Source organism: Variovorax sp. P1_G12 (genome assembly GCF_056405555.1).
The window spans coordinates 167118-218658 of the sequence record NZ_JBFUBW010000012.1 but is presented as its reverse complement, the minus strand read 5'-3'; the positions used below and the strand labels follow the sequence as shown (position 1 = coordinate 218658).

51 protein-coding genes and 1 pseudogene (1 of these 52 running past the window's edge) are annotated in these 51541 nt (G+C 69.0%); 27 read left to right on the top strand and 25 right to left on the bottom strand.

The genetic code is table 11. The annotated features are described in order from the left end of the window. A pseudogene (locus tag AC1D2O_RS16380) lies at positions 1-325 on the top strand (hypothetical protein); the annotation flags it as partial. Positions 326-376: 51 nt separating this feature from the next. Here AC1D2O_RS16380 and AC1D2O_RS16375 read toward each other — a convergent pair. Together AC1D2O_RS16375 and AC1D2O_RS16370 are read right to left on the bottom strand one after the other, a co-directional pair. Next, positions 377-1108: a nucleotidyltransferase family protein gene (locus AC1D2O_RS16375; RefSeq protein ID WP_478093667.1), complete on the bottom strand. Its 732-nt coding sequence runs from the start codon at positions 1106-1108 to the stop codon at positions 377-379. Between the two features lie 14 nt (positions 1109-1122). Next, on the bottom strand, positions 1123-1575 hold the full coding sequence (locus tag AC1D2O_RS16370; protein ID WP_478157482.1) for an S-adenosylmethionine decarboxylase family protein: 453 nt from the start codon (positions 1573-1575) through the stop codon (positions 1123-1125). A 187-nt stretch (positions 1576-1762) separates the two neighbouring features. Here AC1D2O_RS16370 and tkt point away from each other — a divergent pair, with 187 nt between their 5' ends. Together tkt and gap are read left to right on the top strand one after the other, a co-directional pair. Continuing rightward, positions 1763-3814 (top strand): transketolase, encoded by a 2052-nt coding sequence (gene tkt / locus AC1D2O_RS16365; RefSeq protein ID WP_478094367.1) that lies wholly within the window; start codon positions 1763-1765, stop codon positions 3812-3814. A 45-nt stretch (positions 3815-3859) separates the two neighbouring features. Then, positions 3860-4861 carry a type I glyceraldehyde-3-phosphate dehydrogenase gene (gene gap / locus AC1D2O_RS16360; protein WP_478107545.1) on the top strand — a complete coding sequence of 334 codons (1002 nt, stop codon included), beginning with the start codon at positions 3860-3862 and terminating at the stop codon, positions 4859-4861. 170 nt (positions 4862-5031) lie between these two features. On the opposite strand, the gene AC1D2O_RS16355 is transcribed toward gap, so the two are convergent. The 3 genes from AC1D2O_RS16355 to AC1D2O_RS16345 form a co-directional block, all read right to left on the bottom strand. Next, positions 5032-5340: a putative quinol monooxygenase gene (locus AC1D2O_RS16355; RefSeq protein ID WP_478095120.1), complete on the bottom strand. Its 309-nt coding sequence runs from the start codon at positions 5338-5340 to the stop codon at positions 5032-5034. A 336-nt stretch (positions 5341-5676) separates the two neighbouring features. Continuing rightward, complete coding sequence (locus AC1D2O_RS16350; protein WP_478087754.1) at positions 5677-6096, bottom strand: VOC family protein; 420 nt, start codon at positions 6094-6096, stop codon at positions 5677-5679. A gap of 34 nt (positions 6097-6130) precedes the next feature. Then, positions 6131-6541 carry a VOC family protein gene (locus AC1D2O_RS16345; RefSeq protein WP_478087753.1) on the bottom strand — a complete coding sequence of 137 codons (411 nt, stop codon included), beginning with the start codon at positions 6539-6541 and terminating at the stop codon, positions 6131-6133. A gap of 80 nt (positions 6542-6621) precedes the next feature. On the opposite strand from AC1D2O_RS16345, the gene AC1D2O_RS16340 reads away from it, so the two are divergent. Both AC1D2O_RS16340 and AC1D2O_RS16335 read left to right on the top strand, forming a co-directional pair. Next, positions 6622-7269: a TetR/AcrR family transcriptional regulator gene (locus AC1D2O_RS16340; RefSeq protein WP_478087752.1), complete on the top strand. Its 648-nt coding sequence runs from the start codon at positions 6622-6624 to the stop codon at positions 7267-7269. A gap of 79 nt (positions 7270-7348) precedes the next feature. After that, positions 7349-7696, top strand: a complete 348-nt coding sequence (locus AC1D2O_RS16335; protein WP_478087750.1) for an FHA domain-containing protein — start codon at positions 7349-7351, stop codon at positions 7694-7696. An 18-nt stretch (positions 7697-7714) separates the two neighbouring features. Here AC1D2O_RS16335 and AC1D2O_RS16330 read toward each other — a convergent pair whose 3' ends face one another. Further along, on the bottom strand, positions 7715-9517 hold the full coding sequence (locus AC1D2O_RS16330; RefSeq protein ID WP_478087749.1) for an NAD(P)-binding domain-containing protein: 1803 nt from the start codon (positions 9515-9517) through the stop codon (positions 7715-7717). A gap of 146 nt (positions 9518-9663) precedes the next feature. On the opposite strand from AC1D2O_RS16330, the gene AC1D2O_RS16325 reads away from it, so the two are divergent. From AC1D2O_RS16325 to AC1D2O_RS16315, 3 genes are read left to right on the top strand one after another with little or no spacing between them, the layout of a single operon-like run. Beyond that, positions 9664-14022: a DEAD/DEAH box helicase gene (locus AC1D2O_RS16325; protein ID WP_478157480.1), complete on the top strand. Its 4359-nt coding sequence runs from the start codon at positions 9664-9666 to the stop codon at positions 14020-14022. A 43-nt stretch (positions 14023-14065) separates the two neighbouring features. Then, entirely contained in the window at positions 14066-14485 is a 420-nt protein-coding gene (locus AC1D2O_RS16320; protein WP_478087756.1) for an Lrp/AsnC family transcriptional regulator, read from the top strand. 49 nt (positions 14486-14534) lie between these two features. Continuing rightward, the gene (locus AC1D2O_RS16315) at positions 14535-15545 is read left to right on the top strand and encodes an aldo/keto reductase (RefSeq protein ID WP_478157478.1); all 1011 of its coding nucleotides are present in this window, start codon (positions 14535-14537) and stop codon (positions 15543-15545) included. A gap of 98 nt (positions 15546-15643) precedes the next feature. Here the strand turns inward: AC1D2O_RS16315 and AC1D2O_RS16310 are convergent, their stop codons facing one another. Further along, the gene (locus tag AC1D2O_RS16310) at positions 15644-16648 is read right to left on the bottom strand and encodes a bile acid:sodium symporter family protein (protein WP_478087743.1); all 1005 of its coding nucleotides are present in this window, start codon (positions 16646-16648) and stop codon (positions 15644-15646) included. A 70-nt stretch (positions 16649-16718) separates the two neighbouring features. Here AC1D2O_RS16310 and AC1D2O_RS16305 point away from each other — a divergent pair, with 70 nt between their 5' ends. Together AC1D2O_RS16305 and AC1D2O_RS16300 are read left to right on the top strand one after the other, a co-directional pair. Further along, the gene (locus AC1D2O_RS16305; RefSeq protein WP_478087741.1) at positions 16719-17624 is read left to right on the top strand and encodes a LysR family transcriptional regulator; all 906 of its coding nucleotides are present in this window, start codon (positions 16719-16721) and stop codon (positions 17622-17624) included. A 26-nt stretch (positions 17625-17650) separates the two neighbouring features. Continuing rightward, positions 17651-18898: a flavin monoamine oxidase family protein gene (locus AC1D2O_RS16300; protein ID WP_478087739.1), complete on the top strand. Its 1248-nt coding sequence runs from the start codon at positions 17651-17653 to the stop codon at positions 18896-18898. A 13-nt stretch (positions 18899-18911) separates the two neighbouring features. Here AC1D2O_RS16300 and AC1D2O_RS16295 read toward each other — a convergent pair whose 3' ends face one another. Continuing rightward, positions 18912-19976 carry a pirin family protein gene (locus tag AC1D2O_RS16295; protein ID WP_478087737.1) on the bottom strand — a complete coding sequence of 355 codons (1065 nt, stop codon included), beginning with the start codon at positions 19974-19976 and terminating at the stop codon, positions 18912-18914. A 219-nt stretch (positions 19977-20195) separates the two neighbouring features. On the opposite strand from AC1D2O_RS16295, the gene AC1D2O_RS16290 reads away from it, so the two are divergent. Next, positions 20196-20489: a hypothetical protein gene (locus tag AC1D2O_RS16290; protein WP_478087736.1), complete on the top strand. Its 294-nt coding sequence runs from the start codon at positions 20196-20198 to the stop codon at positions 20487-20489. Here the strand turns inward: AC1D2O_RS16290 and AC1D2O_RS16285 are convergent. Continuing rightward, positions 20431-20910: an FKBP-type peptidyl-prolyl cis-trans isomerase gene (locus AC1D2O_RS16285; RefSeq protein WP_478087734.1), complete on the bottom strand. Its 480-nt coding sequence runs from the start codon at positions 20908-20910 to the stop codon at positions 20431-20433. The genes AC1D2O_RS16290 and AC1D2O_RS16285 overlap by 59 nt on opposite strands. A 71-nt stretch (positions 20911-20981) precedes the next feature. Then, the gene (locus AC1D2O_RS16280) at positions 20982-21983 is read right to left on the bottom strand and encodes an SDR family oxidoreductase (protein ID WP_478087732.1); all 1002 of its coding nucleotides are present in this window, start codon (positions 21981-21983) and stop codon (positions 20982-20984) included. Between the two features lie 139 nt (positions 21984-22122). Here AC1D2O_RS16280 and AC1D2O_RS16275 point away from each other — a divergent pair, with 139 nt between their 5' ends. Continuing rightward, entirely contained in the window at positions 22123-24411 is a 2289-nt protein-coding gene (locus tag AC1D2O_RS16275; protein ID WP_478157476.1) for an ATP-dependent DNA helicase, read from the top strand. Positions 24412-24509: 98 nt separating this feature from the next. Here the strand turns inward: AC1D2O_RS16275 and AC1D2O_RS16270 are convergent, their stop codons facing one another. From AC1D2O_RS16270 to AC1D2O_RS16260, 3 genes are all read right to left on the bottom strand, one after another. Beyond that, on the bottom strand, positions 24510-25280 hold the full coding sequence (locus AC1D2O_RS16270; RefSeq protein ID WP_478157474.1) for a GDSL-type esterase/lipase family protein: 771 nt from the start codon (positions 25278-25280) through the stop codon (positions 24510-24512). Positions 25281-25589: 309 nt separating this feature from the next. Then, the gene (locus AC1D2O_RS16265; RefSeq protein WP_478087728.1) at positions 25590-25769 is read right to left on the bottom strand and encodes a hypothetical protein; all 180 of its coding nucleotides are present in this window, start codon (positions 25767-25769) and stop codon (positions 25590-25592) included. A 128-nt stretch (positions 25770-25897) separates the two neighbouring features. Beyond that, on the bottom strand, positions 25898-26806 hold the full coding sequence (locus AC1D2O_RS16260) for a c-type cytochrome (protein ID WP_478087726.1): 909 nt from the start codon (positions 26804-26806) through the stop codon (positions 25898-25900). A 157-nt stretch (positions 26807-26963) separates the two neighbouring features. Between AC1D2O_RS16260 and AC1D2O_RS16255 the strand changes: the two genes are divergently transcribed. Beyond that, positions 26964-27674 (top strand): TetR/AcrR family transcriptional regulator, encoded by a 711-nt coding sequence (locus AC1D2O_RS16255; protein WP_478157472.1) that lies wholly within the window; start codon positions 26964-26966, stop codon positions 27672-27674. 6 nt (positions 27675-27680) lie between these two features. Here AC1D2O_RS16255 and AC1D2O_RS16250 read toward each other — a convergent pair whose 3' ends face one another. The 5 genes from AC1D2O_RS16250 to AC1D2O_RS16230 form a co-directional block, all read right to left on the bottom strand. Then, positions 27681-28004, bottom strand: a complete 324-nt coding sequence (locus AC1D2O_RS16250; RefSeq protein ID WP_478157470.1) for a hypothetical protein — start codon at positions 28002-28004, stop codon at positions 27681-27683. 86 nt (positions 28005-28090) lie between these two features. Further along, on the bottom strand, positions 28091-28261 hold the full coding sequence (locus AC1D2O_RS16245) for a hypothetical protein (RefSeq protein WP_478090189.1): 171 nt from the start codon (positions 28259-28261) through the stop codon (positions 28091-28093). A gap of 35 nt (positions 28262-28296) precedes the next feature. Then, on the bottom strand, positions 28297-29706 hold the full coding sequence (dbpA, locus tag AC1D2O_RS16240; RefSeq protein ID WP_478090190.1) for an ATP-dependent RNA helicase DbpA: 1410 nt from the start codon (positions 29704-29706) through the stop codon (positions 28297-28299). After that, on the bottom strand, positions 29703-29969 hold the full coding sequence (infA, locus tag AC1D2O_RS16235) for a translation initiation factor IF-1 (RefSeq protein WP_286371838.1): 267 nt from the start codon (positions 29967-29969) through the stop codon (positions 29703-29705). The genes dbpA and infA overlap by 4 nt, the downstream gene beginning before the upstream one ends. 54 nt (positions 29970-30023) lie before the next feature. After that, a complete protein-coding gene (locus AC1D2O_RS16230; protein ID WP_478090200.1) occupies positions 30024-30272 on the bottom strand; it encodes a hypothetical protein in 249 nt (82 codons plus the stop codon). 409 nt (positions 30273-30681) lie between these two features. Here AC1D2O_RS16230 and AC1D2O_RS16225 point away from each other — a divergent pair, with 409 nt between their 5' ends. Further along, entirely contained in the window at positions 30682-31767 is a 1086-nt protein-coding gene (locus AC1D2O_RS16225; protein WP_478157468.1) for a S1C family serine protease, read from the top strand. Between the two features lie 8 nt (positions 31768-31775). On the opposite strand, the gene AC1D2O_RS16220 is transcribed toward AC1D2O_RS16225, so the two are convergent. Beyond that, positions 31776-32831, bottom strand: coding sequence for a sugar phosphate isomerase/epimerase family protein (locus AC1D2O_RS16220; protein ID WP_478090192.1), 1056 nt, complete (start codon positions 32829-32831; stop codon positions 31776-31778). 163 nt (positions 32832-32994) lie between these two features. Between AC1D2O_RS16220 and AC1D2O_RS16215 the strand changes: the two genes are divergently transcribed. Further along, positions 32995-33876, top strand: coding sequence for a gamma-glutamyl-gamma-aminobutyrate hydrolase family protein (locus AC1D2O_RS16215; RefSeq protein ID WP_478157466.1), 882 nt, complete (start codon positions 32995-32997; stop codon positions 33874-33876). Between the two features lie 12 nt (positions 33877-33888). Here AC1D2O_RS16215 and AC1D2O_RS16210 read toward each other — a convergent pair whose 3' ends face one another. Then, the gene (locus AC1D2O_RS16210) at positions 33889-34050 is read right to left on the bottom strand and encodes a hypothetical protein (RefSeq protein WP_478090194.1); all 162 of its coding nucleotides are present in this window, start codon (positions 34048-34050) and stop codon (positions 33889-33891) included. 11 nt (positions 34051-34061) lie between these two features. Next, positions 34062-36992 (bottom strand): DNA topoisomerase III, encoded by a 2931-nt coding sequence (locus tag AC1D2O_RS16205; protein ID WP_478157464.1) that lies wholly within the window; start codon positions 36990-36992, stop codon positions 34062-34064. A 227-nt stretch (positions 36993-37219) separates the two neighbouring features. Between AC1D2O_RS16205 and AC1D2O_RS16200 the strand changes: the two genes are divergently transcribed. Genes AC1D2O_RS16200 through AC1D2O_RS16190 form a run of 3 tightly spaced genes read left to right on the top strand, consistent with a single transcriptional unit; the run spans position 37220 to position 38801 of the window. Beyond that, on the top strand, positions 37220-37813 hold the full coding sequence (locus AC1D2O_RS16200) for an SET domain-containing protein (RefSeq protein WP_478090196.1): 594 nt from the start codon (positions 37220-37222) through the stop codon (positions 37811-37813). Positions 37814-37815: 2 nt separating this feature from the next. Continuing rightward, on the top strand, positions 37816-38613 hold the full coding sequence (locus AC1D2O_RS16195) for a biotin--[acetyl-CoA-carboxylase] ligase (protein ID WP_478090197.1): 798 nt from the start codon (positions 37816-37818) through the stop codon (positions 38611-38613). Beyond that, positions 38610-38801, top strand: coding sequence for a sporulation protein (locus AC1D2O_RS16190; protein WP_478090198.1), 192 nt, complete (start codon positions 38610-38612; stop codon positions 38799-38801). The genes AC1D2O_RS16195 and AC1D2O_RS16190 overlap by 4 nt, the downstream gene beginning before the upstream one ends. Positions 38802-38810: 9 nt before the next feature. Here the strand turns inward: AC1D2O_RS16190 and AC1D2O_RS16185 are convergent, their stop codons facing one another. The 3 genes from AC1D2O_RS16185 to AC1D2O_RS16175 form a co-directional block, all read right to left on the bottom strand. After that, the gene (locus AC1D2O_RS16185) at positions 38811-40220 is read right to left on the bottom strand and encodes a sensor histidine kinase N-terminal domain-containing protein (RefSeq protein WP_478157490.1); all 1410 of its coding nucleotides are present in this window, start codon (positions 40218-40220) and stop codon (positions 38811-38813) included. An 84-nt stretch (positions 40221-40304) separates the two neighbouring features. After that, positions 40305-40979 carry a response regulator gene (locus tag AC1D2O_RS16180; protein WP_442284240.1) on the bottom strand — a complete coding sequence of 225 codons (675 nt, stop codon included), beginning with the start codon at positions 40977-40979 and terminating at the stop codon, positions 40305-40307. 29 nt (positions 40980-41008) lie between these two features. Beyond that, positions 41009-41494: a MarR family winged helix-turn-helix transcriptional regulator gene (locus AC1D2O_RS16175; RefSeq protein ID WP_478157461.1), complete on the bottom strand. Its 486-nt coding sequence runs from the start codon at positions 41492-41494 to the stop codon at positions 41009-41011. A 144-nt stretch (positions 41495-41638) separates the two neighbouring features. Between AC1D2O_RS16175 and recA the strand changes: the two genes are divergently transcribed. Then, positions 41639-42751, top strand: a complete 1113-nt coding sequence (gene recA / locus AC1D2O_RS16170; protein WP_478091102.1) for a recombinase RecA — start codon at positions 41639-41641, stop codon at positions 42749-42751. A gap of 10 nt (positions 42752-42761) precedes the next feature. Next, positions 42762-43211 carry a recombination regulator RecX gene (recX, locus tag AC1D2O_RS16165; RefSeq protein WP_478091101.1) on the top strand — a complete coding sequence of 150 codons (450 nt, stop codon included), beginning with the start codon at positions 42762-42764 and terminating at the stop codon, positions 43209-43211. A 120-nt stretch (positions 43212-43331) separates the two neighbouring features. Here the strand turns inward: recX and argC are convergent, their stop codons facing one another. Beyond that, the gene (gene argC, locus AC1D2O_RS16160) at positions 43332-44255 is read right to left on the bottom strand and encodes an N-acetyl-gamma-glutamyl-phosphate reductase (RefSeq protein WP_478091099.1); all 924 of its coding nucleotides are present in this window, start codon (positions 44253-44255) and stop codon (positions 43332-43334) included. A 180-nt stretch (positions 44256-44435) separates the two neighbouring features. Here argC and sucC point away from each other — a divergent pair, with 180 nt between their 5' ends. The 7 genes from sucC to AC1D2O_RS16125 all read left to right on the top strand — a co-directional run. Further along, complete coding sequence (gene sucC, locus AC1D2O_RS16155; RefSeq protein ID WP_478091097.1) at positions 44436-45599, top strand: ADP-forming succinate--CoA ligase subunit beta; 1164 nt, start codon at positions 44436-44438, stop codon at positions 45597-45599. A 10-nt stretch (positions 45600-45609) separates the two neighbouring features. After that, positions 45610-46503 carry a succinate--CoA ligase subunit alpha gene (gene sucD, locus AC1D2O_RS16150; protein ID WP_442284248.1) on the top strand — a complete coding sequence of 298 codons (894 nt, stop codon included), beginning with the start codon at positions 45610-45612 and terminating at the stop codon, positions 46501-46503. 95 nt (positions 46504-46598) lie between these two features. Further along, entirely contained in the window at positions 46599-47279 is a 681-nt protein-coding gene (locus tag AC1D2O_RS16145; protein ID WP_478091096.1) for a TerC family protein, read from the top strand. 25 nt (positions 47280-47304) lie between these two features. Continuing rightward, positions 47305-48114 (top strand): Stp1/IreP family PP2C-type Ser/Thr phosphatase, encoded by an 810-nt coding sequence (locus tag AC1D2O_RS16140; protein ID WP_478157459.1) that lies wholly within the window; start codon positions 47305-47307, stop codon positions 48112-48114. Between the two features lie 70 nt (positions 48115-48184). After that, complete coding sequence (locus AC1D2O_RS16135; protein ID WP_478091094.1) at positions 48185-48841, top strand: FHA domain-containing protein; 657 nt, start codon at positions 48185-48187, stop codon at positions 48839-48841. 71 nt (positions 48842-48912) lie between these two features. Further along, positions 48913-51180: a CHASE2 domain-containing protein gene (locus AC1D2O_RS16130; protein ID WP_478157488.1), complete on the top strand. Its 2268-nt coding sequence runs from the start codon at positions 48913-48915 to the stop codon at positions 51178-51180. A gap of 35 nt (positions 51181-51215) precedes the next feature. Next, positions 51216-51541: the beginning of a 3',5'-cyclic-nucleotide phosphodiesterase gene (locus AC1D2O_RS16125; RefSeq protein WP_478157457.1), read on the top strand. 490 nt of this gene lie beyond the right edge of the window; 326 of the gene's 816 nt are visible here — the first part of the coding sequence; the start codon lies at positions 51216-51218; the stop codon falls past the right edge of the window.

Here is a 51541-nt window from a genome sequence, read left to right as displayed (position 1 = left end):
CAAGATCTCGTGGGTGCGCTTTGCGTCCAACGGCAACAGCGGCAGCATCGTGCGCACCTTGCAGGACACGCGCATGATCGATCCGATCTCGATCGAGGACGCGGACAACTTCGCCAACTCGAACAACATCGTGAGCGTGGCCGACTACGCCGGCAAGGCCATCAGGAACTACCGCTACGGACCGGTGATCTTCAGCGACGGCAAGGCCTGCCCGGCGCCCAACGGGTGCCCCGTGACGCCCACGGGCGCCATCGGCATCGAGTACGGCGGCGCCATGGCCCTGCCTGGCAAGCCGTTCCACCTCAAGACGGCCAACGTGCCCTGATCGCGATCCCGTAGAACGGCCGGCACACCGGCATGCATGGAACGGCCCGCTTCACGCGGGCCGTTTTATTTGTGCGCCCGGCATGGCCGGCCCCGATGCATTCAGCGCCGCGAGGCGTTCCGGCGTTCCGACGTCGGTCCACGGTCCTGCATAGAGCTCGGCGCTGACGGTGCCGGCGGCCATGGCGGCGCGCAACAGCGGCGCCAGCGCCGCCTTCGTTCCGCAGGCGTTGCCCGACGGCATCGCGCAGAACGGCGGCGCGAACAGGCCGGCCCGGTACAGCGCGATGGTCGAGAAAGTGTGCTTGCGCGGCGAATCCGCCAATGCGCTGCCATCGGCGGCGATGCCGAAATCCCCGGACGGGTTGTGCGGCGGATTCGGCACCAACCAAAGATGCGCCAGTCGCCCGCTCGCCGCGAAGCGGTCGACCGCCTGCTGGGTGAAGGCGAATTCCGGCGCAAACACGTCGCCCGCGACCACCCAGAACACCTCGCCCAGCGCCGGCAGTACGCGCACGATGCCGCCCGCGGTCTCGAGCGCGCCGCCGAAGTCGCGGCCTTCGTGCGAGTAGCGCAGTGCGGCCGCGCCGTGCCGGCTGCCGAAGCGCGCCTCGATCTGCTCGCCCAGCCAGGCCGTGTTCACGATGAGATCGGTGAAGCCGCCCGCGGCCAGCGCATCCATCGGCCACTGCATCAGCGGCTTGCCGTGCACTTCGAGCAGCGGCTTCGGTGTGTGGTCGGTCAGTGGCCGCATGCGCTCGCCGCGGCCGGCTGCCAGGATCATTGCTGGAATAGCGCTCATGGGAATACCTTCGTGCTGCGCACTGCGGTGCGAGCTTGCTTGGGGCGGCCCGGCGCGGCGCATGCCACCGCCGCCCCGATCTCGCCGCGCTGCAGGGCATGCCGCTGCGCATGGCCGGGAACGAAGAGCGCCTCCAGTGCGGTCATCAGCGCCTTCGCCTTGGCCGAGTGATCGGCGCCGAAGTTGCAGACATAGACGTCGATCGTCACGCCGCGCTGCTCCGGCCAGGTGTGGACGCACAGGTGCGACTCGGCCAGCAGCACCGTGGCCGTCACGCCGCCCGGGCCCTGCGGCGTGGCCGGGAAGGCATGGAACAGCCGGCCGACCACCTGCAAACCGGCGGCTTCGGCATGCGCGGCACAGGCGGCGCCAAGGGTTTCGGCGTCGACCAGCCAGCGTTCGTCGCAACGGCAGTCGAGGAGGTCGGCGGTGAGGTGAAGGCCCTGCATGGAGCGGCACTCTAGCTGAATGTGGCCCCCACGCTCCCCCACTGCGTGTGGGTCGCTGCCCCCCGAGGGGGCCGCAGGCCGCCTTGGGGCTGCCCGGCGCCGGCCTGATCCGAGCCCATTCCGGGGCCCCTCCACCCCGCCCGTTAAAATACCGGGTTCCCCCTAACCTGCTCCCAGAAAGCCACAGATGGCCAACCAAGCCTTGATGGCCAACGCGATTCGCGCGTTGGCAATGGATGCCGTTCAACTCGCCAACTCGGGGCATCCGGGCGCGCCGATGGGCATGGCCGACATGGCGGTCGCGCTGTGGGGCGACCACCTGCGGCACAACCCGGTCAATCCGCAGTGGTTCGATCGCGACCGCTTCGTGCTGTCGAACGGCCACGCCTCGATGCTGATCTATTCGGTCCTGCACCTCACGGGCTATGCGCTGCCGATCGAGGAGCTCAAGCACTTCCGCCAGCTGCACAGCAAGACGGCGGGCCACCCCGAGGTCGGCATCACGCCCGGCGTCGAGACCACCACCGGCCCGCTGGGCCAGGGCATCACCAATGCGGTCGGCTTCGCGCTGGCCGAGAAGCTGCTCGCGGCCGAGTTCAACCGCAAGGGCCACGAGATCGTCGACCATCACACCTACGCCTTCCTGGGCGACGGCTGCCTGATGGAGGGCATCAGCCACGAAGCCGCCGCGCTGGCCGGGGCCTGGAAGCTCGACAAGCTGATCGCGCTGTACGACGACAACGGCATCTCGATCGACGGGCCCGTCAAGCCCTGGTTCGTCGACGACACCGAGCAGCGCTTCAAGGCCTACGACTGGAACGTGATCGGCCCGATCGACGGCAACGATGCCAGGGAGGTGTCGAAGGCCATCGAGAAGGCGAAGAAGCACACCGGCCAGCCGACCCTGATCATCTGCAAGACGCATATCGGCAAGGGCAGCCCGAACCGCGCCAACACGGCCAAGGCGCACGGCGAGCCGCTGGGCGCCGACGAGATCGGCCTCACGCGCAGCGCGCTGAACTGGACGCACTCGCCCTTCGAGCTGCCGGCGGCGGTCTACGAGGAATGGGACGCCAAGGCGGCCGGCGCGAAGAATGAGGCAGCCTGGAACGACCGGTTCGCAGCCTACGCCGAAGTCTTCCCCGACCTGGCGGCGGAATTCACGCGCCGCATGAAGGGCGAGCTGCCGAAGAACTTCCACCAGACCGCCTTCGACACCGTGGTGGCCGCTCACACCAAGTCCGAGACCGTGGCTTCGCGCAAGGCCTCGCAGCTGGCGCTGGAAGCCTTCACCGCCGCCCTGCCCGAGTTGCTCGGCGGCAGCGCCGACCTGACCGGCTCCAACCTCACCAACACCAAGAGCACGCCCAGCCTGCGCTTCGACGACCACGGCGCCGTGATCCGCAGCGAAGGCAACGAGCAGTTCCCCGACGGCCTGCTGGGCCGCCACATCAACTACGGCGTGCGCGAATTCGGCATGGCGGCCATCATGAACGGCGTTGCGCTGCATGGCGGCTTCATTCCCTACGGCGGCACCTTCCTGACCTTCAGCGACTACAGCCGCAACGCGATCCGCATGGCGGCGCTGATGAAGCAGCGCGTGATCCACGTCTTCACGCACGACTCCATCGGCCTCGGCGAGGACGGCCCGACCCACCAGTCGATCGAGCATGCGGCTTCGTTGCGGCTGATCCCGAACCTCGATGTCTGGCGTCCCGGCGACACGGCCGAGACCGCCGTGGCCTGGGCCGTCGCGCTGCAGAATGCCGACCGCCCGACCGCGCTGCTGCTGTCGCGCCAGAACCTGCCCTACGCGCCCAAGAAGGACCTGAGCGACATCAGCAAGGGCGCCTACGTGCTGTCCGAGCCCGAGGCCGTCGGCCTGAAGAACAAGAAGGTCAAGGCGGTCATCATCGCCACCGGCTCCGAAGTGCAGCTGGCGCTGCGGGCCCAGGAGCTGCTGGCGGCGAAGAAGATCGGCGTGCGCGTCGTCTCCATGCCTTCCACCACCACTTTCGACCGCCAGGACGTGGCCTACAAGAAGAGCGTGCTGCCCAAGGGCACGCCGCGCATCGCGGTCGAGATGGGCTGCACCGACGGCTGGTGGAAGTACGGTGTTGCGGCCGTCGTCGGCATCGACAGCTACGGCGAGTCGGCACCCGCGGGCGTGCTGTTCAAGCATTTCGGATTCACGGCAGAGAACGTCGCTGCCACGGTCGAAGCGGCGCTCGCGCGCTGACATCGATCGCATCTTCAAGTTTTCAACTATCCAGGAGCATCAGACATGGCTATCAAACTCGGCATCAACGGTTTCGGTCGCATCGGGCGCAACGTGCTGCGCGCGGCGGTGCAGAACTTCAAGAACGACATCGAGATTGTCGCGATCAACGACCTGCTCGAGCCTGACTACCTGGCCTACATGCTGCAGTACGACTCGGTGCACGGCCGCTTCCAGGGCGAGATCACGGTCGATGGCAACACGCTCGTCGTCAACGGCAAGAAGATTCGCCTGACGCAGGAGCGCGACCCGTCCAAGCTCAACTGGAGCGACGTCGGCGCCGACATCGTGCTCGAATCGACCGGCCTCTTCCTGACCAAGGACACGGCGCAGAAGCACATCGATGCCGGCGCCAAGAAGGTGCTGCTGTCGGCCCCGAGCAAGGACGACACGCCGATGTTCGTCTACGGCGTCAATGACAAGAAGTACGCCGGCGAAGCCATCATCAGCAACGCCAGCTGCACCACCAACTGCCTGGCGCCGCTGGCCAAGGTGCTGAACGACAAGTGGGGCATCAAGCGCGGCCTGATGACCACGGTGCACGCCGCCACGGCGACCCAGAAGACCGTCGATGGCCCGAGCAACAAGGACTGGCGCGGCGGCCGCGGCATCCTGGAAAACATCATCCCCTCGAGCACCGGCGCTGCCAAGGCGGTGGGCGTGGTGATCCCCGAGCTCAACAAGAAGCTCACCGGCATGAGCTTCCGCGTGCCGACCTCCGACGTGTCGGTGGTCGACCTCACGGTCGAGCTGGTCAAGGAAGCCACCTACAAGGAAATCTGCGCCGAAATGAAGGCGCAGAGCGAAGGCGCGCTCAAGGGCGTGCTCGGCTACACCGAGGACAAGGTGGTCGCCACCGACTTCCGCGGCGACCCGCGCACCTCGATCTTCGACGCCGAGGCCGGCATCGCGCTGGACGGCACCTTCGTCAAGCTCGTGAGCTGGTACGACAACGAATGGGGCTACTCGAACAAGTGCCTCGAGATGGTCCGCGTGATGGCGAAGTAAGCTCGCGCCACGCCATGAAAAAACGCGCCCTCGGGCGCGTTATTCTTTGGCGGACCGGGCTTGCCCAGACCGGCGCCGGGCCGCCCCAAGCCGGTCTGCGCCCCCTTGGGGGGCAGCGAGTACACGAAGTGACGAGCGTGGGGGCCTATTCAGACCAGCGCCGGGCCGATTCAGACCGGTTCGAGCACGTGGATCAGCCGGCTCTCGGTCCAGTCCTTGACCTTGGCGCCATAGGCAGCCATGTGCGGCGCCGCGGCGTGCGCCTGCAGGTCGGCCAGCGTTTCCCACTTCTCGATCACGACGAAGGTGTCGGCGCCGAAGGAGCCGCGCGAGGCCGGCATGCCCGCCGCGTCGATGGTCGCGGTGTACTCGATGCAGCCTTTCTCGGCCAGCACGGCGGGCCGGTTGGCCCGGTAGGCCTCGAGAATCAGATCGCGTTGGCCGGGCTTGGCCGTGATGACGGCAACGGCGTGAATCATGTGCGGGTGCTCCTTTGGAATGAAGCGTCGAATTTAAGAGCAAAGCGCCGTGCCCGCCTGTCGCGTCGGCGCGTTGGGGCTCAGGCCGGCGCCGGGCCGCCCCCAAGACGGCCTGCGGCCCCCTCGGGGGGGCAGCGACCACACGCAGTGAGGGAGCGTGGGGGCTCAGGCCGGCGCCGGGCCGCCCCAAGGCGGCCTGCGGCCCCCTCGGGGGGCAGCGACCACACGCAGTGAGGGAGCGTGGGGGCTCAGGCCGGCGCCGGGCCGCCCCAAGGCGGCCTGCGGCCCCCTCGGGGGGCAGCGACCACACGCAGTGAGGGAGCGTGGGGGCCATATTCACATCGGCACTGGCACCTGCACCATCCACGTGATGCCGAAGCGGTCTTCCACCATGCCGAAGGCCGGAGACCAGAAGGTCTTGCCGAGCGGCATCTGCACCTGGCCGCCCTCGCCGAGCGCGGAGAACAGGCGCTGGGCCTCGGCTGCGTCGGCCGCCATCAGCGACAGGGAAAAGCCCTTGAACGCCGGCTGGCCGGAGGAGCGTCCGTCGGACGCCATCAGCGTGGACTGGCCCATGGTGAAGCTCGCATGCATCACCTTGTTCTCGGAGCCCGGCGGGGCCATCCCGGGGGGCGGCGGCTCGGGGCTGTCCTTCATGCGCATCAACATCGTGATTTCTGCGCCGACCGCCTTGCGGTAGAACTCGAGCGCTTCCTCGCAGCGGCCTTCGAAGAACAGGTAGGGCTGGACTTGCATGATGATCTCCTGGAGTGAATGTGGGTGGGGCGGCTCAATTCGCGGGCGGCATTGCGCTCGCATCCATGTGCACGAGCTCCCACAGGTGGCCATCGAGGTCCTGGAAGCCGTGCTGGTACATGAATCCATGGTCTTGTGGCCTGTTCGGCGTCGTGGCGCCGGCGGCCACCGCCTTGGCGACCATGCCGTCGACCTCGGCGCGGCTGTCGCGGGACAGGGTCAGCAGCACCTCGGTGGTCTGGGTCGCATCGGCGATCGGCTTGTGCGTGAAGGTCTTGAAGAAGCTCTCGACCAGCAGCATCACGTAGATGTCGTCGCCGACGATCATGCAGGTGGCTTTCTCGTCGGTGAACTGCGGATTGAATGCGAAGCCGAGCTGTGTGAAGAACGCGACCGAGCGGTCGAGGTTCTTGACGGGAAGGTTGACGTAGATCTGGGTCGCCATCGGATTCCTTTGCGAGACTGGTTGTGTACGACGTCCACAAAAATAGCAGAGATAATGTACGCTGTCCACATGAAAAACCGATGACCGCTCCGCCCGCCACCAGTCCGCCCGCGCGCAGCACCTACCGCCATGGCGATCTGCGGCGCGCGCTGCTCGAAGCCGGCGTCGAACTGGCGCGCAGCGGCGGCCCGGATGCGGTGGTCCTGCGGGAAGCGACACGGCGCGCGGGCGTGGTTCCGAATGCGGCCTACCGGCATTTCTCGAGCCGGCTGGCGCTGCTGCAGGCGGTGCGCGCCGCCGCCCTGTCGGCCGTCGCGCGGGCCATGGAGGCCGAACTCGCGACCCTGGACCCGACGCGCCAGCCGGCCGACTACGCCCGTGCCAGCGTGCGCGCGGTGGGCAGCGGCTACCTGCGCTTCGCGCAGGCCGAGACCGGCCTGTTCCGCACCGCCTTCGCGACCCCGGTGGACGTCGATGACGCGCCCGCCGAAGCCAAGGGCGGCGAAAGCGGCCTCAACCCCTTCGAATTGCTCGGCGCGGCCCTCGACCGGCTGGTCGATGCGGGCGCGATGCCGCCGGAGCGCCGCCCGGGCGCCGAGTTCCTGGCCTGGTCGGCGGTGCATGGCCTGGCCCTGCTGATCATCGATGGGCCCCTGCGCGGGCTGCCGCAGGCGCAGGTGGACGCGCTGGGGCAGCGGCTCCTGGGAATGGTCGAAAAGGGACTGTGAAAAACGGGATGTAACCGTATCGCGCTTGTACTTTGATGGGCGAGTGGCTACCTTCGATCGCCTCACGGAGCGTTCACGAATGGCGATGCTGATCCTGATGACACCGACCGGCCTGACGACCCAGGTGCCGGTGTCCGAGCCCGGCATGACCATCGGCCGTGCCGAGCGCAACCATGTGGTGCTGGCCTCGCCGCGGGTGAGCCGCTTCCATGCCAGGCTGAGTACCGAGGGGCCGCTGGTGATCCTGCGCGACCTCGGCAGCCGCAACGGCACTTTCGTCAACGGCAAGCGTGTCGAGACGCAGGTGCTCGCCAATGGCGACAACATCGACATCGCCGGCTACTGGATGCGCTTCCTGGCCCTGGAGCAGGAAGTGATCGGCGACGAAAGCATGCGCCTGCTGAGCGAACGCGGCAGGCTGGTCTGAACCCCCTGCCGGGCGCCGTCAACGCGTATGGTGCACCAGCGCGAGTTCGTGCACCGGCGTCTCGAGGCCCTCCATGCGCGCCTTCAACTGCAGCGCCAGGAACTGCGAATAGTGGCGCGACTGGTGCAGGTTGCCGCCATGAATCCACAGCTGCGGCACCTGCGTCGGCTTCCACATGTTGCGCAACTCCCCTTCCCAGGGCCCCGGGTCCTTGGGCGTGTCGGAACCCAGGCCCCAGACCTTGCCGACGCGGTCGGCCACTTCAGGCGAGATCAGGTCGGTCAGCCAGCCGTTCATCGAGCCGTAGCCGGTGGCATAGACGATCAGGTCGGCCGGCAGCTCGCTGCCGTCGCTCAGAGTCACCGACCTCGGATGGATGCGCTCGATGGTGACACCGCTGCGCAGCTTGATGCTGCCGTTGGCGACCAGCTCCGAGGCGCCGACGTCGATGTAGTAGCCCGAGCCGCGCCGCAGGTACTTCATGAACAGGCCCGAACCGTCGACCCCGAAGTCGAGCAGGAAACCCGCCTTCTCGAGGCGCGCGTACAGGTCGGCGTCGCGCCGCTTCATCTCGTCGTACACCGGCACCTGCATCGGCGCCATGATCTTGTAGGGCACCGAGGCAAAGATCAGGTCCGCCTTGTCGGTCGTCACGCCGGCCTTGAGCGCGGCCTCGGAATAGAGGCCGCCCAGCGCCAGCTCCATCAGCGAATCCGAGGGCGCGATGTGGGTCGAGCTGCGCTGGATCATCGTCACGTCGGCACCGTTCTCCCACAGTGCGGCGCAGATGTCGTGGGCCGAGTTGTTGGAGCCGAGCACCACGCACTTCTTGCCGCGCCAGGCCTCCGGCCCCGGGTGCGCGCTCGAGTGATGCTGCTCGCCCAGGAAGGTCTCGGCGCCCGGGATCTTCGGCAGGTTCGGGTAGCCCGAGACGCCGAGCGCGAACACCAGCTGCTTCGGCCGCAGCGTGATCTCGCGGCCGTCGCGTTCGACGACCACTTCCCATTCCTGCTTCGCCTCGTCGAAGCGCGCCTTTTTCGCGGTGGTGGAGCCCCAGTAGTTGAGCTCCATCACCCGGGTGTACATCTCGAGCCAGTCGCCGATCTTGTCCTTGGGCGAGAACACCGGCCAGTCCTCCGGGAACGGCAGGTACGGCAGATGGTCGTACCAGACCGGGTCGTGCAGGCAGAGGCTCTTGTAGCGCCTGCGCCAGGAATCGCCGGCCCGGGCGTTCTTCTCGACGATGATCGTCGGCACCCCCAGCCGCCGCAGCCGCGCACCGAGCGCGATGCCGCCCTGGCCGCCGCCGACGATCAGCACGTAGGGCTGCTCGGAATGGCCCAGCGTCTCGGCCTCCTGCTGGCGCCGTTCGAGCCAGGTCCTGCGCTGCGGGTTCGCGCCATGCTCGGCCCCCTTGATGCGCCGCTCGCCCTTGCGCTCCTCGAAGCCCTTGAGTTCGGTCATCGTCGTGAGCAGCGTCCAGGCCTTGCCGCTGCGCAGCCGGAGGTGGCCACGGCCGCGCGCCACCGCGGTCTCGAAAGTGAACCAGGCGTCGACGACGCCGTCGGCCTCGGTGGCATCCCCCTCGACCGCGAAGGCGGTCGGCCGGGTGTCGGCCAGCCGCGCCTCGAGCATCGCGCGGATCGCCTCGGGGCCTTCCTGCGTGCGGATGTTCCAGGTGAAGGCGACCAGGTCGCGCCAGTAGCAGTCGGGCTCGAACAGCGCCAGCACGGCGTCGATGTCCCGGCGCTCGAGCGCGGACTGGAAATCGGCCAGCCAGGCGCCGGCAATCTGCGTCGGATGGGTGGACAGGTCGGTCATCGTCGTTGTCTCCTTCGTTCGCGTCCCGCGGGCGGGCCGGCCGGCAACCGTACGCCCATCGCCGGCGGACGTCAAACGGCCGGCCGCCGGGCCATGGGTGGCGTGCCTTGACATCCGGGCGCCCGGCCTGATCTCATTCTTTCCCCGTGCTGCAAGACTTCCATCCCGCCGTCGCGAACTGGTTCCGCGCGACCTTCCCGGGCCCCACCGAGGCCCAGGCTGCCGCGTGGCCGGCGATCGGCGCCGGCCGCCACACGCTGATCGCGGCGCCCACCGGTTCCGGCAAGACGCTCACCGCCTTCCTTGCGGCCCTCGATGGCCTGGTGCGCGAGGGGCTGGCGCCGGCCGGGCTGGCCGACCAGACCACCGTGGTCTACGTCTCGCCATTGAAGGCGCTGTCGAACGACATCGGCCTCAACCTGCAGGCCCCGCTGGCCGGCATCCGGGCCGAACTCGCGACGCTGGGCTTGCCCGATGTCGCCATCCGGACCGCCGTGCGCACCGGCGACACGCCGGCCCGCGAACGCCTGCAGGCGCTGCGCCGGCCGCCGCACGTGCTGGTCAGCACGCCGGAGTCGCTGTATGTGCTGCTGGGCTCGGTGTCGGGCCGCAAGATGCTGTCGACGGTGCGCACGGTGATCGTCGACGAGATCCACGCCATCGTCGCGAGCAAGCGCGGCAGCCACCTGGCGCTGTCGCTCGAGCGGCTGCAGTCGATCTGCGCGCAGCCGTTGATCCGCATCGGCGTCTCGGCGACACAGAAGCCGATCGACGAGATCGCGCGCTTCCTGGTCGGTGCCGGCGCGGTGGTCGATGGCGTGGCCGATTGCGAGATCGTCGACATCGGCTATGCCAAGCAGCGCGACCTGGCGCTCGCGCTGCCGCCGACGCCGCTGGCCGCCGTGATGTCGAACGAGCAGTGGGAACAGGTGTATGCGCGCGTGGCCGGGCTGGTGCACGCACACCGCACCACGCTCGTGTTCGTCAACACGCGCCGGATGGCCGAACGCGCGGCGCGGCACTTGGGCGAGATCCTCGGCAAGGAAGTGGTGGCCGCGCACCACGGCAGCCTGGCGAAGGAGACGCGCGTCGAGGCCGAGCAGCGCCTGAAGCGCGGCGACCTGAAGGTGCTGGTGGCCACCGCCTCGCTCGAGCTGGGCCTGGACATCGGCGACGTCGACCTGGTCTGCCAGCTCGGCTCGCCGCGTTCGATCGCGACCTTCCTGCAGCGCGCCGGACGCTCCGGGCACGCGGTCGGCGGCGTGCCGAAGGCGCGGCTGTTCCCACAATCGCGCGACGAACTGGTCGAGTGCGCGGCCCTGCTGGACTGCGTGCGGCGCGGCGAACTCGACGCGCTCGGCGTGCTGCCGGCGCCGCTCGACGTGCTGGCGCAGCAGATCGTGGCCGAGACGGCCTGCCGCGAATGCGGGGAAGACGAACTCTTCGCGCTGGTGCGGCGCGCCTGGCCCTACGCCGAGCTGAAGCGCGAGGATTTCACGGCCGTCGTCCGGATGCTGTCCGAGGGCTTCACCACGCGGCAGGGGCCGCGCGCGGGCTATGTGCACCGCGATGCCGTCCATCACCTGCTGCGCGAGCGCAAGGGCGCGCGGATGACCGCCCTGACCTCGGGCGGCACCATCCCCGAGGCCGGCGACTACACCGTGATGCTCGAGCCGCAGGCGCACAAGATCGGCACGGTCAACGAAGACTTCGCGGTCGAGAGCCTGGCGGGCGATGTGTTCCAGCTCGGCAATGCGAGCTACCGGATCCTGAAGATCGAGCCGGGCCGGGTGCGGGTGGAGGACGCGCACGGCGCCGCGCCCAACATTCCGTTCTGGCTCGGCGAAGCGCCGGGGCGCAGCGACGAGCTGTCGTTCGGCGTGTCGCGCCTGCGCGCCGAGATCGAGGAAGCGCTGAAGACGGGCGGCGTCGAGGACACCGTCGGCTGGCTGGTCCGCACGGTCGGCCTCGACGCCGAAGCCGCGCGCCAGATCGTCGAGCACCTGGCCCGCTGCGTGCGCGTGCTCGGTGCCCTTCCGACCCGGCAGCGGATCGTCATGGAGCGCTTCTTCGACGCCTCCGGCGGCATGCAGCTGGTGATCCACTCGGCGTACGGCAGCCGGCTGAATCGCGCCTGGGGGCTGGCGCTGCGCAAGCGCTTCTGCCGCCAGTTCAATTTCGAGCTGCAGGCGGCGGCCACCGAGGACGCGATCGTGCTGTCGCTGTCGACCAGCCACAGCTTCCCGCTCGAGGAAGTGATGCGCTACCTGCACCCGGCTTCGGCGCTCGACGTGCTGGTGCAGGCCCTGCTCGACGCCCCGCTGTTCGGCGTGCGCTGGCGCTGGAACGCGACCACGGCGCTGGCGCTGCCGCGCTTCGTGGGCGGGCGCAAGGTGGCGCCGCAGCTGCAGCGCATGAAGTCCGAGGACCTGCTTGCGACGGTGTTCCCGGACCAGGTCGCCTGCGCCGAGAACCTGAGCGGCGCCCGCGAGATCCCGGACCATCCGCTGGTGGCCCAGACCCTGCGCGACTGCCTCTACGAGGCGATGGATGCCGAGGGCTGGCTGCAATTGCTGCGCCGGCTCGACGCCGGCGAGGTCGAGGTGCTGGCGCGCGACCTGCCGGCCCCCTCGCCGCTCGCGGCCGAGGCGCTCAACGCGCGGCCCTATGCCTTCCTCGACGACGCGCCGCTGGAGGAGCGCCGGACCCAGGCCGTGCAGAACCGGCGCTACGTCGATCCCGAGAGCGCGGACGATCTCGGCCAGCTCGACGCCGACGCGATCGCCAGCGTTCGGGAGGAGGCCTGGCCGCGCGCCCGCAATGCCGACGAGATGCACGAGGCGCTGAACGGGCTCGGCGCCGTCAGCGTCGAAGAGCTGTCGGCCAACGCCGGGTGGACCGTCTGGCTGGCCGCGCTGGCGCAGGCGGGCCGGGCCACCCGGCTGATACCGGCGGGCGCCGCGCCCGACGGCGGGCTGTGGGTCGCGGCCGAGCGGCTGGCGCAGGTCCGGGTGTTGTATCCCGCGGCCGCGATGCAGCCGGCGATCGAGCCGCCGCCGGACTGCGCGCAGGCGCCGGACAGCCCCGCGGAGGCCTTGCGCGAACTGCTTCGCTCACGGCTGGGCGGCCTGGGCCCGGTGCCGGCGTTTGATCTGGCGGCGCAGCTCGGCTTGCCGCGCGCCGACATCGAGGCCGCGCTGTCCGCGCTGCAGGCCGAGGGCTCGGTGCTCCAGGGCCGGTTCACGCCGGGCGCCGAGACCGTCGAATGGTGCGAGAGGCACCTGCTGGCCCGCATCCATCGCTACACGCTGAAGCGCCTGCGGCGCGAGATCGAACCGGTCGAGCCGCGCGACTTCGCCCGCTTCCTGTTCGAATGGCAGCACGTCGGCGGCGCCAGCCGGGTCAGCGGCCCCGAGGCGCTGGCCGGCATCCTGGCGCAGCTCGAGGGCTACGAGGCGCCGGCTGCGCTCTGGGAGGCCGAGCTGCTGCCGGCCCGCGTCAAGGATTACGCGCCGGCCTGGCTCGACGACCTGTGCACCGCCGGGCGGACGCTGTGGACCCGGCTGCGTCCGGTGGCCGCCGAAGGACGGCCAGGGGTCGGCGGCACCTCGCTGCGGTCGACACCGATCCTGCTGCTGCCGCGCCGCAGCGCCTCGCTGTGGACCGGCTTGGCCCCTGCGCCCGCCGACGATGCGGCGCTCGGCACGCGCGCCCAGCGCCTGGCGGCCTTCCTGGCCGCGCATGGCGCGTCCTTCTTCGACGAGATGCTGCAGGGCACGCGGCTGCTCGGCACCGAGCTCGAGGACGCGCTGTCCGAACTGGTGATGCGCGGCCGCGCGCACTGCGACAGCTACGCAGGGCTGCGCGCGCTGCTGATTCCGCCCTCGAAACGCTCGTCGACGACCGCCGGCCGGCGCCGGCGCAGCCCGCTGGTCGGCATCGAGGATGCCGGCCGCTGGTCGCTGGTGCGCCCGCGCGTCGAGGCCCACGGGCCGCAGGGGCTCGCCGGCGAGGCGATCGAGCAGGTCGCGCGGATCCTGCTGCGCCGTTATGGCGTGGTGTGCTGGCGCCTGCTCGAGCGCGAGGCGGGGTGGCTGCCGCCCTGGAGCGATCTGCTGCGCGCCTGGCGCCGGCTCGAAGCCCGCGGCGAGATTCGCGGCGGCCGCTTCATCGAGGGCGTGGCGGGCGAGCAGTTCGCCCTGCCCGAAGCCATCGGCCTGATGCGACAGCTGCGGCGCCAGCCGGCCGACGGCAGCCTGGTGGCCCTGTCGGCCGCGGATCCCGCGAACCTGCTCGGCTCGGTCGTGCCGGGTCCGCGCGTGGCGCGCGTGGCCGGCTCGCGCGTGCTGTTTCGCGATGGCGTTCCGATCGCCACGCTCGTGGCCGGGCAGGTCGAGCTGCTGGCGTCGCTGACCCCGGCGGAGGCGCAAGCCGCTCGCCGCGCGCTGGCACCCGAGACCGCCATGCGCTACCTGGAGCTTGCGGCTCAGCAAGGCGGAGGCTGAGCCCTGCCCCGCAGAGTCATGTGGGACCATTGACGCCATGGACATCGACACCCTCGACCATCGCCTGATCGCGCTGCTGCGCCACGATGCGCGCCTGCCCGCGGCCACGCTGGCGCAGAAGCTCGGGGTCTCGCGCGGCACGGTGACCAATCGCCTGCGCAAGCTCGAGGACGGCGGCGTGATCGTCGGCTACGCGGTGCAGCTTCGGCCCGAGAGCCGCAGCGACGAGATCCGCGCCTGGATGGGCATCCTGGTCGAGGGCAACCAGACCCGCCTGGTGATTGCCAGCCTGCTCGGCGAGCCCGGGGTGGCTGCGCTCCACGACACCAATGGCCGCTGGGACCTGCTGGCCGAACTGCGCGCCGCCTCGATGGCGGAGCTGTCGAAGGTGCTGGAGCGGATCCGGCTGCTGAAGGGCATCCGGAGCACCGAGACCAGCATCCACCTGGCGAGCTACCGCTGAAGCCGGTGACTATGATGATCGACTGCCCAGCAGCGTACGGAGCCTTTCCATGAGCATCCCCACCACCCGTCTCGGCCGCACCGGCCTCACCGTGTCGCGGCTCGCGCTCGGCACCATGACCTTCGGCCTGCAGACCGACGAGGCGGTGTCGCACCGGATCCTCGACCGCGCGACCGAGGGCGGCATCAACTTCCTCGACACCGCCGACGTCTATCCGCTCGGCGGCACGGTGGAGACCACCGGCCGCACCGAGGAGATCGTCGGCCGCTGGCTGCGCGCCAAGGGCGCGAGCCGGCGCGGCGACTTCATCGTCGCCACCAAGGCGGTCGGCAAGGTCGGCCCGAACCCCTGGGACCAGGGCGCCTCGCGCAAGCATCTGCTCGACGCCATCGACGCCTCGCTCAAGCGGCTGCAGACCGACCATGTCGACCTCTACCAGCTGCATTCCGACGACCGCGAGACGCCGCTCGACGAGAGCCTCGAGGCGCTCGACGTGATCGTCCGCTCGGGACGCGCGCGCTACATCGGCGTGTCGAACTTCCTGGCCTACCGGCTGGCGCGCGCGATCGGCCGCGCCGAACTGCACAAGCTCACGCGGCTGGTCTCGGTGCAGCCGCGCTACAGCCTGCTGTTCCGCGAGATCGAGCGCGAGCTGCTGCCATTGGCCGGCGAGGAAGGGCTGGGCGTGATTCCGTACAACCCGCTCGCGGGCGGCCTGCTGACCGGCAAGTACAAGCCCGAGGCCAAGCCCGGAGAGAACACGCGATTCACGCTGGGTACCGCCGGCGGCATGTACCAGGACCGCTACTGGAACGAGCGCAGCTTTGCCACGGTCGCGCAGCTGCACCAGCTGGCCGAGGAGGCCGGCGTGCCGCTCGCCACGCTGGCGGTGGCCTGGGTGATGGCGAATCCGCTGATCACCGCGCCGCTGCTCGGCGCCAGCCGGCCCGAGCAGCTCGACGCGACGCTGGCCGCGGCCGAGTACAAGCTCGATGCGGACCTCAAGCAGCGGCTGGATGCGCTGACCGCCGACTACCGCAAGGGCGACGCCCCGCGGTAGAAATCACCCCCGAAGCGCCTGCGGCGCCGCCCCCTTCAGGGGGCGATACCGGCGGCCCGGCGAAGCCGGTTCCGCGGTATCCCTGGCCTCGAGCCGTGTCAGGCCGGGCGTTTTGCCTCGGTCAGCCGCCCTTCCGTCTCGGCCTTGCGGCGCGCATAGCGCTGCGCCAGCACCGCGCAGACCATCAGCTGCATCTGGTGGAACAGCATCAGCGGCAGCACGATGGCGCCGACCGCATGCGAGGCGAACAGCACCTTGGCCATCGGGATGCCGCTGGCCAGGCTCTTCTTGGAGCCGCAGAACACGATCGTGATCTCGTCGGCCTTGTCGAAGCCCAGCGCGCGGCTGGCCCAGGTGGTGATGCACAGCGCGAGCGCCAGCAGCACCGCGCAGACCACCAGCAGGCCCGCCAATGCGGACATCGGCACCTGTTTCCACAGGCCCTCGATCACGGCCGCGCTGAAGGCGGTGTAGACCACCAGCAGGATCGCGCCGCGGTCGACCAGGGTCAGCACCGAGCCGCGCCGCTTGATCCAGCCGCCGATCCAGGGCCGCAGCAGATGACCTGCAACGAAAGGCACCATCAGCTGCAGCAGGATGCGCCCGATGGCATCGAGCGAGGCGCCGGCGGCGCCATGCTGCACCACGATCAGGTTGACCAGCAGCGGCGTGACGAAGACGCCGAGCAGCGTCGACGCGGAGGCGCTGCAGACGGCCGCCGGGATGTTGCCGCGCGCCATCGAGGTGAAGGCGATGGCCGATTGCACGGTGGCCGGCAGCACGCAGAGGAACAGCACCCCGGTGTAGAGCTCGGGCGTGACCAGCGGCGTCAGCACCGGCTTGAGCGCGAGCCCCAGCAGCGGAAACATGACGAAGGTGGCGCCGAACACCAGCAGGTGCAGCCGCCAGTGCGTGATGCCGCCCATGATGGCCTCGCGCGACAGCTTGGCGCCGTGCAGGAAGAACAGCAGGCCGATCGCGACCGTGGTCAGGCGCTCGAAGAAATGGGCGGTGGCGCCGCCCGCCGGCCACAGGCTGGCCAGCGTGACGGTGGCGACCAGGGCCAGCGTGAAGTTGTCGGGGAGGTAGCGTGAACGTGCCATGGGGCCGATTGGACCCGGCCATCATTCAAAAGAGAAATGGATTTATCTGATAGATATATCATTCCATTGCATGAATGTGAGCCTGCGCCAGTTGCGCGTCTTCCGTGCCATCGCCGATGGCCGCAACTTCAGCCGCGCCGGCGACCAGATCGGCCTGTCGCAGCCGGCGGTCAGCCGCTCGATCCACGAGCTCGAAGCCCAGCTGGGCCTGAAGCTGCTCGACCGCACGACGCGCGAGGTGGTGCTGACCGAGGCCGGCCAGTCGCTCGCGGTGCGGCTGGCACGGCTGCTCGATGAACTCGACCAGGCGCTGGCCGAGGTCCATGGCATGGCCGGCGCGCGACGCGGCAAGGTGCGGGTGGCCAGCAGCCCGACGCTGTCGGCCAACCTGATGCCGGCCTGCATCGCCGAATGCGCGCGGCGCGAGCCCGAGATCGAGTTCGTGCTGCTCGACCGCATCCAGCAGGACGTGCTCGACAGCGTGCGCGCCGGCGAAGTCGACTTCGGCGTGGTGGTCGAGCCGCCCGACACCGACGACCTGCACTGCGAGCCCATCCTCGACGATCCCTTCTGCCTCGTGATGCCGCCGGGCCATCGGCTGGCGGCCAGGCGCTCGCTGCGCTGGTCGGCACTCGAGGGCGAGGCGCTGGTGCTGCTCGACCACGCCTCGGGCAGCCGGCGCCTGATCGACGGGGCGCTGGCGCGGCACGGCGTGCACTGCGAGGTGCGCCAGCAGGTGGGCCATCCGACCACCGCCTTCCGCATGGTCGAGCAGGGCATCGGCATCAGCGTGATGCCGGCGCTGGCGGCGCCGCCGAGCGGGCTCGCGGTGCTGGTCATGCGCCCGCTGCTGCCCCGGGTGCAGCGTTCGATCATGCTGGTGCATCGCCGCAACCGCGCGCCGGCGCCGCTGGCGCAGCGGGTGTGGGGCCTGATCAGGGAGATGGCCGCGCAGCGCGTCGTCGCCAGGCTGTAGGCTCTGCATCTTTGCCCTCTGCCGCGATGCCCCTCTCCCGATCTTCTGTCGACTGCGTGGTCGTGGGTGCCGGCGCTGCGGGTCTTTCCGCGGCGCGGCGGCTGCAGGCGCTGGGCCGGTCCGTGTGCGTGCTGGAAGCCGGCGCGCGCGTGGGCGGCCGCGCGTGGACCGACGCCCACACCTTTGCGATCCCGGTCGACCGCGGCTGCTCCTGGCTGCACCAGGCGGATCGCAATCCCTTCACCGCCATGGCGCGGGCGCAGGGACTCACGCTGGTGGACCACGAAGACGCGCCTTGGTCGGTGTTCGCGCACGGGCGGCCCGTGTCGCCGTCCGAGCTGCAATCCGTGACCGCCGCGGTCGACGAACTGAGTCGACGCATCGCGCAGCATGCGGGCGCCGATCGGTCGCTGGCGGCGCTGGCCGGTGGCGACTGGGCCATGGAGTGGGCGTGCGACGCGATCGGCCCGCTCGACGCCGGCGCCGACAGCGCACAGTTGTCGGTGCGTGGGCTCCAGCAGCAGGGCACGACCCAGCCCAACGGGTTGCTGCGCGAAGGCTTCGGCACCCTGGTGGCCCGGCTCGCCGACGGCGTCCCGGTGGCGCTCGGCGAGCAGGTGCGCGAGATCGACTGCCGGGGGCCGCGCGTTCGGGTGCACACCACGGGCGGCGTTGTCGAGGCGCGTGACTGCATCGTCACCGTCTCCACCGGCGTGCTGCGGGCCGAAGCGATCCGATTCCGGCCCGCCCTGCCGCCCGGCACGCTGCGGGCGCTCGAGGCATTGCCGATGGGGCATTTCAACAAGGTGATCCTCGAATTCGATGCCTGCATTCCCGGGCTGTCGCCGATGGGCTGGGCGACGCAGGCCAGGCCGCCCGCCGGCCAGGCCCTGACCTTCCTCTGCCACCCGTTTGGCTCGACGCTGGTCGTGGCGCTGGCCGGCGGCGCTTATGGCGAGGCGCTGTCACGCATGCCGGAATCCGAGGCGGTGCACGAGGTCCTGGGGCGGCTGGATGGCTGCATCGGCGGACTGCACGGCCGGCGCGTGGTGCGCGGCGCCGTGACCGGCTGGGCCGCCGATCCGCTGTTCCTGGGCAGCTATGCCTACCTGACGCCGGACGGCGGCGAGGCGCGCGCCGCGCTCGCCGCGGCCGTCGACGAGCGATTGCATTTCGCCGGCGAGGCCACCTCGCTGGCGCTGGCGCAGACCTGCGGCGGCGCCTTCCTGTCCGGGCAGCGTGCGGCCGACGAGGTGGCCGGACGAGGGGCTTGAGCCCAGCCGTCGGTCAAGCGCGGCCGGTTCCGTGGTCCTCCGGCTTCTCTTCCCGGCCGCCCGGGTGCCGCGCGAAGCGCGCCGGATCGCGCCCGTGCACCGGCGCGTGGTCCGGCCAGGGCCAGCCGCCGAACTGGGTGCGGCGGTAGTCGGCCATGGTCTGCGCGATCTCGGCCTGGGTGTTCATCACGAAGGGGCCGTACTGCACCACCGGCTCGCCGATCGGGCGACCCTGCAGCACCAGGAACTCGCCCGGCTCGTCGCCATTGACCAGCTCGACCGCAGCGTCGGCGCGCAGCTCGATCGCCGCGTGGCTGTCGATCGGCTCTCCCGCGACCGCGACCGAGCGACCCTTGAAGAAGTAGAGGCTGCGGCGCGTGCCCTCGCCGCTGGCCGCCGGCAGCGTCCAGCGTGCGTGAGCCTCCATGCGGATCGTCCAGATGGCGACGTCCGCATCGGGTTGCGACGCCCAGGAGTCGGGCGGCGGCGCCAGCGGGCCGCCGGCACCGGGCTCGCCGTCGATCGGCGCGATCCGCCCCGCGATGCTCGCGACTTCGGTCTTGCGACCCTCGGCGTCGGTGGCGGTGAAGCCCGGGATGTCCTCGGCCCAGAACATCGTGAAATGCGGCTCGGCCATCTTGCTGCGCGCCGGCAGGTTGAGCCAGATCTGGAACAGCTCCAGCGGATTGGGCGCCGTCGCATCGAGCAGCGGGAACATCTCGGCATGCACGATGCCCTTGCCGGCCGTGAGCCACTGGACGTCGCCGCCGCCGAAGCGCGCGGCCGCGCCGAGCGAATCGGAATGGTCGATCAGGCCCTTGCGCACGATGGTCACGGTCTCGAAGCCGCGGTGCGGATGTCCCGGGAAGCCGGGCACGGGATGGCCGTGGTACATGCTCCAGCCGTCCTTGCGGCTGAAGTCCTGGCCCAGGTCGCGGCCCGCGAGCGGGGCGTCCGGGCCCATCTGCGCGTTGGCCCGCGGATAGGCATCGTCGTGGTAGACGCAGAACAGGAAGGGGTCGATCGTCTCCCACGGGAAGCCGAGGGCCTTGATCTGGACGATGGGGCTGGAGTTCATGGTGGCGCTTTCGTGTGGGCCTGCAAGCGGGCGGATCCCTGGCATATGGGGTTGCCGCGCCGCCGCGAAAGGCCCGGCCATGGGACGCTGTGGCGCGGGCGATGGGACGACCGGAGAGGGGCGCAGGCGGCGGCCAATGCGCGTTGCCGGCCTACATGCCGTCCGCCAAGGCGTCCGGAGAATCGCCGGCTTGTTCCACTCGGACCGAGAGACTTTTGAATGGACACCTCGTTCGATGCTGAAGTGAACACCCTGAGGCGCGCCGCGGCCAGCGCGACCGACACGCGCCATCTGGCGCAGGAGCGGATCGTCGCGGCCTTTCGCCAGCAGCTGCAGGGCGAAGGCCCGGGACCCACGGATGCGGACCTGCAGAGCTTCGCGCGCCTGGTGCTGGTCGAAAACGCGTTGCTGAAGGAGCTCGGAGCGGCCGTGGTGCTGGCGGCCACCCGCCCGCTCAGTGCTGGTGCCCGTGATCGCCATGCACATGGCGATGAGCGATCTCTTCCCCGGTAGCGGCGCGCACGCCGGTCACGGTCACGCTGAACTTCAGCGCCTTGCCCGCGAGCGGGTGGTTGCCGTCGAGGATCACCTGGGGGCCCTTGATCTTCATGACGGTGAAGACCTGGGGCTCGCCCTGGTCGTTGCGGCCTTCGAGCTGCCCGCCCACCTTGACGCCGGGCGGGAACTCGCTTTTGGGAATGGTGCGCACCAGCGATTCGTCGCGGACACCGAAGGCGTCCTCGGGCTGCAGGTTCAGCGTGGTCTGGAAGCCCGCCTCCTTGCCGTCGAGTGCGGCCTCGATCTTGGGGAAGGTGTTTTCGTAGCCGCCGTGCAGATACACCATCGGGTCGCTGCTCTCTTCGATCAGTTTCTGGGTGGTGGCGTCCGCGACCTTGAAGCGGAGGGTGACGACGGAGTCTTTCTGGATTTTCATGGGATGGGTGCTGTAGGACGAGTGATCGAAGCGCAGCATAAGGGAAGGACGCGGCGCACCTCTGTCGCTTGCTACATCGCGCCCACGCTCCCCGTGACCGGCAGCACGATGCCCGTGATGTAGCTGGCGCAGCAGGGCGCGGCCAGGAACACGTAGGCCGGCGACAGCTCCTCGGGCTGGGCCGGGCGTCTCATGTCGGTGTTCCGGCCGAAGTCCCTCACCTCCTCGGCCGCGCGGTCGGCCGGATTCAGCGGCGTCCACACCGGGCCCGGCGCGACCGCGTTGACGCGGATCCCCTTGTCCAGCAGATTGCTGGCGAGCGACTTCGTGAAGGCGTGGATCGCGCCCTTGGAGGTCGAGTAGTCCAGCAGCTGCGCGCTGCCTTCCAGCCCGGTCACCGAGCCGGTGTTGATGATCGAGCCGCCGCGCGGCAGGTGCGGCACCGCGGCGCGCGCCATCTGGAAGTAGCCGAAGACGTTGGTCCGCAGCGTGAGCTCGAAGCGCTCGTCGGTGATGTCCTCGATGACGGCGGCATGCAGCTGGAAGGCGGCGTTGTTGACCAGGATGTCGAGCTTGCCGAAGGCCTGCAGGGTTTCGTCGACCGCGCGCCGACAGAAGGCCGGGTCGCGCACGTCGCCCGGAATCAGCACGCAGTGGCGGCCCTCGGCCTCGATGCAGCGCCGGGTCTCCGCGGCGTCGACCTGCTCTTCATGCAAGTAGACGATGGCCACCTCGGCGCCTTCGCGCGCATAGAGCAGCGCCACGGCGCGGCCGATGCCCGAATCGCCGCCGGTCACCAGCGCCACCATGCCGTTGAGCTTGCCGCTGCCCAGATAGCCCGAGGCCATGAAGCGCGGCTGCAGGTCCATGTCGGCTTCGAGGCCCGGCTTCTTCAGGTGCTGGCCGGGCATCGGGTTTTCGGGCTCGGGACGGTGGCCGGCCTGCATGGGTTTCCTGCTTCTGGCCTTGGCGCCGGCCGCCCGGTCCTTGGCGTCCTGCTCGCGCTGCACCTTGCGATGTTCCACGGCGACGCCGGCCCGGCCGGTGTCCGATGGATCCTGTGAAGAGATCATGGTGGCTGCTCCTGGAGGTCGGTTGAAAGCGCTTCACCGTAGGCAAGGCCGCGCGCCGCCGGTGTCGTCCGGCACCGCGTTCGGGGTGCAGACGCGATCACGTCATGCCTGCCATGGCGCTGTATATTCATCCAGCCCCATGGCCGCCCTCCCTCCCACCTCGCCCGCCGCGCTGCTCACGGTCTCCGTCCGCACGCTGTGCGCCTTCGCCGCCAAGGCCGGCGATCTCGATCTGCGCTTCGTGCCCGCTCCCAGCGCCCAGGAGGGCCAGGCCGGCCACCGGCTGGTGCAATCCCGACGCGGGCTGGACTACGAAAGCGAAGTCGGGCTGTCGTCGCGTTTCGGCCCCCTGCTGGTGCGCGGCCGCGTCGACGGCTACGACCCGCGGCGGCGGCGGGTGGAGGAGATCAAGACCTACCGCGGCGATTTCGATCGCATCAAGGCCAACCATCGCGCGCTCCATTGGGCTCAGGCCCGCAGCTACGCGTGGATGCTGTGCGAGCGCGATGCGCTGCCCGCCCTCGACGTGGCCCTGATCTACCTCGACCTCGGCACCGAGAAGGAAGCGGTGCTCGAGGAATCAGCCACGCGCGACGACCTGCGCCAACACTTCGAGAGGCTCTGCGGCCGCTACCTCGCCTGGGCCGAACAGGAGGCGAGCCACCGCGCGGGCATCGACGCCGCACTCGGCGCGCTGAGCTTCCCGCACGGCGAGTTCCGGGCGGGCCAGCGCGAGTTGGCGGAGTCCGTCTACCGCTCGGCGACGTCGGGCCGCCACCTGCTCGCCCAGGCGCCCACCGGCATCGGCAAGACCGTCGCCACGTTGTTCCCGCTGCTCAAGGCGCGGCCGGGGCAGAAGCTCGACAAGATCTTCTTCCTGACCGCGAAGACCTCGGGCCGCGCGGTCGCGCTGGGCGCGCTGCACACCCTGGACCGCGGGCGCGCCCCGTTGCGCGTGCTGGAACTGACGGCGCGCGAGAAGGTCTGCGAGTACCCCGGACGGGCCTGCAACGGCGACGACTGCCCGCTGGCACGGGGCTTCTACGACCGCCTGCCCTCCGCCCGCAGCGAAGCCGTGCAGGCCGCCTGGCTCGACCGCGAGGCGCTGCGCGGCATCGCGCTCACGCACCAGGTCTGCCCCTACTTCCTGGCGCAGGAGCTGGTGCGCTGGAGCGACGTGGTGGTGGGCGACTACAACTACTATTTCGATGGCAGCGCATTTCTCTATGCGCTCACGAAGGACGAGGAATGGCGCGTCGCCCTGCTGGTCGACGAGGCGCACAACCTGCTGGACCGCGCCCGCGGCATGTACTCGGCCCAGCTCGAGGCGCCGGCGCTCGAGGCGGTGCGGGCCAAGGCGCCGCCGACGATCCGGAAATCGCTGGGCAACCTGGAGCGCGAATGGCGCTTGCTGCAACGCGAGCAGGTCGCCGCCTATCAGCCCCACGACCAGATCCCCGAGCGCTTCGCGCGGGCGCTGCAGGAGGCGGTCTCGCTCATGGCCGAGCACTTCACGGCGCGGCCCGACGAGCCGCCGGGCGCGCTGCACCAGTGCTTCTTCGACCTGCTCCAGTTCGCCCGGCTGGCCGACAGCTTCGGCAAGCACTCGGTCTTCGAGGCGACGCTGGGCGTGGACGGTGTGCGGGGCCTGGCGATCCGCAACCTGGTGCCCGCGCCCTTCCTCCAGAGCCGTTTCGCCGATGCCGTCTCGGCCGCCTGCTTCTCGGGCACGCTGGCGCCCTTTTCCTTCTACCGCGACACGCTGGGCCTGCCCGAGGACACGGCGACGCTGGACGTCGGCTCGCCCTTTCGCAGCGAGCAGCTCACGGTGCGGGTGGCGATGGACCTGTCGACGCGCTTTCGCGACCGCGACCGGTCGCTGGACGCGCTCGTCGACCTCATCGCGGCGCAGTTCGCTCAGCGCCCGGGCAACTACCTGGCCTTCTTCAGCAGCTTCGACTACCTGGCCAGCGCCTCGGCGGCCTTTGCGGCGCGGCACCCGGCCGTGCCGGCCTGGAGCCAGTCGCGCGGCATGCGCGAAGCCGAGCGCGATGCCTTCCTGGCGCGCTTCGCGCCGGGCGGCCAGGGGGTCGGCTTCGCGGTGCTCGGCGGCGCCTTCGGCGAAGGCGTCGACCTGCCTGGCGACCGCCTGGTCGGCGCCTTCGTCGCCAGCCTGGGTCTGCCGCAGCACAACGAGCCGAACGAGGTGATGCGCGAGCGCATGGACGCGATGTTCGGCGACGGCTACGAGTACACCTACGTTTATCCGGGCCTGCAGAAGGTCGTGCAGGCGGCCGGTCGCGTGATCCGCAGCGAGACCGATGCGGGCGTGCTCTACCTGCTGGACGACCGATTCGCGCGGCAGGAGATCCGCGCGCTGCTGCCCGCGTGGTGGCAGGTGCAGCCGGTGTTCGCGGTGGGGCGCTGAAAGCCCCCACGCTCCCTCACTTCGTGTGGTCGCTGCCCCCCAGGGGGGCCGCAGGCCGCCTTGGGGCGGCCCGGCGCCGGCCTGAAAGCGCCCCAGGATCAGATCACCGGCCCGCGCACCGCGGCGCTGCGGCCGATTTTCCTGAGCCTGGCCGACAGTTGCGCCTGAGTCTCGAGCTCGCGTTGCCAGAGCTCGTAGCCGGCGTCGTTCGGGTGCAGGCCGTCGCGGGCGCTGAGGCGTCCCGGATGGCGCGCGAAAGGATCGTCCTCGCGTTCCATGAAGAGCGACACATGGCGCGCGCCGTTGGCTTCGGCCACCTCGGCGACGATGGCCTGGAGCCGGCGCGCCCGGTAGGTCATCCACCAGTTCCAGGGCGGCAGGAAGAAGCGCAGGTTGCCGAGGTTGCCGGGCGGCATGAAGACCACCATCTCCGAGCGCACCCGCGCGCGTTGCGCCACGCGCCGGACGCTGTCGCGCAAGGCGGCGTCGCGCGTGGCGCGGAGCACGTCGTCGGCGCCGCCGAGGATCAGCACCGCGTCGAAGCGCTCGTCGCCGTCGAGCTGCGTCAGGATGTCCTCGTAGCGCGCCGCCGGCACGGCCCTGTTGACCACGGTCAGCGACGGATTGGCACGCGACAGCAGGCCCGGCAGGCTGCGATCCGGGTCGCTGGCGCCGGCGCCTCCCGCCGTGCTGTCGCCGACCACCAGCAGGCGCGCACCCTCCGGCTCGGCGCAGCGCTCGAACGGATGGGCCCGTCGTGCCAGCCGGTTCGCCGCCCGCAGGTGCAGGGCTGCGTAGCCCGCCGTGGCGGCCGCGAAACCGACCAGGAGGGAAAGGCCGGTACAGGCGGCCAGATTCTTTCGGTTCACGATCGCTCCTCGATACGTCGGTTAGCGTAAAGGTAGCCGATCGCGGCCGTTGTAGGAAGCGGCCGAATGGCTGAACTTGGCTCGCCCCCAGGTCGGGCTCACTGCGTGTAGCCCTCCCACCCCCTACCGGGGGCAACACCAGCGGCCCGGCGGAGCCGGTTCCGCGGTGGCACTGTTGCTCGCCCCCAGGTCGGGCTCACTGCGTGTAGCCCTCCCACCCCCTACCGGGGGCAACACCAGCGGCCCGGCGAAGCCGGTTCCGCGGTGTTCCTGGCCTGGCCACTGCCCGGCTTTCGTCGCCGGGCGATTTCAGGCCGGGTCGGTGCGCTTGGCCAGCTCGTTGAGTTGCAGTTCGATGCAGAACAGCCGTTCGTTGAGGATCGCGGTCTGCAGCCGCAGCGCCTCGATGATGGCGCCTGTCGAGGCATCGGGGGCATTGGTCGACAGCTCCTGCAGTTCGTGCAGCTTGTTGCGCAGTTCGTTGCTCATGGCCAGGCTCCATCGGGTCGATGCAACGCATCGTAGTCGGCCTGCGCCGGGATGCGCTGCTATCGTTTTCTCTTAGCTGCTGCGCCCCCCGCCCGGACGGGCCGACGTGGCAAGCGCCTCGGCGCCCTCTAACCGTGGGGGCTCGGCGGCAGGCTCTTCAAGTACAGAAACAGCGCCCGCACGTCCACGTCGCTCATCTCGCGCAGCGATCCGAAGGGCATCACCTGCACGGCCGTGCCGTCGGGGCGGCTGCCGCTCTTGAACAGCTTCTGGAAGGCCTGCGCGTCGGCATAGCGCGCCATGGCCGTGCCCTCGCCGGGCGTGAGATTGGCTGCGGCCGGCCAATCGGGCGGGCCGCCGGGGATCTTGCCGCCGTTGAGCTTCTCGCCGTGGCAGCCCAGGCACATGTTCGCGACATAGGCGCCGTGCTTGAGCGTCACGCCTTCGGGCACCGGCGGCTCGGACGGCCGCGCGTGGTCGATCTTGGCCGCGGCGTCCTGCATCAGGCCGAAGCCGTAGAAGGCCCGCACCGGCAGCGGCAGGGCGACCACGGGGCCGCCGCCGGTCGCGGGCGCCATGTGGCGCAAATGCGCGACCAGCGCGGCCAGGTCGTCGTCGGTCAGGCGGTTGTAGTCCTCGCTCGGCATCACCATCAGCGCCCGGCCCACGGGATTCACGCCATGGCGGATCGAGCGCTCCCAGTCGGCCGCCGTGTAGCCGGCCACGACGCTGCCAGGGCCGGGGCTGATGTTGGGCCCCTTGATGAGCATGCCCTTGCCGTCGTCGAGGAACACCTTGCCGCCGCCATGCGCGCCGTGGCAGTCGACGCAGCCGCGCGAGGCGAAGAGGTAGCGCCCGCGCTCGACGGCGGCAGCGTCGTCGCGGAAGGCCACGCCCTTCACCGCGACCTCGACCTTGCGCTGCATTTTCTGGCGGGCGAGCTGGTCGCCGGCGAACAGCGCCGCCGCGGCGAGCGCGACCAGCGCTACGAGCGCCAGCACGATGCGCTTGAGCCAGCGCCTGCGGGTCGCGGTCACCGGGCCACCTGCGCACTGCGCACTTCAAAGACCAGATGAACAAGGCGGAGATCAAGAGGCATGGCAAACTCTCTTAAATGAATGGATAGACCAAAAATGGTCCAAACGTATAAAAATGGATGATGGCGTAAATTTCGGCCTACCGTCAATATCACCTTTGCCCGAGGACCTGGCCAAAAGTGTGTGGCGCCCTCCGCAGCCCGGCCTGCTCAAGCGCGAGCGCACGCGGGTCCAGCTGGTCCAGGCGGCGATCAAGGTCTTCAGCGCCCGCGGCTACGCCGATGCGACGATGCAGGAGATCGCGGGCGTCGCGGCCATGACCACCGCCACGGTCTACAACCATTTCAAGACCAAGGAAGAAGTCGCCAGCGCGGTTGCGCTGCTGCTGGCCGACACGCTGTGCCGCCGCATCACGGACAGCCAGCAGGGGGTCGAAGAAGGCGCCCAGCGCATGGCCATCGGCGTCCAGCGCTACATCTGGCTGGCCGAGGAGAGCCCGCGGTGGGCGCTGATGATGCTGGACGTATCGATCGCCGCGCCGGAAATGCTGCTCGAGATCCGCGACTACGCGCTGGCCGACCTGCGCCTGGGCGTGAAGCAGAAGGCCTTTCGGATCCCCGGCGAAACGGCGGCGATGGACCTGATCAACGGCACCGTGTCGCAGGCCATGCGCACGGTGGCGCACGGTGGCGCAGCCGCGCACCACGGTCGCGACGTCGCGGCCTGCGTGCTGCGCGGGCTGGGCATGGCGTGGGCCGACGCGAAGGCGGTCGCCCAGCGCCCGCTGCCGCCATTTCCCGGGATGAGCGCGGCTGCCGCGCCGGCGCCCCGGAAGACCGCGGCCCGGGCCCGGCGCAGCGGGCCCTGAGCCGGCCTACGCTGCGCCCGGCTCGCCGAGCGGCGGGCATGGCCAGCCCAGCAGCTCGGCCAGCCGCAGCACGATCCAGCACGCCTCGCCGGCCGAGACCCCGGCATCGGGCGAACTCAGGCCGTCGTGGATGCGCCGCAGGATCTCGTCTTCCGACGGCACCTCGACGTGGTGCAGCAGCTGAGCGTGCTGCACCAGGTGGTTGGCGAGGTCCTCGCAGACCTCGTAGCGCGCGCGCACCACCGCGATCGGTTCGGCCAGGCGCTGCCTGGCATCCGTGTAGACCGCGAAGAACGAAGGCGGGATGTCGATCTGGTAGTCGTCGGACATGATTCAGCAAGGCGCCCATGAAAAACGCGCCCGGAGGCGCGTTTCGGCGAGGGGACGGCGCAAGGCGCGCGGCCCGCTCGAGGCGATCAGCCGCCCTTCTTGGCCCGCTTGCCCGGGTTCTTCTTGCTGCGGGTCGCGGTGCCGCGCTCCAGGCTCACCTTCTGGCCGCCGCCCGACTTGGGGACGTTGTAGCCAGGCATCGGAACGGGCTTGGGGGTGGCAATGCGGTCTGCCTCGGTGCGGATTTTCTTGGGCATGGAAAGCTCGGATAAAAAGAAATCGAAGGACGTGATTAGGCCACATCGTCGAGCAGCCGCACTTTGACGGACTTGCCCTTGACGCGGCCGGTGGAAAGCTTGTGCACGGCCTCGCGCGCAATGCGCCGGTCGACCGCCACGTAGGTGGAGAACTCGTTGACGTTGATCTTGCCGACCTGCTCCTTCGTGAAGCCGGCCTCGCCGGTCAGCGCGCCCAGCACGTCGCCGGCGCGGATCTTCTCCTTGCGGCCGCCGATGATCTGCAGCGTGGCCATCGGCGGCTGCAGCGGCGCGGCGCTGCCGGCCGTGAGTTCGGCCAGCGGATGCCATTCGGACTCGCGGCCCTGAAGCTGCTCGATCTTGCCGACGCTGCCCATCTCGTCCATGCTGGCCAGGTTCAGCGCCAGGCCCTCTGCATCGCCGCGGCCGGTGCGGCCGATGCGGTGGATGTGAATCTCGGAATCGGGCGTGACGTCGACGTTGATCACCGCCTCGAGGTCGGCGATGTCGAGGCCGCGCGCAGCGACGTCGGTCGCCACCAGCACCGAGCAGCTGCGGTTGGCGAACTGCACCAGCACCTGGTCGCGCTCGCGCTGCTCGAGCTCGCCGAACAGGGCCAGCGCGCTGAAGCCCTGGGCCTGCAGCACCTGGACCAGGTCGCGGCACTGCTGCTTGGTGTTGCAGAAGGCCAGCGTGCTCTGCGGCCGGAAGTGGTTCAGCAGCAGGCTCACGGCGTGCAGGCGCTCGGTGTTCTTCACCTGGTACCAGCGCTGGCGGATCTTGCCTTCCTCGTGCTGCGCCTGCACCGTGATCTGCTGCGGGCTCTTCATGAACTGCGCGCTGAGCTTGGCGATGCCTTCGGGGTAGGTGGCCGAGAACAGCAGCGTCTGGCGCTCCTTGGGGCACAGCCGCGCGACCTTGGCGATGTCGTCGAAGAAGCCCATGTCGAGCATGCGGTCGGCTTCGTCGAGCACCAGCGTGTTGAGGGCCGAGAGGTCCAGGCTGGCGCGTTCGAGGTGATCCATGATCCGGCCCGGCGTGCCGACCACGATGTGGGCGCCGTGCTCCAGGCTCGCGAGCTGCCCGCGCAGCGCGACGCCGCCGCAGAGGGTGACCACCTTGACGTTTTCCTCGGCCCGCGCCAGGCGGCGGATCTCGGTCGTCACCTGGTCGGCGAGTTCGCGCGTCGGGCACAGCACCATGGCCTGCACCGCGAAGCGTCGCGGATTGAGGTTGGCCAGCAGTGCCAGCGCGAAGGCGGCGGTCTTGCCGCTGCCGGTCTTGGCTTGCGCGATCAGGTCCTTGCCGAGCAGCGCCACCGGCAGGCTGGCCGCCTGGATCGGCGTCATCTGCAGGTAGCCGAGCTGCGTCAGGTTCGCCAGCGCCTGCGGCGAAAGCGGCAGCGTGGCGAAATCGGTGGCGTGACCGGTCACGGGGACGGTCAACGGCGCTGCGAGTTGTTGCCGCCGACCGGCGGGGGACCGCGACGTTCCAGATGCCGGAACGTGATGCGGCCCTTGGTCAGGTCGTAGGGCGACAGCTCGAGCGACACCTTGTCGCCGGCCAGGATGCGGATGTGGTGCTTGCGCATCTTGCCGCCGCTGTAGGCGATCAGCTGGTGGCCGTTGTCGAGCGTGACGCGGTAGCGCGAGTCAGGCAGCACTTCGGTCACGGCGCCGTTCATTTCGATCAGTTCTTCCTTGGGCATGAATTACCTTTTGAATGGGTTTGTCGTAATTGGATAGGAAATCGGTATGCGGAATCAAGCGGCGCAAGGTGTGTGCGCGACGCTGCGTTCGCGAATCCAGCCCAAACCCTGGTCGATCGCGTAGCGGACGGCCGCGGCGTGGCTGGCAAAACGGGGCGTGAAACGCATCACGCGGTCGTGCGTGCCGCTGCCGCGGCCGGATCGGATCGAGACCGATGCCGCAAAGCGGCCGTCGTCCAGATCCTTGATGAGCGGCGAGACAAGGTACTTGCCCACTGCGATGCTGTGTTGAATGATGTCCATCGAAAGCCTTGGCACCCCGCGACGCCGCGGAATGCTGAAATTGAATTTGAATAAAACGAGCGCAGGCCGGCCGGATATGGCGCCCACCGGAGCGGACAGCGCGCTGTTCGCTTCAACAAAGTACGAAGGCAGTGGTGGCAAATCTTGGGCGCCCGGTCTGGCGCTCCAACACACTGTGGGTGCCGGCTTTCAATGTTGGGCCTGGAGATTCCAGGCCAGCCGGCAAGTGACGAAAGTGCTTCGTCGTTAAATCGAAACGAACCCCGGATTCTAACCGATCTGGCACGACAGTTGCTATTTCATCTCTGTGACAGGGCTGCGGGTGGCTTTCGCGCCACCTGCCGCCGGGCTTGCGACGGGGGCGCTTGGGGCGCACCATGGCGGGACCACCGTTCCAAGGAGCGCGGCCATGCAAGTCACAGCGCCATCTGTCCGGTTGCCGCGTTTCCCATGGCTGACGCCCACGCGGCTGGCATCCCTGCTGGGTGCCGCCGCTTTGCTTCTGGCCTTGCCGGCCACGCCGCCGGCGACTGCGGCGACCCCTTCCCCTGCCGCCGCGTCCAGCGCCCAGGTGCAGGCCCTCCGGCGCGCCGGTGATGCGGTCGTCGCGCTGAAGGTCGCCGCCACCGAAGGCGCGACTTCGGCCGACAGCCTGGGCCAGCAGCGCTGGGGTTCGGGCGTGGTGATCGGAGCCGACGGGCTCATCCTCACCATCGGCTACCTGCTGCTGGAGGCCGAGACCATCGAGATCGTGACGCAGGACGACCGCACGCTGCCGGCGCGCCAGGTGGCCTATGACCTCGCCACCGGCTTCGCGCTGGTGCGGCCGCTGGTGCCGCTTCGCGGCATCGAGCCGGTGCCGCTGGCAGGTGTCGCGAACCTGCAGCCCGGGGAGCCGCTGCTGGTCGCCACCGGCAGCAACAGCGGCACCGAGGTGGGCTTCACGCGGCTGGTCGGGACACGCCCGTTCTCGGGCTACTGGGAGTACCACATCGAGGCCGCGGTCTTCACCAGCCCGCCGGTCGCCAACCACAGCGGCGCCTCGCTCTTCAACCGCAACGGCGAGTTGCTGGGCGTCGGCAGCCTGTTCGTGCTCGAGGCGGCCGGCCCCGATCGCACCCTGCCGGGGAACATGTTCGTGCCGGTCGATCTGCTGCGCCCGGTGCTGGCCGAGATGCAGTCCACCGGCCGCACGCGCGCCAGCGTGCGGCCCTGGCTCGGCGTCTCGTCGTCGGAGCGCGGCGGCCATGTGGAGATCGTGCGCGTCGATCGCTCGGGGCCTGCGCTCGCCGCCGGCCTGCAGCCCGGCGACGTGGTGCTGGAGATCGACGGCGTGCAGGTCTCGACGCTCGAGGCCTTCTACAAGCAGCTCTGGACCCGGCCTGGCGCCGAGGCGGACGTGGAGCTCACGGTGCAGCAGGGCTCGGAGATCCGCAAGGTCAAGGTGCATGCGGTCGACCGCATGCAGACGCTGCGCAAGCCAGAGGGTATCTAGCGGCGCCCTCAGCCGAGGCCGAGCATCTTCCGGTTGCCCGCCGTGTCGGTGCCGCCAGCGGCGAAATCGTCGAAGGCGCGCTCGGCCACGCGGATGATGTGGTGGGCGATGAACTCGGCGCCCTCGCGTGCACCATCCTCGGGGTGCTTGAGGCAGCACTCCCACTCCAGCACCGCCCAGCCCGGAAAGTCGCAGGCCGCCAGCTTCGAGAAGATGGCGCCGAAATCGACCTGTCCATCGCCCAGCGAGCGGAAGCGTCCGGCCCGGTTGATCCAGGGCTGGAAGCCGCCGTAGACGCCCTGCTTGCCGGTGGGATTGAACTCGGCGTCCTTCACGTGGAAGATCTTGATGCGCTCGTGATAATGGTCGATGTAGTCCAGATAGTTCAGCTGCTGCAGCACGAAATGGCTCGGGTCGTACAGGAGGCAGGCGCGCGGATGGTTGCCCACGCGTTCGAGGAACATCTCGTAGGTGACACCGTCGTGCAGGTCCTCGCCCGGATGGATCTCGTAGCAGACGTCCACGCCGGCCTCGTCGAACGCGTCGAGGATCGGCCTCCAGCGCCGCGCCAGCTCGTCGAAGGCCTCTTCGATCAGGCCGGCCGGGCGCGGCGGCCACGCGTAGAGGTAAGGCCAGGCCAGCGCGCCCGAGAAGGTCGCGTGCGCGGTCAACCCCAGATGGGCCGAGGCCTGCGCCGCGTAGCGCAGCTGTTCGACCGCCCATTGCTGCCGCTTGACCGGATCGTTGCGGACCTCGGCCGCCGCGAAGCCGTCGAAGCTCGCGTCGTAGGCCGGATGCACCGCCACCAGCTGGCCTTGCAGGTGGGTCGACAGCTCGGTGATCTCGAGGCCGTGGCCGGCCAGGGTGCCTTTCACTTCGTCGCAGTAGGTCTTGCTCTGCGCGGCCTTCCGGAGATCGAAGATGCGGCTGTCCCAGCTTGGTATCTGTACCCCCTTGTAGCCGAGGCCCGAAGCCCAGCCGGCGATGGCGTCCAGCGAGTTGAAGGGGGCGTCGTCGCCGGTGAACTGGGCCAGGAAGATGGCCGGGCCCTTGATGGTCTTCATGCGGGGTCTCCTGGGTCATGAGGGGATGCCGACGATGCTAGCGCGGCATGCGGCCGGACGCTGCGGCCGCTTGGCCATCGCCATGCACGAGCCGTCGGAACGTTTCACAATGGCCGCTTCAGTTCAACCGAGGGGTGACGCGGCGTGCGCAGCCCCGAACGCGATGTCACAAACCGTTTCCGGACGACTCAAGATCGGCTTGTCGGCCTGCTTCTCCCACGCCGACCCGACGCGCTCGCTGTTCACCAACAAGACGCTGCAGTATGTCGAGCAGTCGATCGCGCACTGGCTGATGTCGGCCGGCGCGATGGTCGTCATGGTGCCCTGCCCGACCGGCGAGACCGCGCGCGGCGACACCAAGCTCTCGCACTACGCCGAATGGCTCGACGGCGTCGTGATGCACGGCGGCGCCGATGTCTGGCCCGGCAGCTACGGCGAGGTGCCGCTCAAGGACGCCTGGGTCGGCGACCGTCTCCGCGACCTCTACGACCTGGCGCTGGTCGAGGCCTTCGAGCAGGCCGGCAAGCCGATCTTCGGCGTCTGCCGCGGCTTGCAGCTGATCAACGTGGCCTTCGGCGGCACGCTGTACCAGGACATCGAGGCCCAGCATCCCAACGGCCAGCAGCATCGCGACGCCGTGGCCTACGACCAGAACTACCACGAGATCAGCATCACGCCCGGCTCGAGGCTGTCGAAACTCTATCCGGGCATGGAGAGCGCGCGCGTCAACAGCATCCATCACCAGGGCGTGAAGGATCTCGCGCCCGGCTTCGAGGTCGACGCCTGGAGCATCCCCGACCGGATTCCCGAAGCCATCCGGCGCAAGGCCGACCGTGGACGCAGCTACATCGCCGCGACCCAGTGGCACCCGGAGTTCCACACCTACGGCGCGACCGACACGGTGGACGACACCGCCATCCTGCAGGACTTCCTGTGGGCCTGCGCGACGGCGAAGGTCAGCCCCAAGGGGCCGCTGCGCAGCGCGCCAGGACGCATCCGCAATCGCGCGGCACGGCTGCTGCGGCAGGCGCTGCTGAGGCGCTAGAGCGAACAGGCCCTAGCGGTTCTTGTAGCCGCTGACCGCGGCGTCCACCGTGCCGAACACGGTGATGCCGCTGCCGCCGGCGGCCGTGGCGCCCTCACCCGCGGGCCCGCGCGAAGCGCAGCCTGCGAGCAGGCACAGCGCGGCGGCGAACCCCACGGCGACAAGTCTCTTCATGCGGATCCCCTTCATGCGCTCAGGTGCTTGCCGACGATGCCGGCCAGTTCGAACATTGTGACCTGGTCCTTGCCGAACACCGGCTTCAGCTTGGCATCGGCATTGATGGCGCGCTTGTTGGCCGCGTCCTGCAGGCCGTTGGCCTTGATGTAGTCCCACAGCTTCTTGATGACCTCGGTGCGTGCCACCGGTTCGGCGCCGATCACCGCGGCCAGCGCGTCGCTGGGCTTGAGGCCGGCACCGGGCTTGCGCGGCGCCTTCGGTGCCGCAGCTTTCTTGGCCGCCACCTTCTTCGCCGCCGGTGCCTTCGCGGCCGCCTTCTTCGCTGCGGCGGGCGCCGCCTTGGCGAAGGTCTTGCGCGGCGGGAACTTGCTGGTGCGCGGCTCGAACTCGAAAGCCACCTTGCCCTCGTCCTTGTTCCAGGCCAGGAAGGCCTTGAAGGGGCGGCGCGTGCGCATCGAGACGAACTTGTCGAGCAGGTCGGTCTTGCCGGTGGCCAGCAGCTTCTCGACCTGGGCCCGATCCACCGGCTGCTGCAGGATGATCTTGCCGGTCTTGAAGGTGCAGCTCGGCGTCGGCTGCTCGTTGGTCGGCACCGACTTCTCGCAGACGTAGTTGCTGCCGTGGTCGAACACCGGCGCGCCGCAGACCGGGCATGGCCCCACGGTGTCCTGCTGGCTGAAGTCGACGATCTCGCCGCTTTCGGCATTCTTGTCGTCGCCGAAATCGAACTCCAGCTTCCAGTTCTTCGCTTCCTCGTCGAACTTGAGCACGATCTCGGAGGTGAACGGCCAGCCGGCCTTGGAGCGGAAGCCTTCAAGCGGGCCGATGTGCTTGTCGCGCAGCAGCGCCTCGGCCTCGGCCACTTCGAAGGTGCGGCCGGCCGGCGATTTGCCGAACGAGAAGCCGCAGGGTTCCTGGCCCGGCTTGCCGGTGCAGCTGTAGCGGCGGTAGTTCTCCTTCACCACGCCGCCGCAATTCGGGCAGGGCGTGGCCAGCGTGGCGTAGTCGCCCGGCACGGTGTCGCGGTCGTATTCCTTGGCCTTCTTGACGATGTGTTCCGTCATCTCGGCGATCTCGCGCATGAAGGCTTCGCGGCTGAGCTTGCCGTGCTCCATCTGCGCGAGCTTGTACTCCCACTCGCCGGTCAGTTCGGCCTTGGAGAGCTCCTCCACGCCGAGCCCGCGCAAGAGCGTCATGAGCTGGAAGGCCTTGGCGGTCGGGATCAGCTCGCGGCCTTCGCGGATCATGTACTTCTCGGCCAGCAGGCCTTCGATCGTGGCCGCCCGCGTGGCCGGCGTGCCGAGGCCCTTCTCCTGCATCGCCTCGCGCAGTTCGTCGTCGTCGATGGTCTTTCCCGCGCCTTCCATGGCGCCGAGCAGCGTGGCTTCGGAATAGCGCGCCGGCGGCCGGGTCTTCAGGCCCTTGGGATCGACCGATTCGGCCTTCACCACTTCGCCGGGCTTGACCGGCACCAGGCGCTTGCCGTCCTTGTCCTCTTCCTTCTCGTCGTCCTCGGCTTCCTTGCCCCAGATCGCGAGCCAGCCGGCCTTCACGAGCACCTTGCCGTCGGTGCGGAACGGGTACTTCTTGCCGCCCTGCTCCACCGTGCTGATGCGCGTCGTGACCTGGTATTCGGCGCTCGGGAAGAACACCGACATGAAGCGGCGCACCACGAAGTCATAGAGCTTCTGCTCGGCGTCGGACAGGCCGCTCGGCGCCTGCAGGGTCGGGATGATCGCGAAGTGATCGCTGACTTTGGCGTTGTCGAAGATGCGCTTCGACGGTTTCACGTAGTTGTTGTCGACCGCCTGCTGGGCGAAGGGCGCGAGGTGCTTCATGCCGCTCGTGGCCAGCATCTTCATCGTGTCCTTGACCACCGGCAGGTAGTCCTCAGGCAGCGCGCGCGAGTCGGTCCGCGGGTAGGTCAGCGCCTTGTGGCGTTCGTACAGGCTCTGCGCCAGCGCCAGCGTGGTCTTGGCGCTGAAGCCGAAGCGGCCGTTGGCCTCGCGCTGCAGCGAGGTCAGGTCGAACAGCAGCGGCGAGGCGCTGGTGGTGGGCTTGCTTTCCTCGGTGACCGTGGCCGGCTTGCCGCGCGCGGCGTCGGCGATCTCGCGCGCCTCGCGCTCGTTCCAGACCCGGTCGGCACGCTGCTCGGGGTCGGGCACGCCATCGGGGCCGGGCGGCGGCTTCTTCCAATTCGGATCGAACCACTTGCCCGGGTACTCGCCCGCCTCGGCCGCGAAGCGGCCGTGCACCTCCCAGTAGTCGCGGCTCACGAACTTGCGGATCTTCTCCTCGCGCTCGACCACCACGGACAGCGTCGGCGTCTGCACCCGGCCCACGGTGGTCAGGAAGAAGCCGCCGTCGCGCGAATTGAACGCGGTCATGGCCCGGGTGCCATTGATGCCGACCAGCCAGTCGGCCTCGGAGCGCGAGCGCGCCGCATCGGCCAGGCCCTGCATCTGCTGCTCGGTGCGCAGCTGATCGAAGCCGTCGCGGATCGCCTGCGGCGTCATCGATTGCAGCCACAGGCGCTTGACCGGCTTGCCCAGCGGCGCCTTGCCGCCGGCGTACTGCTCGATCAGGCGGAAGATCAGCTCGCCCTCGCGGCCCGCGTCGCAGGCGTTGACGAGCTGGGTCACATCCTTGCGCTTGGCCTGCTTCACGACCGCGTTGAGCCGGGTCTTGGTCTTGTCGACCGGCTTCAGGTCGAAGCGCGGCGGGATGACCGGCAGGTTGGCGAAGCTCCACTTGCCGCGCTTGACGTCGAACTCCTCGGGCGCCTGGATCTCCACCAGGTGGCCGACGGCGCTCGTCACGACGTACTTCTCGTTCTCGAAGTGCTCGTCGTGCTTGTCGAACTTGCCGGCCACCGGCGTGAGCGCGCGCACGATGTCCTGGGCCACCGAAGGCTTTTCTGCAATCACCAAAGTTTTCATCTGCGAATCCTATTCATTCTGTTCACCCGCACGCGCCAGTTGCCGACCCCGCCCCGCAACGCAAGGCGGGACGGGCCAGCAGGCCGCCCCAAGGCGGCCTGCGCCCCCTCGGGGGGGCAGCGAGCCCCAAAGTGGAGAGCGTGGGGGCGACATCCTTACAATCTGGCGCTTCTCGCGTGCGTACGCGCACGCGCATGCGTACATATTCAAACTAACAGACTTCGGCGATGCCCTCCAAATCCCCCACTTCCGGCGGCCGCCGAATCCAGACCCGGCGTTCCAGCGTCCATGGCAACGGCGTCTTTGCCGTCCAGGATATTGCGGAAGGCGAAACGCTCATCGAATACAAGGGCGAGATCATCTCGTGGGAGGAAGCGCTGCGCCGCCACCCGCACGACCCCGCCCAGCCCCACCACACCTTCTACTTCCACATCGATGACGATCGCGTGATCGACGGCAACGTCGACGGCAACGCCTCGCGCTGGATCAATCATTCGTGCGAGCCGAGCTGCGAGGCCGACGAGCAGGATGGCCGCGTCTTCATCAAGGCGCTGCGCAACATCGCCGCCGGCGAAGAGCTCAGCTACGACTACGGCCTGGTCATCGACGAGCCCTACACGAAGAAGCTGAAGGCCGATTTCCCGTGCTGGTGCGGCTCGGAGCAATGCCGCGGGACCTTGCTGGCGCCCAAGGACGACGACGAGGGCAAGAAGGGCAAGAAGAAGAAAAGCAAGAAGAAGGACAGGAAGAGCGACAAGAAGTCCTCGAAGAAGTCTGAAAAGAAGGCCGGCAAGAAGAAGGCCGACACCGACAAGCGCTGAACATGGCCGCACCCTGGTTCGAGGACGAGATCGCGCAGAGCCTGGCACCCTTGCTGCCCGGCCTGCGCGTCGAGGTGGTGGCCGAAATCGACTCGACCAACAGCGAGCTGATGCGCCGTTCGCGCGATGGTGAAACCGGCGCGGTGCTGCTCGTGGCCGAGCGCCAGACCGCCGGGCGCGGCCGGCTCGGCCGGCCCTGGCAGAGCGCGCAGGACGCCGGCGAACCCGCCTCGCTGACCTTCTCGCTCGGCCTGTCGCTGGCACCGCGCGACTGGTCGGGTCTCTCGCTCGCGGTCGGTGCCAGCGTCGCCCAGAGCCTGGACCCGTCGCGCAGCGCCGGCCTGGCGCTCAAGTGGCCCAACGACCTCTGGGTGCAGGAGCGCAAGCTCGGCGGCATCCTGATCGAGACCGCCCTGCTCCAGCCCGACGCGCTCGAGCGCTATCTGGTGATCGGCATCGGCATCAACATCGGCCCGCGCGAAGCCGCCGGCCTGAGCACGCCGCCGGCCTGGATGAAGGAATGGCGTCCGGCCGCGGCACCCGGCGAGGTGCTGCGCGAGATCGTCGAGCCGCTGGTGCGCGACGTGCAGCTCTTCAACGAGCGCGGATTCGTGCCCTTCGCGGCCCGCTTCGCCGAGCGCGACCTCCTGCGCGGGCGCGACGTGCGGCTCAGCGACGGCACCGAAGGCCACTGCGAAGGCGTCGGCTGGGGCGGCGAGCTGCTGGTGCGCACCGCCGACGGCGTCAAGAGCATCAGCAGCGCCGAAGTCAGCGTCCGCCCGCTGCGCGTGCCGCCATGATCCTGCGCCTGGCCGTGGTCGCCCTGCTGGTCGCCAACCTGGGCTATTTCGCCTGGACCCGCGGCGCGTTTGCCCTGTTCGGCGCCGAGCCCGCGCGCTTCAGCGAGACCGAGCCGCAGCGCCTGCAGCAGCAGGTCCGGCCGCAGATGCTGCAGATCCGCAAGAATCCGCCGCCCGCCAAACCCTGACCGGGCCCCCTAGGACCCCGCGCGGTCCCGGGATTCGTGGGGATTGGCATCGATCCGCAGGCTCACCAGCGTCCCCGGCGGCTGCTGGCCCGGGTGCGCGTCTTCCAGCCGCACGATCGCGTGGTGCTGGCGCGCGATCTCGCGCACGATCGGCAGCCCCAGGCCGGAGCCGTCGGCCTCGTTGCCGAGCACCCGGTAGAAGGGCTCGAACACCAGCTCGCGCTCGTGCGCCGCGATGCCGGGGCCGTTGTCCTCGACCTGCAGCACGAGCACGTGGCCGAAGGGGTCGGCCAGCACCCGCGCGGTGATCACGCCGGGCCGCTCGGGCACCGACGGCGTGTAATTGATCGCGTTGTCGACCAGGTTGCGCACCAGCTCCTTCAGCAGCGTCGGATTGCCTTCGAACACCACGCCGGGCGAGCCCGCCTCCGCGCCCTCGTAGCCCAGGTCGATGCGCTTGTCGATGGCCCGCGGCACGGCCTCGCGCACCACCTCGATCGTGAGTCGCGCCAGGTCGCAGGGCTGGCGCCCGATGGCGGCGCCGCTGCCCTCCGCGCGGGCCAGCGACAGCAGCTGGTTGACCGTGTGCGTGGCGCGCACGCTGGCGCGGCCGATCTGCTTGAGCGACTGCTTGAGCTCGTCGGCATTGGCGCCCTCGCGCTGGGCCAGGTCGGCCTGCATGCGCAGGCCCGCCAGCGGCGTCTTGAGCTGGTGCGCGGCGTCGGCAAGGAAGCGCTTCTGGGTGCCGATCGAGTCGTTGAGCTTGCTCAGCAGGTCGTTGACCGACAGCACCAGCGGCACCACCTCGAGCGGCACCGAGGATTCGTCGAGCGGGCTCAGGTCGCCCGGCTTGCGCTCGCGGATGCGCGCCTCGACCACCGACAGCGGCTTGATGCCGCGCACCAGCGCCAGCCAGATCAGCAGCACCGCCAGCGGCAGAATCGCGAATTGCGGCAGCAGCACGCCCTTGATGATCTCGGTGGCCAGCACCGACTGCTTCTCGCGCGTCTCGGCCACCTGCAGCAGCGCGAACGGCGCGTCGGGCGTGCTGCCGGCGACCCAGAGCGAGGCGATCCGCACCGTGCGTCCGTGCATCTGGCCGTCGCGCAGGTAGACCACGCCCGGCACCGGCGGGTCGTCCGTGCCCGGGAAGGGCACGTCGCGCTCGCCGCTCAGCAGCGTGCCGTGGCCGTCGAGCAGCTGGTAATAGACCTGGTCGATGTCATCGCTGCCGAGGATCTCGCGCGCCGGCTGCGGCAGCACGAACTTGATCTGGCCGTTGTCCGCGTCGACCAGCCGGGCCAGGGTCTGGATGTTGGATTCCAGCGCCCGGTCGAAGGGCGCGTTCGCGATGCCCTGCGCCACCAGCCAGGTGACGCCGATGCTGACCGGCACCAGCAGCAGCAGCGGCGTGAGCATCCAGTCGAGGATCTCGCCGAAGAGAGAGCGCTGCGCGCGCTGAAAGAGTTTTACCAAGCGTCTGGCCGGACGGAGCGGGACCGGCTACGAGGGGATCTTCTCGAGGCAATAGCCGAGCCCGCGCACCGTGGCGATGCGCACCGGCCCCTTCTCGATCTTCTTGCGCAGGCGGTGGATGTAGACCTCGATCGCATTGAGGCTCACCTCCTCGCCCCATTCGCACAGGCGCTCGACCAGCTGGTCCTTGCTCACCAGCCGTCCGGCGCGCTGCAGCAGCACCTCGAGCAGGCCGAGCTCGCGCGCCGACAGCTCGAGCATCTTGCCGTCGAAGGTCGCGACCCGGCCGGCCTGGTCGTAGACCAGCGGGCCGTGCTTGATCGCGTTGCTGGTGCCGCCCATGCCGCGCCGCGTGAGGGCGCGCACCCGCGCCTCGAGTTCCTGCAGCGAGAAGGGCTTGGCCATGTAGTCGTCGGCGCCGTAGTCCAGGCCCTTGACCCGTTCCTCCACGCTGTCGGCCGCGGTCAGCACCAGCACCGGCAGCTGAGAGCCGCGGGCGCGCAGCCGCTTGAGGATCTCGAGGCCATGCATGTTGGGCAGGCCGAGGTCGAGAATCAGCAGGTCGAACTCCCGGTTGGTCATCAGCGCGGCATCGGCCTGCGAGCCGGTCGCGACGTGGTCGACCGCCGAACCCGAGGTGCGCAGGCTGCGCAGCAGGGCATCGGCCAGCACCTGGTCATCTTCCGCAATGAGTATCCGCATGGTGCCGTGCCTCCAGACAACTTGGAATTCTAGGCCGCCGCGTACGCCTCGAGTCCAATGGTTACCACGGTGGCGATCTCGCTGCCGACGCTGGCGCGGAACTCCTCCTCGGCCTGCGCCACGGCGCTGCGGAAGGCTTCGAGCCAGGCCAGGCCGTCGGTGGTGAACAGCACCCGCCGCGCCCTGGCATCGAGCGGATCGGGCCCGCGCTGCACCAGCCCCCAGGCCTCGCACTGGTCGACCAGTGCGCCCATCGCCTGCTTGGTCATGCCGGCCCGCTCGGCCAGTTCGGTTAGCCGCGAGCCGTCGCGCGCCAGATGGCGCGTGATGTGGATGTGGGCGGCGCTCACCTGCGCGCGCGCCGCGAGGTTCGACAGCGCCAGCGGCACCCCGGCGTCATGCGCCATCAGCGCCAGCACCCGCTCGTCGAAGCGCCGCATCGCGTGGCCCAGCAGTCGGCCCAGGTGGGTCTGGCGCCAGGTGTCGTGGTCGATCGGAAATTGCGTGCCGGACATGACAGTCGATAGTAAAGCAAACTGACCAAAAATTGGATTTTTCTGGATCAATACGCCTCTACACTACTGTTCAAGCATCCAGCCTGTAATTAAAAGCAGCGGGATGAATTTCCCGCAACCCGTTGATATTCAAGGAGTTCTCACATGGACGCAGTCGTCAAAGGCGCAAGCATCTCGGTCGCCAACAGCGAAAAGGCCAAGGCCCTCCAGGCCGCGCTGGCCCAGATCGAAAAGCAGTTCGGCAAGGGCACGATCATGCGGCTCGGCGAAGGCGAGGCGCTGGAAGACATCCAGGTGGTCTCCACCGGCTCGCTGGGCCTGGACATCGCGCTCGGCGTCGGCGGCCTGCCGCGCGGCCGCGTGATCGAGATCTACGGTCCTGAATCCTCGGGCAAGACCACGCTCACCTTGCAGGTCATCGCCGAGATGCAGCGCCAGGCCGGCACCTGCGCCTTCGTCGATGCCGAGCATGCGCTCGACGTGCAATATGCCCAGAAGCTCGGCGTCAACCTCTCCGACCTGCTGATCAGCCAGCCCGACACCGGCGAGCAGGCGCTCGAGATCGTCGATTCGCTGGTGCGCTCGGGTGCGGTCGACCTGATCGTGGTCGACTCGGTCGCCGCGCTCACCCCCAAGGCCGAAATCGAAGGCGAGATGGGCGACTCGCTGCCCGGCCTGCAGGCCCGCCTGATGAGCCAGGCGCTGCGCAAGCTCACCGCCACCATCAAGAAGACCAACTGCATGGTCATCTTCATCAACCAGATCCGCATGAAGATCGGCGTGATGTTCGGCTCGCCCGAAACCACCACCGGCGGCAATGCGCTGAAGTTCTACGCCTCGGTGCGGCTGGACATCCGCCGCATCGGCACCATCAAGAAGGGCGACGAGGCGATCGGCAACGAGACCAAGGTTAAGGTGGTCAAGAACAAGGTCAGCCCGCCCTTCAAGACGGCCGAGTTCGACATCCTGTTCGGCGAGGGCATCAGCCGCGAAGGCGAGATCATCGACATGGGCGTCAATGCCAAGATCGTCGACAAGTCCGGCGCCTGGTACGCCTACAACGGCGAGAAGATCGGCCAGGGCCGCGACAACGCGCGCGAATTCCTGCGCGAGAACCCCGAGCTGTCGCGCGAGATCGAGAACAAGGTGCGCGAATCGCTGGGCATTCCGCTCTTGGCCGAGGCGGTGGCGAGCGCCGACGCGGCGGTCGAGAAGGCCGACAAGCCCGAGAAGGCCGAGAAGGCTGACAAGAAGTAACCCGGCCGCCATGGCTTTCAGTGCGCCGTCGCTCAAGGGGCGCGCCCTGCGCCTCTTGAGCCAGCGCGAGCATTCGCGCGCTGAACTCGAGCGCAAGCTCAAGAAATACGAGGAAGAGCCCGGCACCCTGGCCCGGGCCCTCGACGAGCTGGCCGCCAAGGATTTCATCAGCGAGGCGAGGGTGGTGCAGTCGGTGCTGCACCAGCGCGCGGCCCGCATGGGCGCGGCGCGTGTGCGCCAGGAATTGCTGCACAAGGGCATCGCGCCCGAGGCGGTCGCCGAGGCGGTCGCCGGCCTGCAGGGCAGCGAGTTCGATCGCGCGCTCGAAGTCTGGAAGCGCCGCTTCGGCGAGCTGCCGCAGGATGCGACCGAACGCGCCCGCCAAGTTCGGTTCCTGATGGCGAGGGGATTCGCCGGTGCCATCGTGGCCAAGGTCCTGCGGCACGACCCCGAAGAATAGGCCGGCGCAGCCCGGCCTTGTTGGTGAAACACCGCGGAACCGGCTTTGCCGGGCCGCCGGTGTTGCCCCCGGTAGGGGGTGGGCGCCCGGACACGAAGTGCCGGGCAACCTGGGGGCGAGCTACAGATTCAGCATCAATTTCAGGTTCTGCACCGCGGCGCCGCTCGCGCCCTTGCCCAGGTTGTCCAGCCGCGCAATGACCACCGCATGGCGATGGTCCTCGTTCGGGAACACGCGGATCTCGAGTTCGTTGGTGTCGTTGAGCGCCAGCGCGTCGATCTTGCCGTCGGCCGTGGGCGGCAGCACCTTCACGAAGCGTTCCGGCGTATTGCTCTTCGCGTAGTGCGCAGCCAGCGCATCGTGCAGGTGCGCCGCGGTCGGGCGGTCGGGCAGGTCGTCCAGGTGCAGCGGCAGCTGCACCAGCATGCCCTGCTTGAAGTTGCCGACCGAGGGGATGAAGACCGGCCGGCGGGTCAGGCCGGTGTACTTCATGATCTCGGGGATGTGCTTGTGCTTGAGCCCCAGCGCGTAGGTCTCGAACAGCGGCGCCTCGCCTTTTTCGTAGGCCTCGATCATGGTCCGGCCGCCGCCCGAATAGCCGCTGACCGAGGGCAGGGCGATGGGAAAGTCCGGCGGCAGCAGCCCGGCGTCGACCAGCGGGCGCACGATGGCGATCGCACCGGTGGCGTAGCAGCCGGGATTGGCCACGCGCTCGGCCTTGGCCACCGCATCCGCATGCCCGGCCATGAGCTCGGGGAAGCCGAACACCCAGCCGGGCGCCGTGCGGTGCGCGGTCGAGGCGTCGATGATCTTGGGGCGGCGCCCGTCCAGCTGGTCGATCAGCGCCACCGATTCGCGCGCCGCGTCGTCATGCAGGCACAGCACGACCAGGTCGACTCCGGCCATCAGCGCGCGCTTGGCGGCCACGTCCTTTCGCAGCTCGGGCGCGATGCTCACGAGTTCGATCTGCGGCATCGTCTGGAGCCGCTCGCGGATCTGGAGGCCGGTGGTTCCGGCCTCGCCATCGATGAAGACCTTGGGCATGTGGAGCCTCTTGTGGCTTGGGAGTAAATACGTATTGACCACAAACACGGGTCAATTGTTGGTGCGGCGCACCATGATACAGTCCCCTGCTGTCCGCCGCCCCCGCCCCCCAGGCGCCGTGGCCCGTGGGCAACAGCCATATTCTCCCGTTCTCCCAACCCCGTTCCGAGAGACACCCTCATGAAGATTCACGAGTACCAAGGCAAGGAAATTCTTGCCAAGTTCGGCGTGCCCGTACCCCGCGGCATCCCGGCGTACACAGTTCAGGAGGCGGTCGAGGCCGCCCAGAAGCTTGGCGGCCCGGTCTGGGTGGTCAAGGCCCAGATCCACGCGGGCGGCCGCGGCAAGGGCGGTGGCGTCAAGGTCGCCAAGTCGATCGAAGACGTCAAGAAGCTCGCCGGCGAGATCCTCGGCATGCAGCTCAAGACGCACCAGACCGGCCCCGAAGGCCAGAAGGTCCGTCGCCTCTACATCGAGGACGGCGCCGACATCCAGAAGGAATACTACGTCTCGGCCGTGACCGACCGCGCCACCCAGAAGGTGGCCTTCATCGCGTCGAGCGAAGGCGGCATGGACATCGAGGAAGTGGCCCACTCCACGCCCGAGAAGATCGTCACCGAGTTCATCGACCCGCTGACCGGCCTCGGCGACGCCCAGGCCAAGAAGATCGCCGACGCGATCGGCATCCCGGCCGACTCCACCGCCCAGGCCGTGGACGTCTTCAAGAAGCTCTACACCTGCTACATGGAAACGGATGCCTCGCTGGTCGAGATCAATCCGCTCAACCGTGACAGCAAGGGCGGCATCATGGCGCTCGACGCCAAGTTCAACTTCGACAGCAACGCGCTGTACCGCCACCCCGACATCGTCGCCCTGCGCGACCTCGACGAGGAAGACGCGGCCGAAGTCGAGGCCAGCAAGTTCGACCTCGCCTACATCAGCCTCGACGGCAACATCGGCTGCCTGGTGAACGGCGCCGGCCTGGCCATGGCCACCATGGACACCATCAAGCTGTTCGGCGGCGAGCCGGCCAATTTCCTCGACGTGGGCGGCGGCGCCACCCCCGAGAAGGTGACCGAGGCCTTCAAGATCATGCTGAAGAACAAGAACGTCGAGGCCATCCTCGTCAACATCTTCGGCGGCATCATGAAGTGCGACACCATCGCCACCGGCGTGATCGCGGCCTGCAAGGCCGTGAACCTGCAAGTGCCGCTGGTGGTGCGCATGAAGGGCACCAACGAAGTCGAAGGCAAGAAGCTGCTGGCCGATTCGGGGCTGCCGATCATCAGCGCCGACACCATGGCGGAAGCCGCCCAGAAGGTCGTTGCGGCCGTCGCCAAGTAAGGAACCAGTCATGTCGATCTACATCAACAAAGACACCAAAGTCATCACGCAAGGCATCACTGGCAAGACCGGCCAGTTCCACACCGAGAAGTGCCAGGAATACGCGAACGGCAAGAACTGCTTCGTGGCCGGCGTGAACCCGAAGAAGGCCGGCGAGTCGATCTTCAACATCCCGATCTTCGGTTCCGTCAAGGAAGCCGCCACGCAGACCGGCGCGACCGTGTCGGTGATCTACGTGCCGCCGGCCGGCGCCGCCGCCGCGATCTGGGAAGCCGTCGAGGCCGACCTCGACATGGCGATCTGCATCACCGAGGGCATCCCGGTGCGCGACATGCTCGAAGTGCGCAACAAGATGCGCGCCAAGGAAGCCGCGGGCGGCAAGAAGACGCTGCTGCTGGGCCCCAACTGCCCCGGCCTGATCACGCCCGACGAGATCAAGATCGGCATCATGCCCGGCCACATCCACCGCAAGGGCCGCATCGGCGTGGTCAGCCGCTCCGGCACGCTGACCTATGAAGCCGTGGCGCAGCTCACCGAGATCGGCCTCGGCCAGTCGAGCGCGGTCGGCATCGGCGGCGACCCGATCAACGGCCTGAAGCACATCGACGTGATGAAGGCCTTCAACGACGATCCCGACACCGACGCGGTCATCATGATCGGCGAAATCGGCGGACCCGACGAGGCGGACGCCGCCCGCTGGTGCAAGGACAACATGAAGAAGCCGATCGTCGGCTTCATCGCCGGCGTCACGGCGCCCCCCGGCAAGCGCATGGGCCATGCCGGTGCGCTGATCTCGGGCGGCGCCGACACGGCCGATGCCAAGCTCGCCATCATGGAAGAGAGCGGCTTCACGGTCACGCGCAACTTCTCGGAACTGGCCAAGCGGCTCAAGGCACTGCTCTAAGAAGTCTCGTCTTCTCGCTGAACCACACAAGAGAAAAAGCGCCCGCAACCAGGTTGCGGGCGCTTTTTCAATCAATAACAGTGGAATAAAGAGACATGGAATTCCTTCAAACCACCGACTTCTGGATCGGTCTGCTCAAGATCGTCTGGATCAACATCATCCTTTCGGGCGACAACGCGGTCGTGATCGCCATGGCCGCCCGCTCGCTGCCGCCGCATCAGCAACGCACCGCCGTGCTGTTCGGCTCCGGCGCCGCGGTGGTGCTGCGGATCATCCTCACGGTGGTCGCGGCCAAGCTGCTGGCGCTGCCTTACCTGCAGATCATCGGCGGCCTGCTGCTGCTGTGGATCGGCACCCAGCTGCTCAGCGGCGAGGAGGAGGGCGACGGCGAGGACAAGGAGTACGGCAGCATGATGGCCGCGATCCGCACCATCCTGCTGGCCGACCTGGTCATGAGCCTGGACAACGTGATCGCGGTCGCCGCGGCGGCGCAGGGCAGCATGGTGCTGCTGATCCTCGGCCTGGCGATCAGCATCCCGCTGGTGATCTTCGGCAGCACGCTCATGATCAAGCTGATGGAACGCTTCCCGATCATCGTCATGCTCGGCGCCGCCCTGATCGGCTGGGTGGCCGGGGAAACGATCGTGAGCGATACCATCCTGCACGATATGCTCGCGGCCAATCCGTGGCTGCACTACGCGGCGGCAGCGGCCGGCGCGGCGTTCGTGGTGGCCGTGGGAAGATGGCTGCAAAAGCGATCCCGCGCCCCCGGCTGAGCCCAGCCAACCAACCTCTTGATCCATGGCGAATCCCGGCACTGAAGTTTCCAAAGATCCCGGCGTGCTGGCATGGGAGTTCGCCGCGCTCACCGACCCGGGCCGGGTGCGCGCCAACAACGAGGACACCATCGCCTTCGAGCCCTCGCTGGGCCTGGTGCTGCTGGCCGACGGCATGGGCGGCTACAACGGCGGCGAGGTCGCCAGCGGCATGGCGATCGCGCTGCTGCAGGCCAGCTTCGGCCGCTGGCTCGCCCACGCGGGGCCGCACGCCCATGCGAAGGCGGTCAAGCGCGCCCTGCAGGCCGGCACCGACGAGGCCAACGCGGCCATCCTCGAGGCGGGCATCGCGAACGTGCAGCTCCAGGGCATGGGGACCACGCTGGTGCTGGCCGCCTTCGGGCCGCAGCGCGCGATCATCGGCCACATCGGGGACTCGCGCTGCTACCGGCTGCGCGGCGACACGCTGGAGCGGCTGACGCGCGACCATTCGCTGCTGCAGGAGCAGCTCGACGCCGGCGTCATCACGCCGGAGCAGGCCCTGCAGTCGCCGCACCGCAACCTGGTCACCCGGGCGCTCGGCATCGAGCGCCATGTCGACCTCGAGATGCACGAACACGGCGTGATGCCGGGCGACCTGTTCCTGCTTTGTTCCGACGGCCTCTCCGAAATGGTGCCAGACGCCCAGCTTTTCACGATTTTGTTACAAAATATCGGCTTGCCGGAGAAAGCAACACTTTTGGTTGCAACTGCGAACGACAATGGCGGCCGGGATAACATTTCGGTCATCCTGGCCCGGGCGGGCGGTAGCAAGGCCCCTGAGGCAACTCCATAGCAGAGGTCAGGAAAATCCATTGTTGCAAGGGCCCCGACGTGAGCAAGCCAACGAGATCCAGGAGCCGGTCATGCCGAAATTGATCGTGTCGATCGACGGCGTCGTCATCAAGGACGTCACGCTCGCGAAGGACCGGACCACGCTGGGCCGGCGGCCCTACAACGACATCGTGGTCGACAATCTCGCGATCAGCGGCGAGCACGCCGTGCTGCACATGATCGGCGGCGATGTCTACCTGGAAGATCTCAACAGCACCAACGGGACCTACGTCAACGGCCGCGCCATCAAGAAGCAGGCGCTCGAGCAGAACGACGTCATCGAGGTCGGCAAGTACAAGATCCGCTTTCTGGCCGGCAATACCGGCGCGGGCGAGAGCCTGGCGCCGGCGCGTACCCTCATCGAGGCCCGTTCGGGCCCGATTCCGCTGTCTTCCGCGCCCACGGTGCAGTCGCCGCTGGGCGGCGGCACGGCCGGCGCGGCGGTCATGCGGGTGCTGTCCGGCAGCGGTGCCGGACGCGAGCTGTCGCTGCAGAAGGTCGTCACCACCATCGGCAAGCCCGGCGTGGCGGTCGCCGCGGTCACGCGCCGGCTGCACGGCTACGTGGTGGCGCCGATCGACGGCGAGACGGCCCTCAACGGCGAGCCGCTCGGCAGCGAGGCCGTGGCGCTGCAGGACGGCGACGTGCTCGAGCTCGGCGGCACGCAGATGCAGTTCGTCATCAGCTGATCGCGCGCTGAACCCGCTGCGCAGCACTCGACGGCGGGCGGACGGATGAGCGCCGCGCCGTGGGGGCCACATTGAACGCATTGCGCCGACATGGCGCGCGCATCGCGATCACGCTGCTGCCGGTCATGCTCGCCCTGGCGCATGTGCTGGGCGCCTGGCAGCTTCCCTTTCTCGAACGGCTCGACCGCTTCATCTACGACGTGCGGCTGCGCGCCACCATGCCGGGCACGCTCGACCCGCGGATCGTGATCGTCGACATCGACGACCCGAGCCTGCAGCAGCTCGGGCAATGGCCCTGGGGCCGCGACCAGGTGGCGCGGCTGACCACCGAAGTCATGGAGCGCCAGCAGGCCCGCGCGCTGGGTTTCGACGTGCTCTTCGTCGAGCCCGACGCAAGCTCGGGCCTCGAAGCCCTGCGCCAGCTCGCGAAAGGGCCGCTGCAGGGCCAGGCCGGCCTGGCCGCCGAGATCGAGCGGCTCTCGCCCGGGCTCGACCATGACGCCGCCTTCGCGCGCACGCTCGCCGGCCGGCGGGTGGCGCTCGGCTTCTACTTCACCCGCACTGCCGAGCCGCGCGCCAAGGGGCATTTGCCGGCCCCCGTCCTGCCGGCCGACGCTTTCCCCGAGGGCAGCGAGCACACGACGCGCTGGAACGGCTTCGTCGGCAGCATCGGGCTGCTGGCCGAGGCGGCGCCGTCCGGCGGCTTCCTGAACGTGGTGCTCGACCGGGATGTGGACGGCGTGGTGCGCTCCGTGCCGCTGATCGCGCGCTACGAGGGCGGCAACGCCCAGCCCGGCTACTACGAATCGCTGGCGCTGGTCGTCCATCGCCTGGCCGCCGGGGTCACGGGCCTGGTGCCCGTGCTGGCGCCCACCGGGCCGGCCGGCGGCCCGCCGCCACTGGAAGCCCTGATGCTGACGACCGGCGCGGCGCAGCTGCGGGTCCCGGTGGACGGCACGGCGAGCGTGCTGGTGCCTTTTCGCGGCCCGGGCGGCCCGCGCGGCGGCTCCTTCCGTCACATTCCGGCTGCCGAGGTCATTCGGGGTGCGCTCGCGCCCGCCGAGCTGAAAGACAAGATCGTGCTCGTCGGCTCCACCGCGCCGGGCCTGACGGACCTGCGCTCGACCCCGGTCGGGGCCGACTTCCCGGGTGTCGAAGTGCACGCCAACATCGTCTCCGGGCTCCTGGATTCGAGGATTCCCGCCGTGCCCGACTACGCGGTGGGCTACGAACTGGTCATGCTGATCGCGGCCGGGCTCGCGCTCGCCTTCGGCCTGTCGCTGAGCACCGCGCCGCGGGCGGTGGGGGCCGCGGTGCTGATTTCCGCCGCGCTGATCGGGGTCAACACCTGGCTCTACCTCGGCGCCGGCCTGGTGCTGCCGCTGGCCGTCTCGCTGGTGATGGTCGGGCTGTCCTTCGTGCTCAACATGAGCTGGGGCTACTTCGTCGAGGCCCGGTCCAGCCGCGGCCTGGCCGCGCTGTTCGGCACCTATGTGCCGCCGCAGCTGGTGGACGAGATGCGGGCCGATCCGCGGCGCTACAGCATGCGGGCCGAGAACAGGGAACTCACCGTGATGTTCTGCGACATGCGCGGCTTCACGCGGCTGGCCGAGCAGATGGCGCCGGCCGATCTGCAGGCCTTCCTGAACACCTTCTTCAGCCGCCTGAGCGAGGTCATCAGCGCCCACCGCGGGACCGTCGACAAATACATGGGCGACTGCGTCATGGCGTTCTGGGGCGCGCCGGTCGAGGCCGCCGACCACGCCGAGCTGGCGGTCCAGGCCGCCATCGAGATGGCGGCGGCGGTGCACGAGCTCAACGGCCACCATCGCCTGAGCGGCCAGCCGCAGATCCACGTCGGCATCGGCATCAACACCGGGGTGATGAGCGTCGGCGACATGGGCTCGGCGGTACGCCGCAGCTATACCGTGGTGGGCGACGCCGTGAACCTGGCGTCGCGGCTCGAGGGCCTGGGCGTGCACTACGGCGTCGAGATCGTCGCCAGCGAGGCCACCCGGCGCGCCGCGCCCGGATTCGTCTGGCAGGAGCTGGATTGCGTGCGGGTGCAGGGCAAGGCCCGGACGGTGCGGGTTTTCACCCCCGTCGGCCGGCAGCGCAGTGTCGGCCCGCAGGTCCGCCAGGAAATTGAGCACTGGAAAAGTGTGCTTTCAGCGTATCGCCTACAAGATTGGTTACAAGCTCAGGCTATCCTTGCGCCCCTGCTCGCCGCAGATGCCAAAAAAGTCCTTTACCAGCTGTACTCGCAGCGATTAGCCTCGATGTCGTTGCAGCCCAAAGACCCGCAATGGGACGGCGCAACCCGGTTCGATTCGAAGTAGTGGCCTACGGGCTGAAAGTCAAAAGGTCTCGCGAAATGCAGGTGCGTGTATTGGGGTGCTCAGGTGCCATCGCCAAGGACTGCCGCACGACCTCCTTTCTGGTCGACAGCGATCTGCTGGTCGACGCCGGCACCGGTGTCGGCGACCTCACCCTCGACGAAATGTCCGCCATCGACGACGTGGTGCTGACCCACTCGCACCTCGACCATGTCGCCGCGCTGCCGCTGATGATCGACGCCATCGCCAGCTTCCGCACCCGGCCGCTGCGCGTGCATGCGCTGCGCGCCACCATCGAGGCGCTGCGCACCCACGTCTTCAACAACGTCATCTGGCCCGATTTCGCCAGCATCCCGAGCCGGGA

What these genes read in the sequence shown, in the direction of transcription:
- AC1D2O_RS16375 (WP_478093667.1), bottom strand. Translation starts at nt 1,108, where the DNA reads ATGATCCTGGCAGCCGGCCGCGGCGAGCGCATGCGGCCACTGACCGAC.
- AC1D2O_RS16370 (WP_478157482.1), bottom strand. Translation starts at nt 1,575, where the DNA reads ATGCAGGGCCTTCACCTCACCGCCGACCTCCTCGACTGCCGTTGCGAC.
- tkt (WP_478094367.1), top strand. Translation starts at nt 1,763, where the DNA reads ATGGCCAACCAAGCCTTGATGGCCAACGCGATTCGCGCGTTGGCAATG.
- gap (WP_478107545.1), top strand. Translation starts at nt 3,860, where the DNA reads ATGGCTATCAAACTCGGCATCAACGGTTTCGGTCGCATCGGGCGCAAC.
- AC1D2O_RS16355 (WP_478095120.1), bottom strand. Translation starts at nt 5,340, where the DNA reads ATGATTCACGCCGTTGCCGTCATCACGGCCAAGCCCGGCCAACGCGAT.
- AC1D2O_RS16350 (WP_478087754.1), bottom strand. Translation starts at nt 6,096, where the DNA reads ATGCAAGTCCAGCCCTACCTGTTCTTCGAAGGCCGCTGCGAGGAAGCG.
- AC1D2O_RS16345 (WP_478087753.1), bottom strand. Translation starts at nt 6,541, where the DNA reads ATGGCGACCCAGATCTACGTCAACCTTCCCGTCAAGAACCTCGACCGC.
- AC1D2O_RS16340 (WP_478087752.1), top strand. Translation starts at nt 6,622, where the DNA reads ATGACCGCTCCGCCCGCCACCAGTCCGCCCGCGCGCAGCACCTACCGC.
- AC1D2O_RS16335 (WP_478087750.1), top strand. Translation starts at nt 7,349, where the DNA reads ATGGCGATGCTGATCCTGATGACACCGACCGGCCTGACGACCCAGGTG.
- AC1D2O_RS16330 (WP_478087749.1), bottom strand. Translation starts at nt 9,517, where the DNA reads ATGACCGACCTGTCCACCCATCCGACGCAGATTGCCGGCGCCTGGCTG.
- AC1D2O_RS16315 (WP_478157478.1), top strand. Translation starts at nt 14,535, where the DNA reads ATGAGCATCCCCACCACCCGTCTCGGCCGCACCGGCCTCACCGTGTCG.
- AC1D2O_RS16310 (WP_478087743.1), bottom strand. Translation starts at nt 16,648, where the DNA reads ATGGCACGTTCACGCTACCTCCCCGACAACTTCACGCTGGCCCTGGTC.
- AC1D2O_RS16305 (WP_478087741.1), top strand. Translation starts at nt 16,719, where the DNA reads ATGAATGTGAGCCTGCGCCAGTTGCGCGTCTTCCGTGCCATCGCCGAT.
- AC1D2O_RS16300 (WP_478087739.1), top strand. Translation starts at nt 17,651, where the DNA reads ATGCCCCTCTCCCGATCTTCTGTCGACTGCGTGGTCGTGGGTGCCGGC.
- AC1D2O_RS16295 (WP_478087737.1), bottom strand. Translation starts at nt 19,976, where the DNA reads ATGAACTCCAGCCCCATCGTCCAGATCAAGGCCCTCGGCTTCCCGTGG.
- AC1D2O_RS16290 (WP_478087736.1), top strand. Translation starts at nt 20,196, where the DNA reads ATGGACACCTCGTTCGATGCTGAAGTGAACACCCTGAGGCGCGCCGCG.
- AC1D2O_RS16285 (WP_478087734.1), bottom strand. Translation starts at nt 20,910, where the DNA reads ATGAAAATCCAGAAAGACTCCGTCGTCACCCTCCGCTTCAAGGTCGCG.
- AC1D2O_RS16280 (WP_478087732.1), bottom strand. Translation starts at nt 21,983, where the DNA reads ATGATCTCTTCACAGGATCCATCGGACACCGGCCGGGCCGGCGTCGCC.
- AC1D2O_RS16275 (WP_478157476.1), top strand. Translation starts at nt 22,123, where the DNA reads ATGGCCGCCCTCCCTCCCACCTCGCCCGCCGCGCTGCTCACGGTCTCC.
- AC1D2O_RS16265 (WP_478087728.1), bottom strand. Translation starts at nt 25,769, where the DNA reads ATGAGCAACGAACTGCGCAACAAGCTGCACGAACTGCAGGAGCTGTCG.
- AC1D2O_RS16250 (WP_478157470.1), bottom strand. Translation starts at nt 28,004, where the DNA reads ATGTCCGACGACTACCAGATCGACATCCCGCCTTCGTTCTTCGCGGTC.
- AC1D2O_RS16245 (WP_478090189.1), bottom strand. Translation starts at nt 28,261, where the DNA reads ATGCCCAAGAAAATCCGCACCGAGGCAGACCGCATTGCCACCCCCAAG.
- infA (WP_286371838.1), bottom strand. Translation starts at nt 29,969, where the DNA reads ATGCCCAAGGAAGAACTGATCGAAATGAACGGCGCCGTGACCGAAGTG.
- AC1D2O_RS16230 (WP_478090200.1), bottom strand. Translation starts at nt 30,272, where the DNA reads ATGGACATCATTCAACACAGCATCGCAGTGGGCAAGTACCTTGTCTCG.
- AC1D2O_RS16225 (WP_478157468.1), top strand. Translation starts at nt 30,682, where the DNA reads ATGCAAGTCACAGCGCCATCTGTCCGGTTGCCGCGTTTCCCATGGCTG.
- AC1D2O_RS16220 (WP_478090192.1), bottom strand. Translation starts at nt 32,831, where the DNA reads ATGAAGACCATCAAGGGCCCGGCCATCTTCCTGGCCCAGTTCACCGGC.
- AC1D2O_RS16215 (WP_478157466.1), top strand. Translation starts at nt 32,995, where the DNA reads ATGTCACAAACCGTTTCCGGACGACTCAAGATCGGCTTGTCGGCCTGC.
- AC1D2O_RS16210 (WP_478090194.1), bottom strand. Translation starts at nt 34,050, where the DNA reads ATGAAGAGACTTGTCGCCGTGGGGTTCGCCGCCGCGCTGTGCCTGCTC.
- AC1D2O_RS16205 (WP_478157464.1), bottom strand. Translation starts at nt 36,992, where the DNA reads ATGAAAACTTTGGTGATTGCAGAAAAGCCTTCGGTGGCCCAGGACATC.
- AC1D2O_RS16200 (WP_478090196.1), top strand. Translation starts at nt 37,220, where the DNA reads ATGCCCTCCAAATCCCCCACTTCCGGCGGCCGCCGAATCCAGACCCGG.
- AC1D2O_RS16195 (WP_478090197.1), top strand. Translation starts at nt 37,816, where the DNA reads ATGGCCGCACCCTGGTTCGAGGACGAGATCGCGCAGAGCCTGGCACCC.
- AC1D2O_RS16190 (WP_478090198.1), top strand. Translation starts at nt 38,610, where the DNA reads ATGATCCTGCGCCTGGCCGTGGTCGCCCTGCTGGTCGCCAACCTGGGC.
- AC1D2O_RS16185 (WP_478157490.1), bottom strand. Translation starts at nt 40,220, where the DNA reads ATGCTCACGCCGCTGCTGCTGCTGGTGCCGGTCAGCATCGGCGTCACC.
- AC1D2O_RS16180 (WP_442284240.1), bottom strand. Translation starts at nt 40,979, where the DNA reads ATGCGGATACTCATTGCGGAAGATGACCAGGTGCTGGCCGATGCCCTG.
- AC1D2O_RS16175 (WP_478157461.1), bottom strand. Translation starts at nt 41,494, where the DNA reads ATGTCCGGCACGCAATTTCCGATCGACCACGACACCTGGCGCCAGACC.
- recA (WP_478091102.1), top strand. Translation starts at nt 41,639, where the DNA reads ATGGACGCAGTCGTCAAAGGCGCAAGCATCTCGGTCGCCAACAGCGAA.
- recX (WP_478091101.1), top strand. Translation starts at nt 42,762, where the DNA reads ATGGCTTTCAGTGCGCCGTCGCTCAAGGGGCGCGCCCTGCGCCTCTTG.
- argC (WP_478091099.1), bottom strand. Translation starts at nt 44,255, where the DNA reads ATGCCCAAGGTCTTCATCGATGGCGAGGCCGGAACCACCGGCCTCCAG.
- sucC (WP_478091097.1), top strand. Translation starts at nt 44,436, where the DNA reads ATGAAGATTCACGAGTACCAAGGCAAGGAAATTCTTGCCAAGTTCGGC.
- sucD (WP_442284248.1), top strand. Translation starts at nt 45,610, where the DNA reads ATGTCGATCTACATCAACAAAGACACCAAAGTCATCACGCAAGGCATC.
- AC1D2O_RS16145 (WP_478091096.1), top strand. Translation starts at nt 46,599, where the DNA reads ATGGAATTCCTTCAAACCACCGACTTCTGGATCGGTCTGCTCAAGATC.
- AC1D2O_RS16140 (WP_478157459.1), top strand. Translation starts at nt 47,305, where the DNA reads ATGGCGAATCCCGGCACTGAAGTTTCCAAAGATCCCGGCGTGCTGGCA.
- AC1D2O_RS16135 (WP_478091094.1), top strand. Translation starts at nt 48,185, where the DNA reads ATGCCGAAATTGATCGTGTCGATCGACGGCGTCGTCATCAAGGACGTC.